Genomic DNA, 57,671 nt, shown 5'->3' on the forward strand with positions numbered 1-57,671 from the left:
GCAACAACCAGTTGAGACCGCCGCGCTTTCCCCGCATCACATGCGGGGAAAGCGCCCTTCAGCTCTCTAGGCTTGCCGGTCGAACACCCGCGTGAGGAAGCTCGCGACGTGCTTGTGCGAGCGCGGCGAGGCGGGCAGGTCCGTGTACAGGCCGTAGAAACCGTGGATCTGCCCCGAGTACCGCGTCATCTCCACCTGTGCCCCCGCGTCGGTCAGGCGACGCGCGAACTCCTCGCCTTCGTCTCGCAGGACGTCGTACTCGGCCGTCAGCACCAGCGCCGGCGGGAGCCCGGTGAGATCCTCGGCCCGCAGCGGCAGCAGGTACGGATCGTTCAGCTGCGCCGGGTCCGACACATACTGCTCGAAGAAGAACCGCATCGCCCCGGCCGTCATGCCGTAGCCCTCGGCGTAGTCCACATAGGACCGGAAACCGTCGTCCGGATGCCCGTAGACCGGGCAGATCAGCACCTGCGCGGCCAGCGGCGGGCCTCCCCGATCGCGGGACATCATCGAGATCACCGTGGCCAGGTTGCCGCCCGCGCTCTCCCCGCCGATCGCGATGCGCCCCGCGTCGACGGCCTCCCCGGCACCGCCCGCGGCGAGCCATTCGACGACGGCATAGCAGTCGTCCGGGGCCGCCGGGTACGGATGCTCGGGCGCGAGCCGGTAGTCCACCGCGACGACGGCGACCTTGGCCGCGTTGCACACCGCCCGCGAGGCGACCTCGTTCTCGTCGATCGAGCCGATCGTCCAGCCGCCGCCGTGGATCCAGACGAACGCCGGGACCGGCGTGGCGACGTCGGGCAGGTAGATCCGCACGCGCACCCCGGAGGGCAGGACGTGATCGGTGACCGAGGCGACCTCTTCGACCGAATCGGGACGTCGCCACGAAGCGGCGAAAGCGGCACGCAGCTCGGGAGCCGTCAACGGCCCGGCAGGTGCCTCCGCCGGGGCGCTGCGGGCCAGGAGTTCCTTGACCGCGGGATCGAGAGTCACGGTCACACCGCTTCCGCGACGAGCACCCGCGGGCTGCCCGGCAGCGCGAGCCGGTCGGTGACCCGCCAGCCCGCGTCGGTCAGCCATTCCCGGACCTCGGCCTCCGGATAGACGACCGTCCCGTCGATCACCAGGTACTCCCCCGCGTGCAGCGCGTCGATCGGCCGCTGGACCGCGTCGTCGTCGAGGAAGAAGTCGAGCAGCAGCAGGGTGGCCCCCGGCGCCGCGGCCGAGCGGGCGTTACGCAGGATCTCCGCGTTCTGCTTCGCGTCGAAGCGATGGACGACGTGGTTGACCATCAGCAGGTCGAACTCGCCTTCGGGGCGTGCGGTGGGCGTCTCCGCCCCGACGACGGTCGCCCGGTCGGCGAGCCCCGCCAGGGCCGCCGCGGTGGTGACCGACTCGGTGAAGCCCGGGTCGAAGACGAAGGTCGTGTGCAGTTCCTCGTTGGCCTTCATGGCTTCGACCGCGAACGCGCTCGAAAGCCCGCCGAGGTCGAGAAGCTTTCGATGGGAGCCGAAATCGAACGCGCCGGCCAGCATCTTGGCGTGCAGGGCGTTGTAGGTCATCACGCCGGACATGAAAGTGCCCCAGCGCGCGTCGTCCATCTCCAGTTTGCCCGGTTCGCCGGTGTCGGCCGTGTGACCGAACTGCAACCAATGCGGGTAGCTGATCGAGTCCAGGAAGGTCAGGAACGGCGCCAGGTCCAGCTCCCCGCCGCCGAGGTACTCCGCCGCGTCGGCGGCCAGTTCGTACCGTCCGTCCACACGGGACAGCAGGCCGAGCGATGACATGGCGTCACCGAGAATCCTGGTGATCTTCTCCGGTTTCCCGGTCTTTCCCGCCAGCTCCGCGGCCGTCAGCGGCCCGTCGGCGAGTGCGGTGAACAGGCCGATCCGGCTCGCCGCGAAGAGTTGCTTGGCCGCCATGTAGCCCACGGCGATGTCCACGATCCGCTCGGGACCGGCAGTCTTGGTCGACCCGCTCACGGGTGCCCTCCTTAGCTCGTTTCGGCCGAGAGTCTACAGACGTAGACAAAAGAATCCAGTGCAAGTTTTCGCCCACCACCAGGAAAAACCTGCCGGATATCAACTTCCTACATTCGTAGAATATACCCATTGACAGCACCCGCGCCCAGTGTCAACATGCGTAGAACTACCCCCGCCGGAGGCCCGTTCCCCGGCTGTGCGGTCCGCTTCGGGCGGGCACGGGAAAGGGGATTCATGACCCTGCTCGAATTACGAGAACTGACCGTCGGCGTGATCGCCGACGAAACCGAACGCGAACTGGTGCGCGAACTTTCGTTCGACCTCGAACAAGGCCGGACACTCTGCGTGGTCGGCGAATCCGGCAGCGGTAAAACGGTGACGGCCTTGTCGATCATCCGGTTGCTGGAGTTCGTCGCGCCGGTGTTCACCCGCGGTGAGATCACCGTCGACGGCGTGGACCTCACGCGCCTGTCCGCCGACGAGATGCGCTCCTACCGCGGCCCGCGGATCGGGATGATCTTCCAGGAGGCACTGGATTCGCTGAACCCGAGTCAACGGGTCGGCAAGCAGCTGATCGAGGCCTACCGCAAGCCCGGTTCCCTGCCGCGTCAGGCCGCGCGCAAGGGCACGCCGTTGCACCGCGAGGCCGAGGCGAAGGCCCGTGGCCTGTTGAAGGAGGTCGGCCTCACCGACACCGACCGGGTGCTTTCCCTGTACCCGCACCAGATGTCGGGCGGGATGCAGCAGCGCGTGATGATCGCGCTGGCGCTGATGGCCGATCCGAGCCTGCTGATCGCCGACGAGCCCACCACGGCCCTGGACGTGACCACGCAGGCGGAGATCCTCACCTTGTTCGACCGCGTCCGCCGCGACCACGGCACCGCGTGCGTCTTCATCACGCACGACATGGGTGTCGCCGCGCAGGTGGCCGACCGGATCGCCGTGATGTACCGCGGCGAACTGGTCGAACTCGGATCCAAAGAGGACATTCTGCACGCACCGAAGCATCCCTACACCAAGGCGTTGCTCGACTGCGTCCCGAAGCTCGGGGTGAGCAGGCGCGACGGCTTCCCCACCATCTCCGAAGCACTGCTCGAAGCCGCGATGAACGGCGACTCCGCCGTCGCGACCGAGACCAGGACGCTCGACCGCGCCAAGGCGGAGAACGCCGGCGAGGGCACCGCGCTCGTCATCGACTCGGTGTCCAAAGTGTACGGACGCCGGGGCCGGTTCTCGCTGAGCCGCGAGCCCGAGGTGCACGCGGTCAAGGACGTCTCGCTGGAGATCGCGCCCGGCGAGTTCTTCGGCCTGGTCGGGGAATCCGGTTCGGGCAAGACCACGCTCGGCCGCCTGGTGAGCGCGCTGGAGACGCCGACCGACGGCACCATCGCGTTCGGGGAGCACCGCTGCACGCCGACCGGGCTCGACGGCGACGAACGCGCTTTCCGCCGCCGCGCGCAGCTCATCTTCCAGGATCCGCAGAGTTCGCTCGATCCCCGGCACTCCGCCGCCCGGATCATCGCCGAACCGCTGCGGGAGCTCACCGGCCTCCGCGGCGCCGAACTGGACCGCCGGGTCACCGAGCTGATCGACGAGGTCGGTCTCCCCTCGGACACGGCGAAGAAGCTGCCCTCGCAGCTGTCCGGCGGGCAGCGTCAACGCGTCTCGATCGCCAGGGCGATCGCCGCGGAACCCGACCTCATCGTCGCCGACGAGCCCACCTCCGCGCTCGACGTCTCGGTGCAGGGCCAGGTGATGAACCTGCTGCTCGAACTGCGGCGCACCCGCGCGCTCAGTTTCCTGTTCATCACGCACAACCTCAGCCTCGTGCTCTCGGTCGCCGACCGCGTCGGCGTGATGTACCGGGGCGAACTGATCGAAATCGGCGACCCGGACGAGATCCGGCTCCACGCCCGGCACGAGTACACCCGCCGCCTCCTCGCGGCGAACCCCGAACTGCCCGCCCACCCCCACACTGGAGTGCGGAACCCATGAGACGAACCCTGACCTCGGCCGCTCTCGGCCTGGCGACCGTCCTGCTGCTCAGCTCGTGCATGGGAGGGCAGGCGGGCGGCGGCGCCGCGGACGGGCCGCCGAAGCCCGGCGGCAACCTCAACGTCGCCGTGCCCACCGACCCGCAGTCACTCGACATGGTCGCGAACCCCGGCCAGGTGACCGCGCACATCGGCAACATGATGTACGAGAAGCTGTTCGAGGTGGACCGGAACTTCACCTCCCGGCCCATGCTGGTCGACGACTACACCACCAGCCCGGACAGGCTCACCTACACCTTCAAGCTGCGCCAGGGCGTCACCTTCCACGACGGCAACCCGCTGACGTCCGAGGACGTCGTGGCGAGCCTGAAGCGGTGGCAGCAGGTCCACCGCACCGGTCAGCTGGTCACCCCGGACATCGAGGCGATCACGCCGACCGACCCAGCGACGGTGACCATCAAGCTCAAGCAGCCGCGGTACCCGCTGATCAACGAGCTCGCCGGCGCGGGCACGGAAATCTACGAGGCGAAGAACATCGCCGGGGCCGCGCCCACCGGTTTCGCCCAGGACAAGGCGATCGGGACCGGGCCGTACAAGCTGAAGAGCTGGGACATCGGCCGTGAACTGGTGCTGGAGCGCTACACCGGCTACAAGTCCCGGTCCGAAGAGGACTGGGGCGGTCAGGCCGGTGCCAAGCACGCGTACCTGGACACCGTGACCTACAAGGTGGTCTCCGACCAGGACGCGCTGATCAACGGCCTGCAGACCGGGCAGTGGGACCACATCATGCCCACGAACGACCAGTACGAGACGCTGCGCAACAACCCGGCCGTGGTCGTGCACAACCTGCCCGGTGGCAACGACAACGTCGTGATCCCGAACTTCAACACCGGTTCGAAGTTCGCCGACCCCCGGGCCCGTGAGGCACTGAACCTGATCCTGGACAAGCCCGCGATCAACGCGGCCACCGGTGGCAGCAAGGACCTCACCCTGGAGACCGGCGCCTTCGCCTCACCGGACAACAAGCAGTTCTATTCCACCGCGGGCGAAGAGGTCTACAAGAAGCACGATCCGGAGAAGGCCAAGCAGTTGCTGGCCGAGGCTGGGATCACCGCCGGCGCGACGATCCGGATCGTCACCACGAACTCGTACCCGGAGTTCGGCAAGTGGGCCGTACTGATCCAGGACAGCCTGTCGAAGATCGGCATCAACACCAAGATCGACACCTTCGACTTCGCCACCATGCTCGGCACGCTGACCAAGGAGCCGGGTGGCTGGGACATCACCACGCTGTTCTTCGACTCGGCGCTGACCTCGCCCGCGCAGATGCCCGCGCTCACCCTGGGCACGCTGAACGGTTCGGCCTCGCCCGAGCTGGACGGGCTGATGGCGGAGTACAACGCCTCGACGACGCCTGAGCAGGCGAAAGCGGTGGTGGACAAGCTCCAGGCGTTCACCTGGAAGCAGCTGTCGGTGATCACCCTGAGCCAGTCCAGGCTGTACGCGGCCTACTCCCCCAAGCTCAAGGGCTACGGCGACTTCTACCGCGTCTTCTGGAACACCTGGCTGGCGTCATGACCGGTCTGCTGCTGCGCAGGCTGCGCGATCTGGTGATCATCCTGGTGATCGTCGGGACGATGATGTTCTTCGTCATCCGGCTGATCCCCGGCGACCCGGCGCAGGCCATCCTCGGCCCGACCGCGCGACCGTCCGATGTGGACGCCCTGCGGGAGAGCATGGGGCTGAACGGCCCCTTGTGGGAGCAGTACCTCACCTGGGCCGGGAACGTGCTGCACGGTGACTTCGGCACGTCGATCACTTATCACGCACCGGTGCTCGGCGTGGTCGCCGACCACATCCTGCCGACGCTGACCCTGGCCGTGCTGTCCACGGTGATCAGCTTCTTCCTGTCGGTCGCGATCACCTCGTGGCAGGCGGTGTCGCCGCGCAACCCGGTGGCACGAGCGCTGGACCGGCTTTCCGCGCTCGGCATGGCGATGCCGGACTTCTGGATCTCGCTGATGCTCGTCCTGGTGTTCTCGGTGACGCTGCGCTGGTTCCCGTCGAGTGGCTACGAGAACCTGTTCACCGATCCGGCGACGGCGGTGCCCGCGCTGGTGCTGCCACTGACCGTGCTGGTCATCGGACAGACCGCGTTGTTCGTGCTCACCCTGCGGGAAAGCCTGCTCGGTGAGCTGCCCCTGGCGTATCTGCGCACCGCGCGGGTCAAGGGGCTGTCCGAGCGGCAGGTCATGACCAAGCACGTCCTGCCGAACGCGCTCATGCCGCTGATCACCCAGCTGGGCAGCAATTTCGCCATGCTGGTCGGCGGGATCGTGATCATCGAGTCCATCTTCGTCGTGCCCGGGCTGGGCCATCTGCTGATGGGCGCGGTGTCCACTCGCGACTTCCCGTTGATCCAGGGTGTGACGCTGTTCGTCGCGGTGCTGTTCGTGGTGGTCAACCTGCTGGTGGACCTGTCGTACGCGCTGCTCGACCCGAAGGTGCGTGTCTCGTGAGCGTGGCACTGGTGGAAAAGACGTCCTCGGTGCGGGCGAAGCCCCCGGCCGGGCGGGCGGCCAAGGTGTTCCGGCGCAACCGGATGCTGGTGATCACCACCGCCATCCTGGCGCTGATCGTCCTGGTCGTGGTCGTCCTGCCGTTCTTCCTGCCGAGCGTCAGCGCGACCGACCCGGTGAACCGGCTGCTGCCGCCGTCCGGCGAGCATCTCCTCGGCACCGACTCGTTCGGCCGTGACGTACTCGCCCGGCTGGTCTCCGGCGGACGGGCGTCGCTCGGGCTGTCCGCCCTGATCACCCTGTGCGCGGCCTTCACCGGTCTGGTGATCGGGCTGATCAGCGGGTTCTTCCGGGCGGCCGACGCGGTGCTGATGCGGGTGATGGACGCCTGGATGTCGTTCCCGGCGATCATCCTCGCGATGGCGCTGGCGATCTCGCTCGGCGCGAGCATCTGGACCGAACTGATCGCGCTGACGGTGATCTTCACCCCGTTCACCGCCCGCGTCATCCGCAGCCGCGTGCTCGGCATCGCCGGCCGCGCCTACATCGGCGCGGCCAGGGTGTCGGGGATGAGCAAGGGGAAGATCCTCGTCGTGCACGTGTTCCCGAACGTGCTGCCGCTGGCGCTGGTGCAGGTCGTGATCCTGTCCGCGGCGGCGATGCTGGTCGACGGTGCGATGAGCTTCCTCGGCCTCGGCATCGCTCCCCCGACCCCGACCTGGGGCAACATGATCGCCGAAGGTCGGTCGTACCTGGTGCAGGCGCCCTGGCTGGTGATCGCGCCCGGCGTGACGATCATGGTGTGCGTGTTCCTGCTGAACCTCATCGGATCGTCGCTGCGGATCGCCGTCGACGCCCGCGCGCGGACGCTGAGCGAGATGCAGCGCCTGCGCACCCGCCGTCCCTCCGGCAGCTGAGAAAGGATTCCGTTGTCTGCCACTACTTCCTTGGCCGTGCGCCGCTTCGCTCCCGAAACCGTCTCGGGACCGCCTGTGCTGCTGGTGCACGGATTCGCCTCCGACGGGCACACCGACTGGATCACGACGGGCTGGCCCGCCGCGCTCACCGCGGCGGGTCGTGAGGTCCTCGTGCCCGATCTGCCGGCACATGGCTCCAGCCCGGCTCCCTCGGGCTCGCTGGGTGCCGCCGCGATCACCGCCGAGCTGTCCGGGCTCGTCATCGGTCTGTCCGAAGTGGACGTCGTCGGGTACTCGCTCGGCGCCCGGCTGTCCTGGGAACTGCCCGCGCAGGCCCCCGTCCGGCGGCTCGTGCTGGCGGGAGTGAGCCCGTTCGAGCCGTTCGGCGCCGTCGACGTCGCGGCCGCGCTGGCGTTCGCCGAGGGCGGCAAGGCGCCGTCGGATCCGCTGACGGGGATGATCGCGCACATGATCACCACGCCGGGGCGGAATCCCGTCGCGCTCGCCCGGTGCATCGAGGACCTGCGCGCGGAGCCTTTCGCGCCTGTCGCCGGTGCCGTCGAGGTGCCGACCCGGTTCGTGGCCGGAGTCGACGACCCGGTGAGCCAGGGCATCGAGACGTTGGTCGAACTGGTGCCGGGGGCGGATCTCGTGCGGGTGCCCGGGGACCACGGTGGGGCGTTGCGGAGCGCGGAATTCAAGGCCGCGGTTCTGGATTTCCTCGCCTGAGGCTGAAGGGAGCTTTCCCCGCATGTCATGCGAGGAAAGCTCCCTTCACCGCGTGAGATGCGGGGAAAGTCCCCTTCAGCCCTCAGAAAGTCCCGTCGGCGGCGACGGACCGGTCCAGCCAGAGATCCTCCAGAGCCGCCCGGACCTCCGCGCCGCGAGAAGCGGCCAGCGCGACGGCGCCCAGGTTGTCCTCCAGCTGCGCCATCCGGCTCACCCCGAACAGCACGTTCGCCACCGGACCGTAGGCGAGACAGAACGCGATCGCCAGCTGCGAAGCACTCACCCCGAAGTCCCCTGCCACGGCGGCGACTCGCGAGGCGCCGTCCCGGATCGACTCCCGGATCCCACCCATGTCCGCGCCGATCTTCCGTTCCGGGGTCTTGCCGAGCAGCACACCGCCCTCGAAGATGTCCGACGCCTGCAAAGTCAGCCGACCCGACTCGAAATGCTTGCCGTAGAACGGGCCTTCCGCCATGGAACGCCGCGCGACGCTGTACTTCAGCTGAGCGAAGGCCGGCTCCGGAAGCCCTTCGGCGGCGGCGAACTCCAGCGCCCGGTCGAGATCCGGCGCCTGCCAGTTGTTGACGCCCCAGACGTCGAACCTGCCGAGGCGGATCTGTTCGGCGACCTCGGTGACGATCCGCGGGATGTCCGGCCGTTCGAAGTAGTCGCCGACGACGACGGCTTCCGCGCGGTCGACGCCGACGCGGTCGAACGAGGTCGCGAGCTGCTCGGCGAAACCGGTGTTCGGGTAGTCCCAGAGCCAGAGTTTCCCGCACAGCTGGTATTCGTCACGCTTGATCCCGGCCGCGCGGACGGCCTCGCCGAAGATGAGGTCCGTGCGCGACTGTTCGGAATGCGGCCCCATGTTGTAGTGGGCGACGTCGAACAGCGTGACGCGAGCGTCGATCGCGTGCCGGATCAGGCGCACCGCGTCGTCGAACTCCATGCGGTCCCAGGTGTTCCAGGATCCCAGGCTCAGCGCCGAAGTGGCGAAGCCCAGTCCGTTCTGCTTCTCGTGCACGAGTTTTCCTTTCTCTGGCAACAGAAACCAGTTTTAGTCTACGATCGTAGAATGAACAAGAGACTCATCGTGGTGACCGGCGGTGCCAGCGGCATCGGCCGAGGAGTCGCCGAAGCCTTCCAGTCCGCGGGCGACCGCGTGGTCATCGCCGACGTCGACGCGCGCGCGGCCCACGAACTGGCCGGTGAACTCGGCGCGGAGCACGTGGAACTCGACATCTCCGACCCGGGTTCGGTCGACGCGGCACTGACGCTGATCACCGAACGGTTCGGCGCGGTGGACGTCCTGGTCAACAACGCCGGCCTCGCCGGGGGCGGCGGACCGTTGGTGGGACTGGACATCGGCGTCTTCGACCTGTGCATGCGGGTGAATTTCCGCGGCACCTTCCTGATGACGCGCGCGGTCGGCGCGCACATGCTGGCGGCCGGGACCCGGGGTGCCATCGTCAACATCACCTCCATCGGCGCCCGGCAGCCGACCCCCGGGCTCGGCCATTACGAGGCCACCAAGGCCGCGGTCGAGGCGCTCACCCGCTCGGCCGCCCTCGAACTGGCGCCGCACGGCATCCGGGTCAACGCCGTCGCCCCCGGCCCGGTGCTGACCCCGATGACCGCGGGTTTCGCGTCGGACACCGCGGCCCGCGCGGCGTGGGAGGCGAGGATTCCCTTGGGAACCATCGCCTCCGTCGCCGACGTGGTGCCGTCAGTCCTGTTCCTCGCCTCCGCCGACGCCGGCCATCTCACCGGGGTGAGCCTCCAGGTCGACGGCGGGCAACTGCTCACCTGAGTACACGACGCGGCCGCCGGACACGGTGAGTTCGACACCGACGTCCGGCAGGTCCGCGAACCCGACCTCGAGCGGATTCGCCGCCAGCACACAGAAGTCGGCGACGCGGCCCACGGTCAGCGAGCCCTTCCACTCCGCGGCGCCGTCCTGTTCGGCGGCCGCGACCGTGTAACAACGCAGCAGCCGGGCCATCAGCCCGGAGTCCTTTTCGGACGCTTCCAGCATCCCGGCGGCCGCGGCGACGTGCACCCGCCAGTCCGGGGTGACCACCGGCGCGTCACTGCTCAAGGTCAGCGGGACGCCCGAGTCCAGCATCTCCGCCAGCGGCCAAGCGCGGGCACCGACCTCGGCGCCGAGCGCGTCCGCCAGCATTCCCCGCATCGCCACCGCGATCGCGGGCTGCGTGGTCAGGCCGACCCCCACCGCGGCCATCCGCGCCAACTGCTCCGCCGTGACCAGATCCCCGTGGACCAGGTGATCGCCCCGGCGAAGCGACCCGAGCGCGGCCTCGATACTGCGGTCACCCGTGGCGTGCACGGCGACCACCATTCCCGCGTCGTGGGCGAGCCGGATCATCTCGGCGAGGTTGCCCGCGCGATCCGGGTCGTCGTCACCGTCGACGAGGAGCGCGCCGTGCGAACCGTCGGCGTAGCAATGATGCGTCCAAGCGGACCGCATCGGCGGGATTCCGTCCGCGAAGATCTTCACGCCGGGCACGGTGAGCCACAAAGGATCCGCGTCCGGTGACGGTGTCGCCAGCCCATTCCGGAACCCCTCCAGCGAACTCGCGCCGTCGAGCAGACCGAACAGCCGCAGCGCGGTCACCCTCGCGCGCAGAAGTCCTTCCGCGGCCAGCGACGCGTACTCCTCCAGCACCTCGGCGCCGAAGCAGCCCGTCTCACCCGGGCCCAGGCCGGGCTCGGTGTAGCTCGTGATGCCGAGCGACGCGCACAGATCGCCCGCGCGCAGGATCGCGGCCCGTCGTTCGGCGGCGTTCCGCACGGTTTTCTCTTCTCCTCCGGTGAATCCGGCGCCACCGATGAGCGTGTGCGGCCAGCGGGCACCCAGCCAGGTCGCGTGCAGGTGGGCGTCGTTGATGCCGGGAAGAACGGTTCTCCCCGCCAGGTCGATCACCTCGGTCTCCGGGCCGATGTGGTCCAAAGCGACGTCGCCGACGGCGACGATCCGGTCGTCGCGCACGGCCATCGCCTGCACGACGGTGCCCGCCGGGTCGAAGGTGAGCACGGGGCCGCCGCGAACCACGAGTGAAGCGGGGCGAATACGTTGCGACGGCATGGTTCCTCCAGGATCTGGACTTTTTCTCCTACGACTGTAGACTAAAAAGATGGTCAACAGAACCGAAGCGGCGGTGCTCACCGAACACGGCTCCGCGCTCACCTTGCGGGAACTACCGCTGCCGGAAGAGCCGGAACCAGGCGCCGCGCTGGTCCGGATCACCTGCACCACCTTGTGCGGCACCGACGTGCACATCTGGTCCGGCCAGATGACCTTCCCCGGCATGCTCCCGATGGTGCTGGGCCACGAAATGGTCGGCGAGGTGGTGGCCGTCGGACCGGGCACCACCGACACCCTCGGCCGGGCGATCGCCGAGGGCGACCGCATCGGCTGGTCCGAGTCGACCTGCGGAAAGTGTTACGGCTGCACGATCTTGCGCGAACCGGTCGCCTGCGAGAAGCGCGGATACGGCTTCCTCCAGCGTTCCGACGTCTTCCCGTACGCCACCGGCGGTCTCGTCCGGTACTGCTACGTGACACCCGGCGCGGCCAAGCTCCTCCTGCCCGACGACGTCAAGGACACCTGGGCCTCGATGTCGGGCTGCGCGGGAAAGACCGTGCTGCGGGCCGTTTCCCGGTCCGGCGGGATCCGTCCCGGTGCGACGGTCGTCGTCCAGGGCGCCGGCGCACTGGGCGTGTTCGCCACCGCCGTCGCCCGGATCTCCGGCGCGGGCGACGTGATCACCATCGGCGGCCCCGCCGACCGGCTGGAGACCGCGGAGCGTTTCGGGGCGACGGCGACGATCCCGGTCGACGGCACCGTCGAAGACCGCGTCGAACGCGTCAAGGAACTCACCGGCGGCCGCGGCGCCGACCACGTCTTCGACTTCGCCGGCGGGCCGACCATCGGTGAGGAGGCCGTGGCCTTCGCCGCCCAGCGCGGCACGATCGCCATCGTGGGCTCCACCGGCCCCATGCCCTCCCCCGTCGCACTCGGCACGGTGATGGGCAAGGAACTCACGGTCGTCGGGTCGCTCAACGGCGACATCGCCGACTACCACCGCTCGGTGGACTTCTTCCGCACGTTCGCCGATCGGCTGCCCTGGGACGACCTGTTCAGCGCGCCCGTCGGGCTTTCCGAAGCGTCCAAGAGCGTCGAGTCGATGTCGCGGCTCGGCGAGCTCAAAGCCGTCATCGATCCCCGCCTTCCCTAGGAGACCTTGAATGTCCGTCATCCCGCAGCGCCGCATCGGCCGCGACGGCCCGCTCACCGGCGTGCTCTCGCTCGGCTCCTGGCACACCTACGACCGGATGGACTTCCGCGAGGCGGTGAACCTCGTCCGCACGGCCGTCGATTCCGGAATCACGCTCTTCGACGTCGGCGTCTACGGATTCCCCGGCGCCACCCCGGTCTACACCGACGTGTTGTTCTCCGCCATGGTCCGCGCGGCGGGGCTCCGACGGGAGGACTACCTGCTCTCGGCCAAGCTCTGGCTGGAGGGCTACCCGGAGCACAACCTCCGCGACCAACTGGACAACGCGTTGTTCCGCGCGGGCGTCGAGCACGCGGATCTGGTGGTGCTGGGCGATCTCCGGCGCGACGACACCGATCTGCACCGCCTGGTGCTGGATCTGAACGAACTCCGCGAGGCCGGGCTCATCCGGCACTGGGGCGTGAACAACTGGTCGGCGACCACGATCCAGGCCCTGCACGACTTCGCCGCGGCGGAAAACGTACCCGGCCCCGCCATCGCGCAGCTGAAGTACAGCGTCGCCCGCCGGTCCATTCCGGACGGTGAGCCGTTCAAGAAGGTGTTCGGCGAACTCGGCGTGACGCTCCAGTCTTCGGACATCTTCGAAGGCGGCGTCCTGCTGGGCAAGAACAGCGGCGCCCGCCAAGTCGGCCGCGACCCGGGCGACATCCGGGAGCGCATCGCCGCCTCCGCCCCGGAACTGGCGAAGATCGCGACCGAACTCGGTGCGACGCCCGCCCAGCTGTGCCTGGCCTTCACCCTCACCCACCCGGCCAACACGACCACGCTCTTCGGCGCGACCAGCACCGAGCAGCTGAAGGACAACCTGGGCGCCGTCGACCTCGTCGAGCGCGTCGGCGCGGAAGAACTCCGCGCCCTCGTCGAGCCGCACTGGGCGGACCGGGACATCGTCGACCCGGAGGGACCGTGACGGCCTTCGACCCCGAACTCGCCGAGGCGCTGAAGGACCTGCCGTCCGGGCCGCCGTTGAGTGCCGAGTCGCTGGCGGGGATGCGGCAGGCCATGGCCGAGATGAACCTGAGCTGTGCCGAGGCGATCGGCGACCGGGATCTCGTGTGGGAGGACCGCGAGGTCCCCGGCACCGACGTGGTCGTCACCGTCGTCAAACCCCGGGACGCCCGGGGCGCGCCGGGGTTCTACAACATCCACGGCGGTGGCATGGTGCTGGACAACCGGTTCGCCGACCTGCCGCGGATGGTCGCGATGGTCGAGGAATTCGGTTTTGTCGCGGTGACCGTGGACTACCGGCTCGCTCCCGAACATTCGCATCCGGCACCGCTGGAAGACTGCTACGCGGGCCTGACCTGGATGGTCGAGAACGCCGCCGAACTCGGCTTCGACCCCGCCAGGCTGATCGTCGGCGGCGGTAGCGCGGGTGGTGGGCTCAGCGCGGGAATCGCCCTGCTGGCCCGGGATCGCGGCGGACCGGCGCTGGCTGGTCAGCTGCTGCTGTGCCCGATGATCGACAGCCGCAACGACTCACCGTCCACAATGGAGTTCGCCGAACGCGGCGTGTGGGGCCGGGAAGCGAACGAGTTCGGCTGGCGATCCCTCCTGAACGGCCAGACGTCGCCGTACGCGGTCCCGTCGACCGCGGAGGATCTCACCGGGCTCCCGCCCGCCTTCATCGAGGTCGGCGCGGCCGAGATCTTCCGTGACGAGGACGTCGACTACGCGCGGCGCCTCTGGCAGGCGGGCGTGCCCACCGAACTGCACGTCTGGGCGGGCGCGTATCACGGTTTCGACCGGTTCGCCCCGGACAGCGAGGTGGCCCGGGCGGCGCGCGCCACCCGGGCCTCCTGGCTGCGCCGCACTATCGGCCGAGCATGAACCGAGCGGCCTGCTCGCCGACCAGCACCGCCGGCGCGTTGGTGTTGCCCGTGGTTACCCGCGGCAGCACCGACGCGTCGGCGACGCGGAGCCCGCTCAGCCCGTGAACCGCGAGCTCCGGGCCGACCACGGAGTCGGCGTCGGTGCCCATCCGGCAGGTCCCGACCTGGTGGTGATAGGTGATGGCGGTCCGCCGGACGTACTCACGGACGTCGGTGTCGGGCCCAGGGTAGAGCTCGCGGGCACCCCAGTCCTCGGCCAGCGCCGCCGCCCGGCCGATCTCCCGGCACTGCTCCACCGACGCGACCAGGCTCTCGAAGTCGGCCGGGTCCTCCAGCGCGGCGAGGTCGATCAGCGGCTCGTCGAGCGGGCTCGGTCCCGAAAGCCGCAGACTCCCCCGACTGCGCGGCGTGACCATGCCCGCCATCAGCGAGAACCCGGTCTCCGGACCGGTCATCCACTCCTCGTACATCGGCACGCTGAAGTGGATCGGCTGGGTGTCCGGCACCGCCAGCCCGGGACGGCTGCGCCAGAACAGATGCGTCTGCGTGACCGAGCGGCCGGGCGCGGGCGGGTCGACCTGACGACGGTCGGTCGCGAAGATGACCGGCGACAGCAGATGGTCGTGCAGGTTCTTGCCGACCCCTGGCAGTTCGGCGACGACGTCGATGCCGTGCACTTCCAGTTCGTCGACCGGGCCGACACCGCTGCGCAGCAGGATCGCCGGTGACGCCAGCGCGCCCGCGGCGAGCACGACCTCGTCGGCGAACACCTTCCGCAGTTCGCCGTCGACCTCGGCGAGCACGCCGGTCACCTTGTCGCCCTCGATGAGCAACCGGTGCACGAGCGCTCCCGTGTGGACGGTCATCCGCTCGGCGGCGGGCTGCCCGTAGGCGAGCCACGTGTTGAGCCGTTTGCCGCCCCGGGTGGTCACGCGCTGCACCGAGACACCGTCGAGCTCGTCGCCGTTGTAGTCCGGGTTGAACGGCAGGCCGATCTGCACGGCAGCATCCACAATGGACTGCTGGATCGGGTGCAGCGGCTCGTTCGGCACGACGTCGAGCAGATCCTTTTCGATCCGTTCGAACACCGGGCGCACGTCGTCCCACCGCCAGCCGGGCAGATCCCAGCCGTCGTAGTCGGCGGGGGCGCCGCGCACCCAGATCATCGCGTTCAGCGAATGCGACCCGCCGAGCACCTTGCCGCGCGGCAGATGCAACCGCCGGTTCGCCGCGTGCGGCTGCGGCACGGTGTAGTAGTCCCAGTCCTCCGGGCCGTGCCACAGCTCCCCCGCCCGCGAAGGGTCGTGGATGGCCGGGTTGGTGTCCGGCCCGCCCGCTTCGAGCAGGGTGACCCATGCCCCGGAGTCGGCCAGTCTCCTGGCGACCACCGAACCGGCCGAACCCGCTCCCACCACGATGACGTCCATGCCCTCCACCCTCGCAAGGCTCGACGAGGTCCGGCGGATTCGGTTCGCTGGCCGACAATCGGCGTGCCCTGGCGGGCAAGACCGGGGGCCTCCCGGCGCCCGATACTCGATCACACACCGGTCGAGGAGGAGCTAGCCATGGCCACACGCCTGTTCATCGACGGACAGTGGACCGCCGCCGGAGGCGGGTCGCTGCCGACGTACGATCCGGCCACGGGCCAGGTGATCGAGGAGGTCGGGACCGCGTCGGCCGCCGACGTGGACGCCGCCGTCGGTGCCGCCCGTAAGGCACTGAACGACCCCGCCTGGGCGGGACTGCTGCCGGTCCAGCGGGCCGCGCTGCTGTTCAAACTGGCGGCGCTGGTCGACGAGCACCACGAGGAGCTCGCCGCGCTCGAAACGCGGGACCAGGGCCAGCCGATCGGGATCTCGCGCCAGGTCAGCGTCACCGGCGCGGCCGAGCACCTGCGGTACTTCGCGGGCTGGGTGACCAAGATCCAGGGCACCACCAACCCGGTGTCCTTCCCGGACACGCTGCACTACACCCGCCGCGAGCCGGTCGGGGTGAACGCGCTGATCACGCCGTGGAACTTCCCGCTCATGATCCTGGTGTGGAAGCTGGCGCCCGCGCTGGCCACCGGCAACACCGTGGTGATCAAGCCCAGCGAGGTCACGCCGCTGACCAGCATCCGGCTGGTCGAGCTGGTGGAACAGGCCGGGTTCCCGGCGGGGGTGGTCAACCTGGTCACCGGCGACGGCTCGGTGGGCGCGCTGCTGAGCGGGCACGGCGACGTCGACCACCTGTCCTACACCGGGTCGACCGCGGTCGGGAAGCTGATCACGGCCGCCAGCGCGGAGTCGAACCTCAAACGGCTCACCCTCGAACTGGGCGGCAAGGCGCCCAGCATCATCGCCGGGGACGCCGACATCGACGCCGCCGTGGCCGGCAACCTCGCGGGCGCGACGCTGAACAGCGGGCAGGTCTGTGCCGCGTACACCCGGTTCTTCGTGGACCGCAAGCGCGAACAGGAGTTCGTCGCGAAGCTGGCGGCCGGGCTGGAAGGGCTCAAGCTCGGACCGGGTCTGGACGAATCCACCCAGCTCGGGCCCCTGGTGTCCGCGAAGCACCGCGAGCACGTGGACTTCCTCGTCTCGACCGGTCGAGAACAGGGCGCGGACCTCGTCACCGGCGGCCAGACCCTCGACCGCGACGGCTACTTCTACCAGCCGACCCTGTTCGCCGGTGTCGCCGACGACATGACGATCATGCGCGAAGAGATCTTCGGCCCTGTCCTCGCCGTCACCGCGTACGACGATCAGGACGAGCTGCTGGCCCGCGCGAACGACACCGAATACGGGCTCGCGGCCACCGTGTGGACCCGCGATCTCGGCGTCGCGCAGCGGTTCGCCAACGGCATCCGGGCGGGCGCGGTGTTCGTCAACATGCCGCCGATCCCGGACATGGCCGCGCCGTGGGGCGGGTACAAGGCGTCGGGCTGGGGCCGCGAGATGGGACCGTGGGCCATCGACGCGTACACCGAGATCAAATCAGTCTGGCTGCACTACTCGTGACCACTGGCGACGCGGTGAACTCGACCCCGAAGAGCAAGTCGCAGATCGCCTACCACTGGATCAAGGCGCGGATCGACGACGGCACCTTCTCCCCCGGCTACCGGCTGGTGTTCGGGCAGATCGCGCAGGAACTCGGGGTCAGCACCGTGCCCGTCCGCGAGGCGGTCCGGCGGCTGGAGGCCGAAGGGCTGGTGACCTACGAGCACAACATCGGCGCGCAGGTCGCGATGGTCGACGAGAGCGACTACCAGCACACCATGCAGACGCTCGCACTGGTCGAGGGCTACGCCGCCGCGCTGGCGGCGCCGTCCTTGCCCGGCGAGGTGCTCGACGAGGCCAAAGGACTCAACGCCGAGCTGACCGCCTGCCTGGACAACTTCGAGCCGTCGCGGTTCACCGCGCTGAACCGCGACTTCCACCGCGTCCTGTTCGGCACCTGCCCCAATCCGCAGGTGCTCGACCTGGTCAACCGCGGCTGGAACCGGCTGGCCGGGCTGCGCACGTCGACGTTCAGCTTCGTCCCCGGCCGGGCGCACGAATCCGTGCAGGAGCACCAGAAGATCCTCGATCTGTTCGACCGGAACGCGCCTGCCGGGGAGATCGAACTGGCCGTGCGCGAACACCGGCTGACCACCTTGGAGACGTTCCTGGCCTGGCGGCACCCCTAGTCCGGTCCTAGGACGGCACGGTCTCCGGCGGCGGGAACGCGTAGAAACGCACCGACAGTTCCTTCTCGTCCGCCGCCGGACGCCGTCGACGTCGGCAGTACCGCGTGATCAGTTCGCGGTACTCCGCGTCCAGTTCACGGAACTCCTCCTCGGTCAGCCGGGTCGAGGTCCGCTGGGCCGTCGACCACGGACCGAACTCGTCGCGGTGCGCCGCCGCCCACGACAGCAGCGCGACCTCGTTCGCGTACTTCGCGTCGAGGAACGCGGCGACCCGCTCGCGGTCCGCGCCGTCGTAGTCGTCCGGCCTCGGCTCACGCAGGTCCTGCGGGATCGAGTTCCAGGTCCCTTTCCGGTCCCTGCGCACGAAACCGTTGTCCTGCAAGGTTTTCAGGCATTCGGCGGCTTCGGCTCGCGCAAGGCCGGTCCGGCCTGCGATCTCCTCGGCGCTCGCGGGAAGCTCCCTCGTCACCCGCTGGTATCGAGGGTCCTCGCGCAACGCGATGTCGCGCAAGGTCACCGATCGTTTCGGCAGCGCGCTGCTCAGCAGCCGCCTCGCGGCGAGTGCCAGCAGGACAGCGACCGGGATCTCGACGAACACGGCGAGCGCGACACTCGCCCACCGTTCGGCCGACGTCCAGCCGAGCATGACGTCGAACCACGCGTCGCAGCACAACATCGCGGCCGTCGCCGACAGCAGCGGCACGGCAGCACGGCGGCGTCGCAACCCGAGCCACGCCCCGGCCGCGAAGGAAAGCAGGAGGGCGACGTCGAATCCGACCCAGGCCGCGCGCCACTGGCCGGTGTCGTACCGGTCGGGCAGCGTGTGCGCGAGGTAGACCGTCCAGGGCACGAGCAAGACCGCCGCGCCGGCGAGCAGCGTCAGCAGCATTCGTCGGATCATGATCACGACGTTAGGAGTGGGGCGGTCCTCAGGACATCCGGGCTTTTCCCTGGTCCTGCCTCAGGGTCCGCCGACCGGACCAACTTGGGCGAAACGCGCACGCCGCCGCGTCCCACCTGGTCAGAATCGGTCCATGCGATCGAAAACGCTCGTCCTCGCCGCGATCGTCGCTCTGTCGGCCGGGCTCGCCGGGCCGGCCACCGCCGTCGCCGCGGGCCCACGCCTGGAGGATCCCCGGCCCTGCGCGCACGACGCGCGCTTCACCTGCTCGACGTTGACCGTGCCGCTCGACCATCGCGGCCGCACACCCGGCACGCTGAAACTCCAGGTCGCCACCGCGAACAACGCGGACGCGCCGAAGGGTGTGCTGCTGTTCCTCACCGGTGGCCCGGGACAACCCGGCGTCCCGTTCAGCGCCAGGCTGTCCGACCGGATGCCGGAGGTGTTCAAGGACCACCGGCTGGTGATGATCGACCAGCGCGGCACCGGCGCGAACGCGCTCGACTGCCCCGAACTGCAGGCCCAGGTCGGCAGTTCCGACATCGAACCGCCGACCCGCGAGGCGGTGACCGGCTGCGCCGCCGCGCTCGGCGACAAGGCCCGGTTCCACAGTAGCGATGCGACGGTCGCCGACCTCGATCTGCTCCGCCGCGCCCTCGGAGTACGGAAAATGGTGGTGGACGGGGTTTCCTACGGTTCGTTCACCGCGGCGCGGTACGCGATCGCCCATCCGCGGAACGTCTCGAAGGTGATCCTCGATTCGGTGGTCCCCCACCACGCGACAGTCGATCAGTCGCTGTACCTCGCAGGATTGAAGGCGACCGCGCGGGTGCTGCGCGATGCCTGTGCCAAGCCACCCGCGTGCGGCTCCGATCCGGCCGAGGACCTCGCGTGGCTGGTCCGGAACCGTGACACCGCGGCCGGGGTCGCGCTGTTCGACATGATCGTCACCTACGAGTTCGTCGACCCGACCTATCGGGACCCGTCGGCACTGGGGACCGACCTGATCACCGCGCTCCGTGCCGCGCGCGGCGGCGACACCGCGAAACTCGACTCACTGCTGCGAAATCTCGCTTCCGGCGGAGATCCGCTCGCCTCGTTCAGCTCAGGCCTGCACGCGGCGACCCTGTGCTCCGACATGCGCTTCCCCTGGGGCGACGCCGGAACACCGGGCTTCCTCCGCGAGCCACGGGTGAAACTGGCCGAGAAACGCCTGAGCGCGCGGGACACGTGGCCGTTCAGCCCGGCCGTCGCGACCGGCGTGGGGTTCGTCCGGACCTGCCTGCCTTGGCCCGTCGTGCCGCCGAATTCGAACCCGGCCGGGAAGCTCCCGGACGTCCCGGTGCTGCTGCTCAACGGCGACCGCGACCTGTCGACGCCGATGGAGTGGGCGTACGAGGAAGCGAAGGTGGCGCCGCAGGGGAAGGTCGTGATCGTCGAGGGGGCGGCGCATTCGATTCAGAACCGGGAGCCGGGTGAGGCCGGGAGGAAGGCCGTGGCGGAGTTCCTCGCCGGATGAGGCGTCCGGTCTCGTGAGCGGTGAGGACTCGTGTGATCAGACAGCGAACTCACGTGATCAGACGCGGAACTCGCGTGATTGGAGGCGGAACTCGCGTGATTGCACGGCGAACTCACGTGATCAGGCGGACGACACGTGTGTTCGGAGGGACGGCTCTCGCGTGGCTGAGTCGTGCCGCGAGTTGTCCGTCCGGACACGCGAGACAGCCGGACGGTTTCGATACCGGCGCTTGCTCACATCGGCGGACGTGAAGGTCTAGTTTCCTCGGCTGAGCCGAGCGAAGGGGTCCTTCACGCGCAGCCGCCGTGGCTGCTGGGGTATCCGGGGCGAACGTGGCGATCCGCGAGTCCGTGAAGGCCTCCTTCCCTACCTTCAGGGTAGGCAAGGAGGCCTTCACGGACCGGACTCGCGACCGACCGCAGCCGGAATCCAGTAGGCGTCTGGTCTCGTGAGTGGTGAGAACGGTTCTAGCGGACTCGTATTTACTTACCCATTGGTGTGGCCGGCAGTCGCGTGTGGAGGTTTTGGGACGTTGAACGCCCGGAATCTTCCCCCGTCACCTCGTCTGCCACCGGACGTGACCGGCACGGCCTTGATCAACGGAGGATCGGGGACGGTGAGCGTCCCGGATCCTCCGTTGATCAAGATCCGAAGCTGGGCGACATCGTCGAGCCCGGCGACCGCCGAACCGCCACCCTCGCGCAGATCAGGCGTGGGTAGGTAAACACCGGTCCGCTCTAACCGTCCTCACCACTCACGAGGCTTGAGTCTCCACCCACTGGAGGCTTTACCGTCACTCCCATGACGATCAAGGTCCTCGACACCTACCCCGCGATGCGCGAGATCCTGCGCGCGCCGCTGGCGGACCGCGCCGCCCTGTTCAAGGCGATGGCCGAACCCGCCGCCGGCATGTACCGCTACTTCCCCGGCGAGGTCGACCTCGTCGCGATGCACACGATGAGTTCCGGTTTCCCGCTCGACCGCGACGAAGAACGCTGCCTCGAAGCGCTCGAAGCCCTGCATGAGGCCGACGCCTGGAACCGCATCCAGCGGGCGCTCGACGACGCCCTCGCCGTGCAGCTCGCGGCGACGCCCGGGCTCGCGGTGCCGGACATCACCGTCCTCACCGTGCTGGGTGATCCCGGCGACGCGCACTTCATGGGCCCGAACCTGGGGATGACCGCGAACGGCAGCGTGTCCGGCTACATCCACCTCAACTTCTGGCCGTATCCGGAGAACCTGGCGCGGCTGGAGGCCACGGCGGTCCACGAGCTGAACCACAACCTCCGCTACAGCCCCGGCGGGGTGATCTGGGATCCGGCGACGGTCACCGTCGGCGAGCAGATCGTGTCCGAAGGGCTGGCCGACGCGTTCGCCCGCCAGTTGTACGGCGACGAACTCGGGTACGCCCGCATCGGCGTGCCGCAGCTGGACGACGACGCGGTGTTCGCGAAGGTCGTCTCCGGGCTGGAGATCACCGGCATGCAGAACTTCACCGCCTGGGTGCACGGCGACGAGACCGCCGCCCGCTACGGCGGCACTCCCGTCGGCCTGCCGACCGGCGCCGGGTACGCGGCCGGCAACCGCCTCGTCGACGCCTACCTGGCGGCGACGGGACGCACCGCCGCGGAGGCCCTGCTGGCGGACCGCCGCGACGTCATCGACACCGCGCTCGCCTGGAATCGTGCACCGAACACCCCGACGACCTAGATACTCGCGGTTGGCCCGACCAGAACCGAACGAGTGAACAGGAGCGGGTATGACCGACGATGTGGCCGGCCAGGTGATCAAGGCCGAGCAGGATCGGATCCGATGTCTCCTCGACGTGGATCGCGAAACCTACGACCGCTTGCACGCCGAGGAGTACCGGTTGTGCAGCCCGACCGGCACCGTGTGGACGAAGGCCGAATACCTCGAACTCCTCACCACCGGGCGGGTCGCCTACCGGGAACTGGAGCTGATCGGCGACGTCGACGCCATCGTCGGCACCGACGTCGTCGTCCTCCGCTACCGGTGCGTCATCGAACTCACCGTCGACGGCGCGGACATCCCGCGGCACGACGCCTGGCACACCGACGTCTACACCGATGCCGGCGGCACGTGGCGTTGTGCCTGGTCACAAGCCACCGGCATCATGGACCTTCCGTCGACCTAGGATTCGCGACGCCTCGACCGGATCGTGAGGGCCACCAGCGCGCCACCGAGCAGCAGCAGGAAACCGCCGGTGACCAGCAGACCGCGGATCTCGCTGCCGGTCGAGGCCAGCGGTCCGCTGTCGGTCGGCCCGCCCCCCGGAGTGGTCGCGCCCGGCTGACCCGGTGTCGTGTACGTGGTCACTCCGGGTCCCGGTGTCGTGCTCGACGAACTGCTCGTGGTCGGCGCGCTGCTGCTGGACGACGCGTTGCTCGAACTGGTCGGACTCGACGAGGTAGTGGCACTGCTGCTCGACGAGGTACTGCTCGAGGACGTCGGGCTGGACGAAGAGCTGCTTGACGTGCTGCTGCTCGACGTGGTGCTCGTCTGGCTCGACGACGTGGTCGACGTCGGCGTGGTGGAGGTCGACGTTGTCGAGGTCGGCGAGCTGGACGTCGAAGTCGGCGAGGTCGAGCTGCTGGTCGTGGTCGAACTGCTGCTCGTCGGCGAGCTGCTCGTCGTGGTCGGGCTCGTCGAGCTGGACGACGAGGACGACGAGGACGACGTGGAGGTCGAGGTCGAACTGCTCGGCGTCGTGGTCGGCGTGCTGCCGCATTCGGGCAGGTCGCCGGTGAACGGGTAGGCGTGGAACTCCTGCCCGCCACCACCGGCGGCCTCGGAGCTATGCACCAGCGAACCCGTGGTGAAGAAGCGGCCGTTCATGCCGGACGCGGTGACGGTCGCGGTGCTGCCCGGCTCGCCGATCAGCACGCTGCCCTGGAACTGGGCGCCACCGGCGATCTTCACCTTGGTGGCGTCCGGGAAGTTCCACAGGAGCCGTTCCCGCAGTTTGTTCAGCGGGTCCTGGTCGTTCAGGTCACCCGTGTAGGTGTTGATCGTCCGGGCGGCCCCCACCATGTTGACCAGGATCGTCGCCCCGGCCGGGATGCCCTCGAATTCGATCCCCTGCATACCGCCGGTGCCGCCGGTCAGGTCGAAGTCGACGTTGAACACCTGCAGCGCGGCTTTCCCGTCCCCGGTGAACAGGGTGCGGTAGCCCTGGTTGACCGCGGTGCCGGTGGCCGGCCGCGGCGTGGTGCCTTCCCTGGCGTAGCACTTGCTCGCCACCTGAAGATCCTCGCGCAGGCCCACGTAGGGTTTCGCCGCGTCGGGGTCTTTTTCGAGCGTGCCGACCACCGTCCCGGTGACGGTTCCCGCGTGCCGGACGACGCCGCCGTCGGCGAGCAGCCGCTGGTCCGCCGCGACGCTGACATCGCCACCGGTGGTCAGGAAATCGGCGCCGTCCGGCGGCGGGACCCGTGATCCGACACCGGCGATACCGACGTTGTAGATGGCGGAGGCGCCCTCACGTTTCGCCATGTCGAAATTGCCGAGGACGACGACTCGTCCTTCGGCTTCCGCCGCCGCTTCGCGTACCTGGAATTCGCCGCCGACGTAAACATTGATGCCGTTGTCCCGGCCGGCGTAGTCCTCGTTGTTCACCGGCGGGTATGTGCCGGGGCAGGCGGAACCCACGCACGGTCCCAGTCCGCCCGGCAAAGGGGCGGCGACCGCGCCGTCGGCGACCACGAGGGTGGCCACGCACACCGCAGCGGCGGCACCGGCAGAAATGGAGGCGAATCGCCTTGCACGCATGAGGGCGATTCTCATGCCCATCGACCGGATGAACACAATCGGAATCCGGAAATACCCCCGTCCGGGTGGTTTCAGGTCCAGCTCCACCGAATTCCGTATTGCCCGGGAAGCGGGTCGAGGGTGATGAACTGAAAAGTGGAGTTCCCCTGGTCGAAGGTCATCTCTCCGCGTTCTTCCGGTGGTGTGGCGCAGCGCGACTGGAAGAACGCGGCGCATCGCCGTGGCAGACAGTCCGGATCGAACGCGATGCTCAACGCCAGTTCCCTCGCGGGCCGGAAGATGGCCATCTGAGCGTGCTTCCCGGTCTGCCCCGGCGGGAACCGGACGCCGAACGCCACGAAAGCCAGCTCTCCCGCGGCCAGGGTCCGATCCAGCGTGAATTCGAAGGCGCAGGTGGACGACGGGACGTCGGCGCGGAACCGCGAAATACGGCAGCCCTCGGTGAACAGCACCACCGGTTCCCTGGTGAGACTGGAGCAGCGGTTCACGAACAGGAACCGGGAAGTGCCGTCGTGATCGGCGCGGATCAGGCGACGGACCCGCATCGACTCTTCGCGACCGTCGCCGTCGACACGGAACGACACGTATTGCGAGATCCGGTGTGGAGTGTCGAGATCCTCCGGGGTCGCGTCCACTTTGGCCAACGCGCGCGCGAACGTCTCCGGATGGCGCCATACCTGGTCGTAGGCCACAGATCGGAGGTGCACCTTGCCGCGCGGCCGCCGCGGTCCCAGCAGGCCGGTGAACGTTTCGGGCCGCTGACCGAGAATCGCCTCCAGTGCGGTGACGGCCGCGAGCGAACTGGCCCGCTCGGGCCGGTTCTCGCCGTTCTGCCAGTAACTGAGCGCGCTGATGCTGACCGGCGTCTCCCTGGCGCGCAGACGACGGCTGATCTCGTTGAGACTCAGCCCGCTGCGCTCGATCGCGGCGCGCAGAGCGGCTCCGAATTCCGCCGGAACGGTGCTCGTCATGAAGGCGAAGCGTACTGCCCGAAACGCCCGACTTTCGTCGGGTGAAACCTGGTCCGTTCAGAGTTGTCCAGCGTCCAGAACGGCTTTTCGTTGACGACGGCCCGGCCGTGATTAGGGTCGGAAGAATCCTGGAATTCCCTGCATATTCCCGAATTGATCGTCGTCCCTGCATAGCCGGAAGAGGATTCCCATGTGCTCAGCGACAAGACAGCGGCGATGGCGCCACCGGACGCTCGCCGTCGCGACCTCCGCTCTGGCGACCGGAGCCTTCCTGGTCGCCGCCCAGCCACAGGCGGGCGAAGCCGCGCCGCCCGCCGTTCCCGAAGTGGCCGATCAGGTTCCGCAACTGGTCGAGTCCGGTGTCACCGACGGCCCTGTGTCGGTGTCCGCTCAGGCCGCCTCACCCCGGTCCGTATGCGCCGCCGGCGCGCAGTGGTTGCGGGTCCGGTTCACCGAACTTTCGTTGCGCGGCAACGACTCCGTGACGCTGACCGGCAGCCGCGCCGGCTCGTTCACCCTCACCGCCCAGCACTGGCCGGGCAAGGCCTTCCACACCCGCGCCTTCGAGGGCGACTGCGTGCGGGTCTCGACGGCGCTGTCCGACCCCGCCAGCCGGTTCGCCATCGACTCCTACCAGGCGGGTGCCCGGCCGCTCGCCGAGGCGACCACGACCGTCGCGGCGGTCGGCGACGTCTGCGGGTCTTCGTGCAACCAGACCGCCCCGCTGATCAAGAACATGAACCCGCAGGCGCTGATCCTCGCCGGGGACAACGCCTACGACTCGGGCTCGCTGTCCGAATACAAGAGCAAGTTCGACCCGTACTACGGCCAGTTCCGGTCCATCACCTATCCGACACCGGGCAATCACGAGTACAACACCTCCGGCGCCTCGGGCTACTTCGACTACTTCGGCAGGCAGGCCGGTGAACGAGGCAAGGGCTACTACAGCTTCGACGTCGGCGACTGGCATTTCGTGGCGCTCAACTCGAACATCACCCACAGCAGCGGTTCGACGCAGGTGACCTGGCTCAAGAACGACCTCGCGGCGAGCACCAAGCCGTGCACGGCCGCGTTCTTCCACCACCCTCGTTTCAGCCGCGGCACCCACGGTGACGACACCGGGGTGAACCCGTTCTTCCAGACGCTCTACGACGCGAAAGCGGACCTGGTCGTCGTCGGCCACGACCACAACTACCAGCGGTTCGCGCCGTCGCGGCCCGATGGGACACGCGACGACGTCAACGGTGTCCGCCAGCTGCTGATCGGCACCGGCGGCCGCGGTTACTACAACTTCGACCAGTCGTCGGCCGCCGTGCAGGAAAAGGGCAACACCAACACCTTCGGCGTGAGCAGGCTGACGCTGACCGCGTCCGACTACCGCAGCGACTTCGTGCCGGTGTCGGGCCGGACCTTCACCGACACGACAAGCGGCAAATGCAAGAAGGGTGTTTCCTCCCCCGCGTTCTCCATCGGCACCAGCCCCTCGACGGTGTCGATGAAGCCGGGCGGGACGGCATCGGTCTCGGTGACCGTCGGCAGCAGCGGCGGCTTCACGTCGGCGACCGCCCTGTCGGTGTCGGGCCTGCCCGCGGGGGTGGCCGGCACGCTCTCACCGTCGTCGGTCACCCCACCCGCCAACGGCACCGCGACGGCGACGCTGACCTTGTCGGCGTCGGCGTCCGCGAACGGATCGGCGACGGCCACGGTCACCGGGACCTCCGGCTCGGTCAGCAGGACGGCGAACGTGGCGGTCAGCGTCGGCTCGGGCGGCGGTGAGGCGTTCGCCGACGACTTCGAGACCGACAAGGGCTGGCAGGTCAACGCGGCCGCGGCGGACACCGCCACCTCGGGCAGCTGGGAACGCGGCGATCCCGAGCAGACCACGTCGACCTACAGCAACCAGATCAAGCAGCGCGGCGACACGACCAGCGGCGCGAACTGCCTGGTCACCGGGCGGCTGGCCGGGTCCGAGTACGGCGCCAACGACCTCGACGGCGGCGTGTCGTCGATGACCTCACCGGCGTTCACCGTGCCCGCGGGCGGGAAGCTGACGTTCTCCTACACCTTCGCGCACGGCGACAACGCGACCTCCGCCGACTACCTGCGGCTCCGCGTGCTCGACGGCACCACGCCGACGACGGTGTTCGAGAAGCTCGGCTCCGCGGCCGAGGTCGCGGGTGCCTGGCAGAGCGGCACAGCGGACCTGGCGTCGTTCGCCGGGCGGAGCGTGCGGCTGGTGGTCGAGGCAGCCGACGCGAGCACCGCGTCGCTGTGGGAGTCCGCGGTCGACGACGTTCGCGTCACCGCGTAGCGCGGGAAGGCCGGACATGTACCTCTCCAGTGTTCGCTCCTCTGACGCCGCCCGGCCCGCTGGCCGCGCGAAGCACGCCGTACCCGCCACCGTGCTCGGCCTGGGCGTGGTCAGCCTGATCACGGACATGTCCGCCGAAATGGTCACGGCCGTCCTCCCGATGTACCTCGTCTACGGGCTCGGCGTCGGCTATCTGCAGCTGGGCGCGATCGACGGGCTCTACACGGGCGCGACGGCGCTGCTGAGACTGGCGGGCGGCTGGTTCGCCGACCGCCTCGGCCGCCCGAAGGCCGTGGCCCTGGTGGGCTACGGCCTTTCGGCGGCGACCAAACTCGCCTTCCCCGTCGCCGGGTCCTCGCTCGGCGCGATCGGCCTGGTGATCGGCGCCGACCGTGCGGGCAAGGGCATCCGCACCGCGCCCCGGGACGCGATGATCACCCTCGCCACGCCTGCCGACGGCCTGGGCCGCGCGTTCGGTGTCCATCGCGCGATGGACACCGCCGGCGCGCTGCTCGGGCCGATCATCGCCTTCGGCCTGCTGACCGTCCTCGTCGGCGACTATCCGGCGGTGTTCGGGGTGAGCTTCTGCCTCGCCGTGATCGCGGTGATCGTGCTGGCGGTGTTCGTCCGCACCCCCGCCGGGACGGTCGAGCGGTCGCGGGTCCGGCTGCGGGAAGGTCTCGCCCTGCTGCGCCGGCCCGGTCTCCGCGGCACGTGCCTGGCCGCGGCGTCGCTCGGCGTCTGCACGGTCGGCGACATGTTCCTGTTCGTGGGCGTGCAGCAGTCCTCCGGGCTGCCGCCGGCAGCGCTTCCCCTGCTACCGCTGGCGACGGCGCTCGCGTTCATGGCCCTGGCGTCGCCGATCGGACGTCTCGCCGACCGTGCCGGACGGTGGAAGGTGTTCCTCGGCGGCCACGTCGTGCTGCTCGCCGCGTACGTGGTTCTGGCCGTTTCCGCGAGCGGCTGGCTCGTCGCGGCGGTCGTCCTGACCGCGCACGGCGTGTTCTACGCCTGCACGGACGGCGTCCTGATGGCACACGCCTCGCCGCTGGTCCCGGAGTCGTTGCGGGCCACCGGGCTGGCTTTCGTCCAAACAGGACAGTCGCTCGCCAGGGCGGCGGGCGCGGTTCTGTTCGGCGCGCTGGCGGCGGGGACGGCGTTGCGGCCCGCGTTCGCGGTCTTCGCCGTGGTGCTGCTGGTGTCGGTCCTGGCCGGAACGAGGGTGAAATGAAACGGACGTGGGCGGGAATCGCCGCCGTGGTGGTCACCGTGGTGGCCGGGGCGGTCTTCGTCGGCCTCCGCTCCGGCGACGCGATCGCGGAACAACAGCTGGACCTGGCCCATGGCGGGATGCTGTACGTGGACGAGTCGGGCCGGGTCCGGCAGGACGACCGCGTCGGGCCGTCCTGTCAGCGCGTCGACGTCGCGGCGGGGACGCTGGCGTGCCTGCGCGCGACGGCGATCCCCGACCAGGCCGAGCTGGTCGTCACGAAACCCGGGGCCGAACCGCGGCTGATCTCCGAATGGGGAACGCCGTCGCGGGTCCGGGTGTCGCCGTCCGGGCGGCTGGTGGGCTGGACGGTGTTCCGAGCCGGTGACTCCTATCTGGGCGGGGTCGGCACGTTCTCCACGACCGCCGGGATCTTCGATCTGGACACCGGAAACCACTTCGGCTCCCTTGAGGACTTCGCGCTCATCGTGGACGGAAAGCCGTACACGGGACAGGATCTGAACTACTGGGGCGTGACCTTCGCCCGGGACGACTTGACGTTCTACGCCACCGCCAGATCGGCGGGCGGCACGTGGCTGGTGCGGGGCGATCTCCGGAGCCGGACGCTGACCGCGCTGCGGCGCAACGTCGAATGCCCGTCGCTCTCGCCGGACGGTACCCGCGTGGCCTACAAGTTCCGGGACGGCGACCGGTGGCGGCTACACGTACTGTCCCTCGTGGACGGCCACGACGTCCCGCTCGCCGACCCGGCGCATCTGGACGACCAGCCACAGTGGCTGGACGACCGGACCGTCGCCTACGGCCGGGACAAGGCGATCCACGCGGTGCCCGCCGACGGGACCGGCGCGCCCGTCCTGGTCCGCCCGGCCGCCTCATCCCCCGCGGTGGTGCGGTGACCGTTCGCCTGCTTGACTGCTGCCCGTGCCGTCAGATCGTGAGCCCTCCGTCGAAGCGGAGTTCCTGACGGTCGTCGGCCGGTTCGCCGGCCCGGCACGGGGCGCGGGACTGCTGGTGATCAGCGTTTTCGGCGTGCTCGCGACGCCGTCGGGCGCACTCCCGCTCGCCTTCGGACTGCTGGCGCTGGCGCTGGCCACCGCGGTGGCCGAACTCTTGTCCGGCAAGAGCGGCAGGGGCAGGCCGGTGGCCTTCGCGCTGACGCTGACGCGCGCGGCGGCGATCTGCGGCACCCAGTTCCTGACCGCACCCGAAGCGGGCGAACTGAACCAGTGGGCACTGAACGTCCTCACCATCACCGCGATCACCCTTCAGTGGGAATGGCCACCGAAGATCACCGTGCCCGCCGTCGCCGTCCTGCTGGCGATCGAGGTGGTGCCGCTCGGTTTCGAGGACAGCTTCTCGGTGGTTCTGCGGGTGCTGCTCGAAGCCGGTCTCGCGCGGGGCGCGTTCCTCCTGCTGGCACGCACGACGCGCCGGATCGACACTCTCCGCGAGCGCGGGGCCCGGCTGGCACGTGAGGAATCCCTTGCCGTGGAACGACGACGGCAGGAACGGGAGTATCTGGCCGTCCTGCACGACACGGCGGCGGCCACCTTCCTCACGGTGGCCCAGCGCGGGGAAACGACGAACCCGGCCGAGGTCGCCGGATACGCCCGCCGCGATCTCGCCATCCTCACCGGAGAATCCGGTCCCGGCAGCGTGGTCGACCTCGAGACCTCGTTGCGCGGCGTCCTCGCGCAGAGCCCGGTGAAGGTCGAGACGCGGTGGTCGCCGATCGCGCCGATCCCGGCGTCCGCGGCCCTCGCCCTGGTCCGTGCCGTACGTGAGGCGCTGACGAACATCGACAGGCACGCCGGCGTCGGCGAGGCCCGGCTGACGGTGAAGGACGGCGTCCGGGTGACCGTCCGGGACGAAGGCCGCGGTTTCGACCCGGCGGCGACCCCGGCGCAGCGGCGAGGCGTCCGCGGTTCGCTCGTCGAGCGCATGGCCGCGGCGGGCGGCCGGGCCGAGGTGACCTCCGCGCCGGGCGCGGGGACCACGGTGGAGCTGGTGTGGCCCCATGAATGAGACCGCGGACCGGGTGCTGGGCGGCTGCCGGATCGCGGTCCTGCTCGCGACGGCGGTGGTCCAGGTCGGGCTCAGCCTGGTCCGGCTGGACGACACCGCGAGCCGGATCGCGTTCGCCGCGCTCGCCGTCGTGCTCGTCGTCGCGGCGTGGTGGGTGCTGCGCTGGAAGCCGGTCCCGTGGCCGGTCGCGCTCCCGGGGACGGTGGTCGTCCTCGCCGCGGCGGCGACCGCTGCCTGGGCGATGCCCCCGGATCAGCTGTTCGGCGACGGGGGCTGGGCGTCCGGCCTCGCGGGCTGGCATCTGCTGGTGCTGCTCCTGGATCGGCCCGTGCTCGCGATGGCCGCGCTCGTCTTCCACATGACGCTCACCTTCCTCCGGCAGATCGGTTCCGCGCCCACCGATCGCGGCGAGATCGGCAGCGCGGTGATCGTCGGGCTCAGCGTGCTCGCCTTCCAGGCCGCGACGCTGACGCTGATCAGGGTCGTCAACCGGAGGGCGGGCGAAGCCGCGGAAGCGTCGGCCGAACGGGACCGGCAGGCGCACAGCAAGGCTCTCGCCGAACAACGGGAAGCCGACCAGCGGAGCCGGTTCGCGGGTCAGCTCGGCGCCACCCTGCCGCTGCTCGCCGGACTGGCCGACCACACCCTGGACCCGCGTGACGACGAGGTCCGGCGACGATGCGCGCTCGCCGCGACGCAGTTGCGGCGGCTGTTCGCGGAGAACGACGACGTCCCGGATCCGCTGGTGCACGAGGTTTCGGCGTGTGTCGATCTCGCCGAACGGCGGGGCCTGACGGTGACGCTGGCGGTCAGTGGAGAGGCGGCGCCCGTCCCGACGGACGTCCGCCGCGAGCTGACCGGCCCGCTGATGACCGCGCTGGTCGCCGCCCGGTCCCAGGCCAGGGTCAGCGTCCTGCGGACCGGCGACGAGATCCGGGTCGCGGCGATCACCGACGGTGAACCCGCGGAACCACCGAACGGATCAGGCGCCGTCGACGTCGAATGGCACGCACTCGGAGAACGATCCTGGATGGAGGCGAAATGGCGTTCGCGACCGAACTGACCGCGGTGGTCGTCGACGATCATCCGGCCGTGCGGGCCGGGGTCGTGCACTGGCTGTCCTCGGGCACCCCGCCGGTCACCGTCGTGGCCGAGGGCGAGGACGTGCGGGCCGCCTGGATCGGCGAGGGCGCGCAGGCCGACGTCGTCATCCTCGACCTGCACCTCAACAGCACCACCCCGGCGATGGGCGACCTGCGACGGCTCACCGAAGCGGGTCGCCGCGTCATCGTCTACTCGATGCGGGCCGACGACGAGACCGTCCTGCAGTGCCTCGAACTCGGCGCGCTCAGCTATCTCACCAAGGCCGAAGGCGCGGAACACCTCCTCGAAGCCGTTCGCGCGGCGGCGGCCGACCGGTCGTACACCCCGCCGTCGCTGGCGGGCGCGCTCGCCGGGGACCGCTCGGAGCGGCGTCCCGCCCTCTCCGCGCGGGAGACCGAGGTGCTCATCGAGTGGTTCCAGTCCGAATCGAAGGACTTCGTCGCGCACCGGCTGGGGATCTCGCCGAACACGGTCAACTCGCACCTCGAACGGATCCGGGTCAAGTACGCCCAGATCGGCCGCGAGGCGCCCACCAAGGCGGCGCTCGTCGCGCGGGCGATCCAGGACGGGCTGATCGGCGTGAGTGATTTGTGATCGTTTGTGGTGCGAACGGGCCACAGCGTCGAACCTTTTCGGCGATTACCTTGCGTACCCTGCGCTCGATGGACGGCGGCGGCAAGGGCACCAAGGCGTCAAGGCGTGACCTTCAGTGACGGTGCCGGCTACCAGGACAAGCCGGTCATCCGGAGGAAATGACCCCGGCTGGGCTGATCAGCGCAACCGATTCGTGATCGTCTGTGGTGCGAACGGCCCACACCGTCGTACTCCGTTGTCGACTACGGTGCGTGGCGAGCACGCCGGAGCCGATTCGGCGGGGAGTCCGAGGAGATCCATGAAGTTCCACCGCATCGCCCTGTCCGCCATCGGCTGCGCCGCCGTGCTGCTGCTTTCCGCGTGCGGCGGCAAGGAGGAGGCGGGCAGCCCGGCTCCCGCCCCCGCGCCCGCTCCGTCGTCGTCGGCCCCCGCCTCCTCGCCCGCGACCAGCGGCACCGTCCCGGTCTCGAACGCCGACGCCACCGCGCCGGGCAGCGAACTGAAGGTCGGCGACCGCGCCGTCGTCCCGTTCAAGTACGGCAACGACAAGGCCGGCACCATCGCGATCACCGTCAAGGCGATCGAACTGGGCGCGAAGGAAGACCTCGCCGCGTACGGCGACAAGGCCAAGGGCATGCTCCCGGTGTACATCCGGATCTCGGTGGAGAATGTCGGCGGCACGGACCTCACCTACAGCTCGGTGCGGCTGCGCGCGGTGGGCCCGGACGGCAAGGGCACCGGCGTGATCATCACCGGCGAGACCCCGAAGTGCCAGTCCGAGACCGCGAAGAAGGACTTCAAGACCGTCGGCGCGACGTTCGAGACCTGTGGGCTCCAGGCCGTCAAGGAAGGCAACGACGTCGGCGGCGCGACCTTCAGCGACGGTGACGGCTACAAGGACAAGCCGATCCTCTGGAAGAAGTAGTCTCTGCGCGTTTCGAGTACGTGAAGGCCCCCTTCCTTGCGCCTGGGTACAGGAAGGGGGCCTTCACGTACTTCTCTGGCACGGACCTCACGACCACCCCGCCGGCCTCGGTTCCGGCGCCCTTTGCGCACTTGAGGTGACACTGCGCGGTGCGTGGATTCAGGGACGATGAGTGTCCTGACTCCACACAGCGAAAGCTGCGGCACCGTCGATTCTCCCTGGCCACGCTGCGGGGTCCGGTACCCGTGCGTACCGTTGACCGGGTGGTTCACGTGCATCGGACGATCACAGTCCGCACCCCCGCCCAGACCGTCGTCGACTACTTGAAGGACTTCGCGCACGCGGAGGCGTGGGACCCCGGCACCGTGTCCTGCACCCGGTCCGACACCGGCCCGATCGTCGTCGGGGCCCAGTGGCACAACGTGTCCGAGTTCCGCGGCAAGAAGACCGAACTCACCTACCGCCTCGACCGGCTCGAACCGGGACGGGTCGTGTTCGTCGGCGACAACAAGACCGCCACGTCCACCGACGACCTGACGGTGAGCGAAGAAAACGGCACGACGACCATCAGCTACCACGCCACCATCGAGTTCCACGGACTGGCGAAACTCGCGGATCCCTTCTTGAAGCGGCAGTTCGAGAAGATGGGCGACGAGCTGGTCCCGGAGATGAAGAAGGCCCTCGAAGCGCTCTAGCTCACGTGATGCGGCGTGATCAGAGACGGAACTCGCGTGCTTGAAGCCGCACACTCGAGTTCCGGCTCCAAGCACGCGAGTCACGGGCCCAAGCACGCGAGTTCCGGCTCTGAGCACGCGAGTCACGTCTCTGATCACGCGAGTGGCGCTAGAGAGCGCCGGCCTTCCGAGGGGCGCTGAGACGTCGCACGGCATTCGCGCACGCGAGGGACTCCAGCAACGGCACGGTCCGTTCCCAGCCGAGGCAGGCGTCCGTGATGCTCAGGTCGCGCCGGGGCGGCGTGGACCCGACGTCCTGCCTGCCGTCGGCGAGGTACGACTCGATCATCACCCCGGCCAGCGCGTCGTTGCCCGCCGAGATCTGATCGGCCAGATCCGCGACGACCACGGGCTGCCGGTTGTGGTCCTTGCCGCTGTTGCCGTGCGAGGCGTCGACGACGAGCCGGTGCGGCAGGCCGGCGGTGGTCAGCGCGTCGAGGGCGTCCGCGACGGCGTGGGCGTGATGGTTCGGTTTCGGGCCGCCGCGCAGGACGAGGTGGGCGTCTGGATTCCCGGTGCTGCGCTGGATCCGTGGCCGCCCGTCCGCCGCGGCGCCGGGGAACACGTGCGGCAGCGCGGCCGCCCGGACAGCGGCGACGGCCGTGTCCAGCCGCCCGGAGACGCAGTTCTTCATGCCGATCGGCATCGGCAGCCACGACGCCAGGTGCCGGTGCGGCTGGCTGGCGACGGTCCGCGCGCCGATCGCTCCCCAGCTGATGGTGTCGGCGAAGTAGGGCGCCAGGAACGGGTCGACGAATTCGTACGCCAGCGGCAGCCCGGTCGCGGCGGTGTCGGCCAGGAACCGCCGTCCGATGCGGATGCCGGACGCGAGATCGCCCTTGCCGTCCAGGGTGGGGTCGGGCACCAGGCCGGTCCAGCCCGCGATCGTCCGCGGTTTCTCCAGATAGGCGCGCAGGACGACGACGAGGTCGTCGGCGAAGCGCCCGGACGCCTCGGCGAGCCGCTGCGCGTATTCGAGCGCCCCGTCGGTGTCGTGCACCGAACACGGGCCCACGACGACGAGCAGCCGGGAGTCGCGCCGGGCGAGGACGTCCGCGACGGTTTCGCGGTGCCGGGCGATCTCGTCCGGCACGACGTCGCTCATGGCCACCTCGGCCGGGCTGGGCAGGGTGTCCTGGTCAGGCATCCGCGTGACCTTTCTTCTTGTCGGGGGCGGCCACCCCGGCCCGGGGCAGCCGCGTCGCACCGGCGACCGCCACCACGGCGAGGCCGAGAACACACCAGAACGCGTCGGCGAAGGCCGCGGCGACGTCCGGGCCGCGAGCGGCCAGCCGTGCCTGCAGCACCACGGCCAGCACCGCGGTGCCGATCGAGCCGCCGAGCGTGTTGAGCAGGTTCAGCGCCCCGGCCGCGCGAGGCAGCCGGGCGGGTTCGACCCGGCGGTAGACGATCGTCATCACCGGCGCGCCGATCAGCGCCGTGCCGAAACCGCGCAGCAGCAGGGAGACCACGATCGCCCAGTCCGGGAGGCCCGCGCCGAGCTGGGTGAAGGGCGCGGTGCCGAGGGCGACCAGCCCGATCCCGCTCAGCACCAGGGTGCGCGGCGAGATCCGGTCGACGAGCCGGTTCACCAGGACCGATCCGGCCGCCGCGCCGATGCCCTGGGGCACCAGCAGCAGGCCGGTGTCCCAAGTGGACAGTCCGGCGCCGCGTTGGAGATACAGCGGGAGCAGGAACATCGTGCCGAACACGGATGCTCCGAGCAGCACCAGCGCGAGCGCGGCGACTCCGAACGGCGGTTGGGTGAACAGTCTCGGGTCGAGCAGCGGCACTTCGGCCCGCAGGCCGTGCCGGATGAAGGCCGCGAGCATCACGACACCCAGGGCGACCGCGATCCCGGCGACCACCGGTGTCCCCTGATCGAACCAGGTCAGCCCGAACACCAGCACCGCGAGTCCGGGAGAAAGCAGCAGCGCGCCACGGAAGTCGAACCGGTCGCCCCGGCCGCCGGATTCGCCTGCCGGGACCCAGCGCCGCGCCAGGATCACCGCCACCACACCGACCGGGAGGTTGACGTAGAACAGCCACGGCCAGTCGGCGACGGCGAGGATCGTGCCGCTCGCCAGCGGGCCGAGCACCGGAGACAGCAGTGGCACAAGACCGACGACGCTGATCACGCGGCCGATGCGATCCGGTCCGGCGGCGCGCGCCAGCAGCGCTTGCCCGGTCGGCGGCAGCAGACCGCCCGCGAGTCCTTGCAGGACACGGAAGGCGATGAGCGCGGGCAGGGTCGGCGCCAGCGCGCACAGCAGGGACGCCAGCAGGAACACGGCGACGGCGGTGAGCCAGACGCGGCGGCCGCCGAACCGGTCGGCGAGCCAGCCGGACGCGGGCACGGCGGTGACCACGGCCAGCAGGTACGCCGTGGTCACCCATTGGACGCCGGTGACCGGTGCGCCGAACTCCTCGGCGAGGGTGTCCACGCCGACCGAGACGATCGTGCTGTCCAGCGTCGCCATGAAGGTGCCGAGCACCAGCACGGCCGCCGTGCGCCACAGCGCGGCGTCGATCGGGCGCGCGGTCACCGCTGCCCCACGAACCCGGCAGCGTCGCCGTCCAGCCAGGACGGCAGTTCCCGGAGGAACCGGACGAGGTCGTCGGCCAACGGCTGAGCCTCCCCCGCGTAGAGGACGCCTTCCCAGCCGTCCTCGCCCGGGACGACGGTGACGCTCACGGGGTGGTGCGTCCGTTCGCGGAACCTCGTCCCGGTGACGGTCAGGCCGGGCGCGGGCTCGCGCAGCTTCGCCGGATCCACCGGGTAGTTCTCGAACACCAGCAGGCTGTCGAACAGCCGCCTACGCCCGGCGAGCGACGCGAGTTCGGGCAGGCCCATCCGGTGGTGCCCGGCCATCGCCTGCTGCCGTGCTTGCAGGTCCGCGAGGGTCTCGGCGACCGTCCCGGTGAACCGGGCGCGGACCGGGACGCTGTTGGCCAGCAGGCCGATGATCTCCTCGACACCGTCCACATCGGACGAACGGTTCGAGGTCATCACGCCGAAGCTGACGTCCGGACGTCCGGCGTGGTTCGCGAGCACGGCCGCCCAGGCGCCCTGTAGAAGGGTGTTGACGGTGAGCCCGCGTGCCGCGCCCAGCCGGGTCAGTTCCGCGACCAGCCGACCGTCCACAGTGAACAGAGCGGGTTCGGGCGCACCGCCCGTGCGCGGCAGGTGGTCGCCCTCGGGCAGGCCATCGAGTTCCGCTCGCCAGGCCCGGACGTCGGCGGAGTGATCGGCCGCGGCGAGCAGGCGGGTGTACCGGGTCGGCGGCACCGGCTCCGGCAGCGGTTTCCCCGCGTACAGCGCGAACAGCTCACCGAGGATGCGCGGCGCGGACCAGCCGTCGGACAGCAGATGGTGGCTGGTCAGCACGAGGGTCTGACGGCCGGGCCCGTGCCGCAGCACGGTGACGCGCCACAGCGGCCCGTTCGCCAGGTCGAACGGCTCCGCGAGTTCCTCGTCCAGCGCGGTGTCCACTTCGGACACGTCCGGCACTTCACGGACGCGGAAACCCGCTCGCGGTTCCGCGGGAATGACCTGGACCTCGTGCGACGGCGGGAACACCGCACCCAGGTTCGGCTGCCGTCGCACCAGCGCGGCCGCCGCCGTCCGCAGCGCCTCGACGTCGAGGTCACCGGACAGCGTGAACGCCGCCTGCACCGGATACGGATCTTCTTCCGCGGTCCGGGATTCGCGCAGGATCACCTCCTGCAACGGCGTCAGCGGCAGGACCTCGCCGGGCCCCGGCACGTCGGCGGCGAGTTCGTCCAGCGCGCGGCGGAAATGCTCGCCCAGCACGACGACCTCGTCCTCGGTGAACAGTGCGGACGGCCAGGTGAAGCGGACGCCGAGCGTGCCGCCGTCGGGGACCATCGCGTTCACCGTCAGCGCGTACGGCAGCGGCATCTCCGCGCCGCCACCCGAACCGAGCGGATCGGCGTCCGGCGGCCGCTGCCACGGGGTCTCCGTGACCGGTGGCGCGGGGAACCGGCCGAGGTAGTTCCACGCGATCTCGGGCCGTGGGCCCGGAGCACCGAGGATTCCGTGGCCGAGGCCGTCTCCCGCCGCGCGCAGGTGGTCACGGACGGCCCTCAACGCGTCCGGCAGCGGCCCGGTGGGCGGGGCGATCCGCGCCGGATGCACGGCGGTGAACCAGCCCGCGGTCTGCGCCAGGTCGACAGTGCCCGCGAAGTCCGGGCTGTGTCCCGGCCTCCCGTGGCTCTCGACGGCGACGAGCAGATCGGCCTCCGTCCCCCGCCAGGCGGCGACCGCGCGGGCGAGCGCGGTCAGCAGCACGGTGTCCGGGCCGGTGCGGTACGCCGTGGGCAGGGCGGTGAGCACGGCGCGCGTGGTGTCCGCGCCGACGTCGATCCGGTGGTGCCGCGCGGTCGCCACGGTGTCGCGCGCCGGATCGAGCCGGGTGCGGCCGAGCGGGGTCACCGGCGCGGCGGCGATTCCCTGCCAGTACGGCGTTTCGTCCTCTCGATGCGGAGCGGCGGTGCGCAGCGATCGCGCCCAGCCCAGGAACGACTGCCCGCGCCGGGGCAGGGTGTTGCCGTGGAAGGTCTGTTCGACGTCGTCGAGCAGCACCCGCCAGGTCACCGCGTCGGCGATCAGGTGGTGTGCCACCAGCAGCAACCGTCCCGGCCGCTCTTCGCCCGCGTCCATCAGCACCGCTTGCAGCAATGGCCCGGTCCGCGGGTCCATCCGTGCCACGATCTGCTCGACCTGGGCGTCCAGCGCGGCGCGCGGATCGCCGGAAACCTGGACGGTGGTGAGCACGTCGGCGCTGGTCACAGCCCCGACGTCCGGGACGCGCAGCGCGTCCTCGACCAAGTGCGCGCGCAGGACGTCATGGCGGGCGAGGACGGCGTCGAGCACCGAACGCCAGCGAGGCTCGTCGTCCGCCGAAGGCACACAGATCTCGACCCACTGGCAGAACCCGTCGGCCGCCTTTCCCGCGCGCAGCAGCAGATCGCGCATGATCGGCGTGAGCGGCGCGTCCCCGACGACGTGGGCTTCCTCGGACCGTTCGGGTTCGCCGCACCGCGCGGCGATCCCGGCGACCGTGCCGCCTTCGAAGACGTCACGCGCGGTCAGGTGCAACCCTTCGCGGCGAGCGCGGGACACCACTCGCAGCGAGGCGATGCTGTCCCCGCCCGCGTCCAGGAAACCGTCGTCCAGACCGACGTCAGGACCGAGCAGTTCGCGGACCACGCGCAGCAGCACGGCTTCCGCCGGGGTGGCGGGTTCGCGTCCGCCGTCGGCGCGGGCCTCCGGCGCGGGCAGTGCGGCCCGGTCCAGTTTGCCGCTCGGGCCGAGCGGCAGCCGGTCCAGCGCGACGAAAGCGGTCGGCACCATGTACGCGGGCAGTTCGGCGGCGAGGTACTCGCGCAGCGCGGCCGGCTCGGGTTCCGCGCCGTCCACGGGGACGACGTACGCGACCAGCCGGTCCTCGCGGACGATCACCGCGGACGCGCGGACGTCGTCGTGCGCGGTCAGCGCGGTCTCGATCTCGCCCAGTTCGATCCGGAACCCGCGCAGTTTGACCTGGTGATCGGCGCGGCCGAGGAAGACGATCTGCCCGTCCGGACGCCAGCGCACCAGGTCGCCGGTGCGATACATCCTCTCCCCCGGCGGCCCGAACGGATCGGCCACGAACCGTTCGGCGGTCAGCGCGGCCCGGCCGACATAGCCCTGAGCGAGCTTCGGCCCGGCCAGATACAGCTCGCCGGTGACGTTCGTGCCGACCGGGAGCAGACCGCCGTCGAGCACGTACGCGCGGACCTCCGGGTCCGGGCGGCCGATCGGCAGCGGCCCGGGGTCGGCCGGGTCGTAGTGCCAGGTGACCGAGTTGATCGTGACCTCGGTCGGGCCGTAGGCGTTGAACAGCGCCCGCCGGTTTCCCCAGCGCCGCGCCAGTTCCGGGTCGAGCCGTTCGGCGCCGACGACGAAGAACACGTCCGGGTCGACGGTCGCGTCGTCGGGCATCGCGGACAGGAACGACGGCAGCAGGTTGAGCCCGGTGACCTGGTGTTCGGCGGCGTAGGCCAGCAGGTCGTCGCCGGAGACCCGCACCTCCTCCGGCGCGATCACCGAGGTCCCGCCGGACAGCAGCGGCAGCATGAACTGCCAGAAGGCGACGTCGAAACTCGTCGAGGCGAAATGCAGGTACCGCTCGGCGGCCCCGATCCCGACGATGTCCTCTTGCAGCGCGATCAGGCTCGGGACGCCGCGATGCGGCACCGCCACGCCCTTGGGTTTGCCGGTGGTTCCGGAGGTGTAGATGACGTAGGCGAGCGCGTCCTCGCCGAGCCGGACCGCCGGATCAGTGTCCTCAGTGGACAGATGATCCGGATGGATCACCGGAAGATCCTCGACGTCCGATGTGGACACGGCGGCGGCGGGCTTGATGTCGCCGAGCATGTACGCCAGCCGGTCGGCCGGGTAGTCGGGATCCATCGGGACGTGGACCGCCCCCGCCTTGACGACGCCGAACAACGCGACGACGAGGTCGACGTCGCGGCGCAGCAGGACCGCGACCGGGTCCTGCGGCTTCACCCCGGCCTCGATCAGGCTGTTCGCGAGCCGGTTGGCACGGCGGTCCAGTTCGGCGTAGGTGAGACTCCGGTCGCGGCACACGACGGCTTCGGCGTCCGGGGTCTCGCGGACCCAGCGGCCGAACTCCTCCAGCATGCCGCCGCGTTCACGGCGGGGTTCCGGCCCTTCCCCGAGGCGCAGCATGGCGCGTTCTTCGTCGGCGTCGAGCGCGCGCAGCCGGGAGACCGGTCGCGCCGGATCCGCGACGATCTCGTGCAGAACGGCCCGCAGCCAGCGGCCGTAGGACTCGGCCTCGTCGCGGGTGAAGGCCTGCGGCTGGTAGCCCAGGCCGACGGTGAACTCGTCGCCCGGCAGCACGATCACCGTGAGCGGGTAGTGCGTGGCGTCGGTGATGTCGACCCCGACGAGGTCGAGGCCGGGCGCCAGGGTGGTGCGGGCGCGGCTGGAGAGCGGGAAGTTCTCCATCACCAGCATCGTGTCGAACAGGTCGCCGACGCCGGCCGCGCGCTGGATGTCCGGCAGCCCGGTGTGATGGTGATCGGAGAGCCGGACGCTTTCGGTGTGCACGCGCTCCAGCACGGTGACCGCGGTGTCGGCGGCGTCGAACCGCACCCGCACCGGGATCGTGCTGCCGAGCTGACCGATCATGCGCTCGACGCCGGGGACGTCGGCCGGGCGCCCGGAAACCGGGCAGCCGAACACGACGTCGCGGCGGCCGGTCAGCCTGGCGAGCAGGACTCCCCAAGCGGTCTGGAACACCGTGGTCGGGGTGATGCCGCGTTCGCGGGCGAAGACACGCAGCCGCTCGCTGAATTCCCCGCCCAGTTCCACGATGACGCGCTCCGGACGCTCCACAGTGGACTCCAGGCTCGCCGGTGCGAGCCGGGTGCCCTCGTCGAGTCCGGCCAGCGCCTCGCGCCACGCCTCCAGGGCCGCGTCCGGGTCACGTTCGCCGAGCACCCGGTGGTACTCCGAAAGCGGCGGGGCGACCGGGACCGCCGGACCTCCGCCGAGTTCGGCGTAAGTGGCGAGCAGGCTGCGGCCGACCAGCGGCATCGACCAGCCGTCCAGCAGCGCGTGATGGTTGGTGAGCACCAGGCGGTGCTCGTCCGGCCCGAGGGTCAGCAGCAGGAACCGGATCAGCGGCGGGGTCGCCGGGTCGAAGGGGCGAGCCAGTTCGGCGCGGCACTCGGCGGCGACTTCTTCCGGTGAGGCGCTCGCGAATCGCCAGTCCAGCGTGACGTCGGCGGGCACGACCTGGACGACCTCGCCCGCGTCGGTGGTGTGCAGGTGGACACGCAGCGCGGGATGCCGGCGCAGCACCTCCGCCGCGGCCTCGCGCATGCGGCCGGCGTCGAGCGCGCCGCTGAGCAGGGTGACGGCCTGCACCACGTAGACGTCGGTGTCTTCGGTGCCGCGTGCCAGGGTGTGGAACGAAAGCCCGGTCTGCAACGGGGTCGCGGGCAGGACGTCCTCGACGCGGCCCAGTCGTTCGAGCGCGTCGATGTCGGCCTGGTCGAGGCCGACCAGCGGCAGGTCCGACGGCGTGAGACCGCCGCCGTCCGGGCCGATCCGGGCGGCGTGCGCGGCCAGGGCCTCCAGCGCTTTTGCCCAGGATTCCTGGAGTGCCTCGACGCTTTCGGCGTCGAGCACCCCGCCGGCCGCTGTCCATTCGACGGCGAGCCGGGGACTGCCGCCTTCACGGACGAAGCAGTTCAGCGCCAGGACCTGTTCCAGCGACTTCGCGTCCGGTTCGGTGACCGCGAACGGGTCCTCCTCCGGCAGCCGCCAGCCCGTCCCGGGCAGCGCCGCGAACCGGCCGAGGTAGTTCAGGACGACGTCCGGCGGCGGGACCGCGGCGAGTTCGTCGCGGGTGAGCGGGTCGAGGTAGCGCAGGACGCCGAAGCCGACACCATCCGGCACCGCGCGTTTGGCCTCCTTGGCGGCCCGCAGCAGCTTCCCTGCCGCGTCGCCGCCCGCGAGCGCGCTGGCGAAGTCGGTGGTCGCGGCCACCGCGGCGGCGGGTACGCGCAGCGGATGCTCGGCGGTGAACCAGCCGACGGTGCGCGACAGGTCCAGGCCGTCCTGATCCCGGCCGTGTCCTTCGAGGGACACGGTTTCGGCCTCGACCGGAGCGTCGCGCCACGACCGGAGGGCGAGCACGAGCGCGGCGAGCAGGACGTCGTCCGGTCCGGCACGGTAGGCCGCGGGCAGGCTGTCGAGCACCGCTTCGGTCTGTTCCGGTGAAGCGAGGGTGACCGAACGCCGGGCGGTCGCGACCGTGTCGGCGGTCCGGTCGAGCGGCCGGTGGCCGAGACGCGGGCCGTCGAGGGCGACGCGCCAGTGGTCGAGTTCGCCGCGCCGGGCGCCGGAAGTCCCTTGCTCGGCAAGGAGAAGCGCGTGCTGTCGCCACGACGTCCCGGTGGGTTCGAGCGGTTCACCGGCGCAAGCGGCGCGCAGGTCCGGCAGGAGGACGCGCCAGGAAACACCGTCGACAGCCAGGTGATGGATCAAGATCACGAGGTGGTCGGGCAGCAGCGCGACCCGGAGCACGCCGGCCCGGAGGTCGAGCGACGCCGCGAGGTCCGCCGCGACTTCGACCGGGTCACCGGTCGTCTCGATCACGACGTCGGACGCCTTCACGGCCCCGCGTTCACGGACCCGCATTTCGTCCTCTAAATGCAGGCGCAGGACGTCGTGGTGGTCCAGCAGCGTTTGGACGCCTTCGATCAGCAGGTGGGGCGGAAGGTCCTCGTCGAGCCGGATCGCGGTCCACTGCGTGTATCCCGCGACCGTCGCGACGTCCGGGTGCGGGTCGAGCAGGGCACGGACGATCGGCGGGGCGGGCACCTCGCCGATGGGTTCGTCCGGCGACTCCACCGGACCGCCGATCTCCGCGCTCGCCGCGGCGAGCGCCTCGAAACTGCGGCGGGCCAGCAGGTCACGCGGCCGCAGGTCGAGACCGTGCGCGCGGAGCCTGCTGCTGACGCTGATCGCGGTGATGCTGTCACCGCCCAGCGCGAAGAAGTCGTCGTCCACGGCGACCTCGTCGACGCCGATCACCTCGGCGATCGTCGCGCACAGCAGCCGTTCGCGGTCGGTGGCCGCGGCGCGGCCGGCCGCCGCGCGCGGGGCGGGCAACGCGACGCGGTCGATCTTCCCGTTGGAGGTCAACGGAAGCGCGTCGAGGACGACCACCGCGGCGGGCACGAGATGCTCCGGCACTCGCCCGGCGAGTTCGGCGCGGACGTCGTCCGGGACGACTTCGCCGACGACGTAGCCGACGAGCCGCGGTCCCCGTACGGCGGCGGCGGCCGCGCGCACCCCGGGAACGGCGGCCAATGCGGCCTCGACCTCGCCGAGTTCGACGCGGTGGCCGCGCACCTTCACCTGACCGTCGCGGCGGCCCAGGTACTCCAGCCCGCGGCCGGACACCCAGCGCACGAGGTCCCCGGTGCGGTACATCCGGTCGCCGGGCGCGCCGAACGGATCGGCGACGAACCGCTCGGCGGTGGCGCCGGGACGTCCGAGGTAGCCGCGCGCCAGATGCGGTCCGGCGAGGTACAGCTCGCCGGGAGATCCCGCGGGCGCCGGGCGCAACGCGGCGTCGAGCACTCGGACGGCCGTTCCTGGCACGGCGGTCCCGATGGTCGGTTCCCCGTCGTCCAGCCAGGATCCGGCACCGTCCACAGTGGCCTCGGTCGGGCCGTACATGTTCCGGGCCCGGACACCGGACTCCGCGACCTTCCGCCATAGCGCGGGCGGAGTCGCCTCGCCGCCGAGGACGAGCAGCGCGGGCCGGTCCGGACCGTCGAGCAGTCCAGCCTCGATCAGGGGCGCGGCCATCGACGGCGTGGTGTCGACGACGTCGATCCGGTCGCGGGCGAACGCGGCCAGCAGCTCGTCGGCGTCGCGGGCGACGTCGGTGCCGTAGACGTGGAGTTCGTGCCCGAACAGCAGCCACATCAGCTGGTCGAGCGCGGAGTCGAAGGCGAACGAGTAGGTGTGCGCGACCCGCAGCCGCCTGCCCGCGGCGCGTTCGGTCTCGGCGACCGTGGTCGCGCGGTGATGGCGCAGCAGCGTGGCCAGCCCGCCGACCCGGCCGAGGACGCCCTTGGGGCGGCCGGTCGAACCGGAGGTGAAGATGACGTACGCGAGGTGTTCCGGGTGGCGCTGGATATCCAGCGGCGATGAGTCCAGTGTGGACAGATCCGTTTCGCCGAGGAGCAACTGCGGCCCCGGCACGATCTCCGGGTCGTGGGCGACGGTGAGGACCGCGCCCGCTTCGGCGGCGAGTTCCCGCAACCGTTCGACGGGATGGGCGAGGTCCAGCGGCAGGAACGCGGCCCCCGCGTCGAGCACTGCCAGCAGAACGACGACGAGATCCGCCGACCGCGGCAAAGCCAGCGCGACGACGTCATCGGCCCCGATGCCGCGAGCCCGCAACGCCCGCGCGAGCCGGTGCACACGCGTGACGAGTTCTCCGCCGGTCAGCCGTTCGTCACCGGACACCAGAGCGGCCTGTCCGGGATCGAGCCGAGCGAGAAGTTCAGGTACGTCAAGGAGTTCGCCGTCCGGAGCCGGAGTGGACCACGCCGCCAAGAGTGTGTCCCGTTCCCCCGCCGGGACGAGATCCGCGCCGCCGACGACCGGGCCGTCCGGTTCGGTCAGCGCGGTGATCAGGCAGCGCAGCGCGGTCAGCTTGGCGTCGACGGCTGCTTGGTCATGGGTCCGCGCGTCGACCTCGAAACCGAGCAGCAGCCCGCCGTCGGACGTCGGGAGCACGGACAGGCCCATGTCCTCGGGCGGTCCGCCCGCGACGTTGCGCATGGTGCCGTGCGAACCCGCGAAGTCGAGCTTCAGGTCGAACGCCTTGAGGTTGATGCCGCGGCCGTGCAGCAGCGCCCCGGCGCCGGGCACCGCGAGATCCTGCGGCAGGTCCTCGCCGCGATAGCGCTGATGCGCGCGCATCTCCTTCAACGCGCCCGCGACCCGCGCGGTCAGCCCGGTCCCCGAGTCCTCCGGGAGCACCGTGACCCGCAGTGGCAGCACGTTGACCGCCATCGCCGGGGTCCGCAGCGCGGCGCCTTCGCGGCACATCAACGGCATCGCGAAGACGACGTCGGTCCAGCCGAGCACGCGGTGCAGGAAGGCGGCGTAGCAGGCGATCAGCGCGTCGCCCCAGGTCGTCCCAGCGCGTTTGCCCAGCTCACGCAGGCGTGCCAAGTCCGAAGCGGGCAGCACCGACCGCGCGGTCACCGTGGTCTCCGGAGGGCCCGACGCGCTGCCGCCGTCGTCGAGATCCGGCAACGGCGTGAACCGTTCGCGCCAGTACTCGCGATCCCGCTCGAACCGTTCGCTCTCACGGTATTCGCGATCGGCCTCGACGAGATCGGCGAACCGGGCGAACGTCGAGGGCGGCACGTCCTTCCCTGTCACAGCGGCGGTGTAGCGGGCCGCTGTCCTGCGAGCGAGCATGGCCGCGGTGTAGCCGTCGAACACCAAGTGGTGCCCGAGCTGGGTGAACCACACCCGCGACTCCGAAAGCCGCAGCACGAGGTGGGCGAACAACGGCCGGTCCACCATGCCCCGGCACGCCTCGGCGACCCGTCGGCGTTCAGCGTCCACCCGCGCGTGCGCCGCGGTCTCCGGATCGGCCTCACCACGCAGGTCGACGACGTCCGGTAGCGGCATCTCGTCGTCCGACACGACCTGACGCGGACCGTCAGGCGTCTCGAAGATCCGCAGCCGCAGACTGTCCGCCTCTTCGGCGGTCGCCCGAATGGCTTCCGCGAGCACGACGAGGTCGACAGGCTGGTCTCCCGCGATCTCGATGACGTCACCGACGACGTAGTAGGGCGAGTCGGGCTCCAGGCGCTGCGCGGTCCAGATCCCGAGCTGGGCTCCGGTGAGGGTCAGCATGAGGGCACCACCATCGGGGTTCCGGTCACCGGGTCGGGCACGACGACACTGGGGAGATCGAAGACCTCCTTCATCAGCTCCGCGTCGACGATGTCGGCGGGCGCGCCTTCGGCGACGATCCGGCCTTCCCGCAACGCGACGAGGTGGTCGGCGTAACGGCAGGCCTGGTTGATGTCGTGCAGGACGGCGATCACCGTGCGGCCCTCGTCGCGCAGCCGTGCCAGCAGGTTCAGCAGCTGGTACTGGTGCGCGATGTCGAGGAACGACGTCGGTTCGTCGAGCAGCAGGTACGGCGTCTTCTGCGCCAGCACCAGCGCCACCCACACGCGCTGACGCTGTCCGCCGGAGAGTTCCTGCACCGGCCGGTCGGCCAGCCCCGCCACCCCGGCCGCGGTCATCGCCTCGATCACCGCGCGTTCGTCCTCTTCGGACCACGACGCGAACAGCGACTGGTGCGGGAACCGGCCGCGTGCGACCAGTTGCCGGACGCGGACGTCCTCCGGCGCGACCGGATCCTGCGGCAGGAAACCGAGTTCTCGAGCCAAAGCCTTGCCGTGGAAGGAACCGACGGCCTTGCCGTCGAGCCGCACCTCACCGCTCGCCGGGTTCAACAGCCGGACGAACGCGCGCAGCAAGGTGGACTTGCCGCACGCGTTCGGTCCGACGACGGCGGTGAACGCGCGGTCGGGCACGTCGAGGCTCAGCCGGGTCGACACGATCCGGTCGCCGTAGCGCAGGGTCAGCTCCCGCGCGGTCAAGCGGGCACTCATGTGCGCCGTACCTCCTTGGTGAGCAGCCAGATCAGGTAGCCGCCGCCGATCACGGTGCTGACCACACCGACCGGCAGCGATTCCGGCGCGAGCAACATCTGGGCGGCCAGGTCGGCGCCGGTCAGCAGCACGGCGCCGGTGAGGGCGGCGGGCAGCAGGCCGATGCCGGGTGTGCGGGCCAGCCGCCGCCCGATCTGCGGGGCCGCCAGCGCGATGAACGCGATCGGCCCGGCGACGGCGGTGACCGTGGCGGTGCAGCCGACCCCGATCAGCACCAGGACCAGCCGCAGCCGGTCCCAGCGGACACCGGTGGTGACCGCCAGTTCGCCGCCGAGCGCGGCCTGGTGCAACGCGGGTGCCCGGGTGAACAGCACGGCGAACAGCACCGCGAGCACCCCGAACGGGATGGCGACGTCGTCCCAGCCGACCCCGTTGAGGGAACCGGCGTTCCAGCCGACCGCCGCGATCGCGATCTCGAGCTCGGCGCGCAGCACGATCCACGAGTTGAGCGCCATCAGCATCGCGTTGATCGCGATGCCGATGACGATCAGCCGCAGGCCGGAAAGTCCGCCACCGAGCGACAGCGCGTACACGACGGCCGCCGTGATCACCCCGCCCAGCACCGAACCGATCGTCAGCTGGGTCGACGTCCCCGAAAGCACGGTGATCGCGAACAGCGCGCCGGTGTAGGCGCCGGCGTCGAGGCCGATCACGTCCGGGCTGCCGAGCGGATTACGGGTGATGCTCTGGAAGATCGCGCCCGCCAGGCCGAGCGCGGCACCGAAGACCAGTCCGGCCAGCACCCGCGGCAGGCGCCATTCCCGGATGACGACGCCGGGGCCGCCGCCGGAACCGGTGAGCGCGGCGAACACGCGGGCGGGACTCGCCCACGCCGCGCCGTAGCAGAGCCCGAGCAGCGTCAGCCCGGCGATGACCACGAGCATCGCGACGAGGAACCAGAGGGTGCGGCGTTCGATCCGGGCGGAGAACCGCCCGCGCCGCACGACGAGTGTGCTCGCTTCTTTCACGGTGTTCACAGCGGCGCCGCCCCGTATTTGCGGACGGCCCAGATCAGCACCGGGCCGCCGAGGAACGCGGTCACGATCGCGACCGGGACCTCGCCGGTCGGCAGCAGGACCCGGGAGCCGACGTCCGCGGCCAGCATCAGGACCGGGCCGAGCAGCGCGGCGTACGCGATCAGCCACGGGATCGACGCGCCCGCCACCCGCCGGGCCAGATGCGGCACGATCAGCCCGACGAACAGGATCGGCCCGGCCAGCGCGGTCGCCGCGCCCGCCATCAGCGTGATCAACAGCAGGGTGATCGCCCGGACGCGCGCGACGTTCGCGCCGAGTGTGTGCGCGACCGTCTCACCGAGCGCGATGGCGTTGAGCTGACGGCTCACCGCGAACGCGCCCAGCAGGGACAGGCCGATGACGATCAGCGGGACCGTGGTCGGTGCCTGCTCGCGGCCCGCGAGCGAACCCACCGACCAGAACCGGTAGACGTCGAAGGTGTCCGGGAACAGCAGCCGCAGGCCGAGGGTGAGGCCCAGCAGCACCGCGCTCAGCGCGGTCCCGGCGAGCACCAGCCGCAACGGCGACCGGCTGCCGACGGCGTACACCAGCGTCGAGGCGCCGACGGCGCCCACCACGGCCAGGCCCAGTTCGGCGGGCGCCGACGCGGCGAGACCGAACGACGACCCCACCGCGATGGCGAACCCGGCCCCGGCGGTCACGCCGAGCACACCGGGTTCGGCCAGTGCGTTGCGCGACAGGGCCTGCACGAGCACCCCGCCGACGGCGAGCGCAGCGCCGACCCCGATCGCGAGTACCGCCCTCGGCATGCGGATGTCCAGGACCACGGCCCGGTCACTCGGATTCCCGTCGCCCAGCAGGGCGCGCACGACCTCGCCGGGGGCGATGGCGTGCGCGCCGATGCCGACGCTCAGCACGGCGACCACGACGAGCCCGAGCAGTGCGGCGCCGAGCAGCGCGGACCGCCCGGTGGTGGTCACTTCTGCAGCAGCGGCGCGAACGCCTGGTCGACGGCGTCCAAAGTGGACGTCGCGGCCCGGTAGGTGGCGGCCTCGGTGTAGCGGAAGGGGTAGACCTTGCCCGCCTTCACCGCGGGGAGTTCCTTCCACAGCGGCGAGTCGAGGACGTACTTGACCGGCGCGGGCACGGAACCGTCGGCGCTGACCGAGTAGGTGATCGCGTCGGCCTCGGCGAACGCGGTCGGCAGCTCTTCGATCGACGGGTACTCGCTGACGTCCTTGGAGCCGCCGCCCTTGACCTTCACCTGGCCGTAGTAGGTGGCGCCGATGTCCTGGGCGATGTTGGTGCCCCAGGAACCGTTGAACTCACGCTGGAAGTTGCCCTTGGCGACCTCGCCGTACGCTCCGACGTGACCCAGTTTCAGCTGCGGCACCACGGACTTGTACTTCTCGGCCAGTCCCTTGGCCTTCGTCTCGTACGCGGTCTTGAGCGCGTCGAATCCGGAGGCCGCGCCGGCGGCGTCGGCCTGCTTGCGGGAGAGGTCACGCCACATCGACGGCACCGACGGGCCGATCGCCACGACCGGGGCGATCGCTTCGAGCCGCTTGATGTCGATGTCGGCGAGCACCGGCTTCGGCACGCCGATGACGATGAGGTCCGGATCCGCCTGCGCGATCGCCTCGTAGTTCGTCTCCGACGCCGCCTCGCCCGCGACCTTCGCCAGCTCGTCGTACTTCTTGCGCTCCTGCTCGTTGAACAGCGGGATGCCGCGCTTCCAGCTGGAGACCCCGACCAGCGGCGCGCCGGCTTCGAGCAGCGCGGGCACGGCGTACCCGGTGGCGATGACCCGCTTCGGCGAAACCGGGATGGTGATCTGGCCGTTGTCGGCCGCGAACACCCGCGTCTGGCCGCCTTCGGCCGCCTTGCCGTCTTCGCCGGAGCCACAGGCGGTGGCCGCGGTCGCGACCGTCAACGCGAGCGCGAGCGCTCCGGTGAGCCGGCGAGTTCTAGTGGTGCGCATGGGTTTTCCTCGTTTTTCTTCTGCGTGGGGATCAGTGGTCGTGCTCGTCGTCGAAGTCGGCGACCCCGCGTTTCCAGTACCCGGTCACGTCGTGGTCGTCCTTGCCGAGCCCGAGGTCGTTCTTGAGCCAGCGGCGCAGCGGTTTGATCTGCCCCGCCTCCCCCGCGACCCAGGCGTAGAGCCGTTCCCCGGCGGGGACCTCGATCGTCTGGACCGCGCGAGCGAGTACGTCCGAGGCGCCCGGCGCGACGTCGCCCCGGTGCAGCCAGTGCACCTCGACGTCCTCGGGCGCGGACAGCTCGATCTCCTCGCTCGCGTCGGTGACCTCGATGAACGCCCAGCCCGCGGCGGTGCGCGGCAGTTCTTCGAGCCAGCGTGCGATCGCGGGCAGCGCGGTGAGGTCACCGGCGAGCAGGTAGCGGTCGTAGGTGTGCGGCACGATCAGCCCGCCGGGCGGACCGGCGACGTGCACCGGCGTGCCGGGGGTGGCCTTCTCGGCCCAGCCGGAACCGAGTCCGCCCTCGTGCAGCGCGACGTCGAGGTCGAGTTCGCCGGAAGCCGGGTCGTACCGGCGGACGGTGTACTCGCGCGACGTCGGCGACGGCTTCGGCCAGCGCAGCATGTCGCCGTCCTGCACCGGCAGCCGCGGCTCGGCGTCCAGTTCGGGGAACAGGAGCTTGACGTGCTCGTCGGGCGAATGCGCCTCGAAGCCCGCCGTCCCGGGTCCGCCGAGCGTGACGCGGAGCAGGCCGGAACCGATCATCCCGGTGCGCACGACTTCGGCCTGCCGGACGCGGATCGGGTACGGGACCTTCTCCGCGTGCGCGCCCTCGCGGACTTCGGCGATGCGTTCGAGGTGCCGGTGACGGTGGTCGGCGCGGCTCACGCGGCGCTCCCGGTGAGGACCTGGGTCCAGTGGCCGAGGGTCGGCAGCTCGGCGAGGTCGGCGAACTCCAGGTTGTCCGCGCCTTGGGTACGCCACTGCTCGACCAGGCCCATGATCCGCATCGAGTCGAGGCCGAGGTCAGTGAGGTCGGTGTCCGGCTTCAGCTCGGACGGGTCGCAGCCGAGCAGTTCGGCGACGTCGGCGTGGATCTTCTCGACAGTGAGGCTCATTTACTGTGCTCCGGCGTGGATCGGGGCCAGCGCGGTGATCGCGGCGGCCGTGGTGGTCAGGGCGCCGCAGCGCTGGGCGACGTACTCGCAGGCCTGGTCGTGGCGTTCGCGGGAGAAGTCCGCGACCGCGTCACCGACCAGGAACGGCTGGACGTCGCGCATGAACGCCTCGACGGCGGTGGCCTGGCAGCCGATGTGCGCGTACACGCCGGTGATCAGCAGCTGGTCACGGCCCGCTTCGGCGAGCTGTTCGGTGAAGGTGCTGCGCTGGAACGCGCTGTAGCGCCACTTCGTCAGCACGGTGTCGCCCGGTTTCGGGGCGAGCTCGTCCACGACGTCGGCGGCCGCCGGATCGTCGTCGATGACCGCGCCGATGCCGTCGCCCCAGAACTCGGTGAGCAGGCCCCGGTCTTCGGCGGCCTGGTGACCGGGCTGCGCGGTGTAGAACACCGGGACACCGGCCGCGCGGGCGGCGTCGGCCAGCGCGGCGATGTTCGCGACCATCTCCGGGATCGGGGATCCCTCGTACGGCGCGAGGAAATACCGCTGCGCGTCGTGCACCAGCAGCGCGGCCCGGGCGGGATCGGGTTTCCAGCCGACCCGTCCGGCGGGCAGTTCGGCCTCCGTCGGCAGGGCGTACGGCTGGATCTTGGGCAGTGACACGTTCACTTCTCCTTCGCCAGGGCGGCCAGCGCCACCCGCAGCTCGCGTTTGCTGGTCTTGCCGACACCGGTCACGGGGAACTCCGGCACCACCTGGACCAGGTCGGGCACCTTGAACGCCGCCACGCCGCGCTCACGGACGAACCGGCGCAGCTCCGCCGGGGCGGGCTCCGCACCCGCGGCGGGAACCACGTAGGCGCAGGTGCGCTCGCCCAGGTACGGGTCCGGCACCGCGACGACGGCGGCGTCGAGCACGCCGGGGTGGGCCATCAGGTGGTTCTCGACCTCTTCCGCGGCCACCTTTTCGCCGCCGCGGTTGATCTGCTCCTTGGCCCGGCCGACCACTTCCAGATGTCCCGACGGGTGTTGCCGCACGAGGTCTCCCGTGCGGTAGAAGCCGTCTTCGGTGAACGCGGTCTTGTTGTGCTCGACGGCGCGGTAGTAGCCGCGGATCGTGTACGGCCCGCGGGTCAGCAGCGCGCCGATCTCGCCCGGCGCGACGACGTCGTCCGAAGTGGACAGTGGATCGTCCGGGTTCACGACGCGGATCTCGTCGTCCGGCGAGATCGGCCGTCCCTGGGTGGCGAGGACGTACTCGTCCGGATCGTCGAGCCGGGTGTAGCAGACCAGGCCTTCGGCCATACCGAACACCTGCTGCAGGCGGCAGCCCAGCGCGGGACCGATCTTCTCGGCCAGTTCACGGGCGCACTTGGCGCCACCGACCAGCAGGACGTCCAAAGTGGACAGATCGCGGGTGGTCCTCGCGGCCGCCTGCGCCCACGCGGCGGCCAGTGGCGGCACGAGCCCGGTGATCGTCACGCCCTCGGCCTCGATCAGCCGGAAGGCGGTGTCGGCGTCGGGACGCGGCGCGAACACCGTGGCCGCGCCCGCGTGCAGGGCACCGAGCAGGCCGGGCGAGCTGAGCGGGAAGTTGTGCGCCGCGGGAAGTGCCGCCAGGTACACGCTTTCCGGGCGCAGGCCGCAGATCCGGGCGCTTTCCCGGACGCTGTAGAGGTAGTCGTCGTGCGTGCGCGGGATCAGCTTGGGCAGGCCGGTGCTGCCGCCGGACAGCTGGAGGAACGCGACACCGGCGGGATCCGGATCCGGCAGGGCGCGCGGGGTCGCCGCTTCGAGCACGGCGAATTCCTCCGTGCCGACGACGAAGACGTTCCGCACCGACGGGATTTCGGCCGCGACGGAACGCGCCATCCCCTCGTGGTCGAACCGTTCGTGCTCGCCGACGGTCAGGATCGCCGCGGCCTCGCTCTGTTCGGCGAAGTGCCGCAATTCGCTGGCCCGGTGCGCGGGCAAGGCGAACACCGGCAGCGCCCCGGCGCGCCACAGTCCGAAGACGACGGACGCGAACTCGGGCACGTTCGGCAGCTGCACGACGACCCGGTCACCGGCCTGGATCCCGGCTCCGGCGAACCCGGCGGCGAGCCGATGCGCTCGCTCGTCGAGTTCGGCGAAGGTCCAGCGCGCGGTCTCGCCGATCACGGCGGGTCGTTCGGCGTAGGCCTCGGCGAGACTGGTCAGCAACTTGCCGAAGGTCTGGCCGCGCCAGTGTCCCGAAGCCCGGTAGCGCGCGGCGGTTTCCGGCGACCAGGGCACGTGGTCCGGGTTCACGCCACTCCCTCCAGACCGAGCGCCCGCAGCATGGTGCCGAACTTCGCGCCGGTCTCGGCGAGTTCGGCGGCCGGGTCGGAACCCGCGACCACTCCCGCGCCGGCGAACAGCCGCACGGTCCGGTCGCGGACCTCGGCGCAGCGGATGGTGACGACCCATTCGCCGTCACCGTCCTGGTCGGTCCAGCCGACGAGACCCGCGTAGTAGCCGCGATCCTCGGGTTCGAGGGCGGCGATGGTGTCGCGGGCGAGTCCGGTCGGGACGCCGCAGACGGCGGGTGTCGGATGCAGCGCTTCGGCCAGCCCGAGCGCGGACGAACCGGCGTCGCCCGCGTCGGCGAGCCGTCCGCTGATCCTGGTCGAGAGGTGCCACATCGTGGGCGTGCCGATCACCTCGGGTTCGGCGGGGACGTCGAGGTCGACGCAGAACCGGCCCAGCACCTCGGCCACCTGCGCGGCGACGTGGGCGTGTTCGTCACGGTCCTTTTCGGATGCCAGCAGATCGCTGATCCGGCGGGCGTTCTCGGCGTCGTCGGCCACCCGCGGCCGCGATCCGGCGAGCGGGTTGGCCATGACGATCCGCCCGCGGCGGGAGACCAGCAGTTCCGGGCTCGCCCCGACCAGGGTGCGCGGCGCGGGATCCCCGGGCGCGCTGACGTCGACGGCGAAGGCGTGGGCCGCCGGGTCGGCGTGGACGAGACGAGCCAGCAAGCGCGGCACGGCGACGGGATCGCCGCCGGTGACGTCGAGGCAGCGGGCCAGCACGATCTTGCGCAGGTCACCGTCACGGATCTCGTCCAGCGCCCTGGCGACGGCGGTGGTGTAGACCTCCGGCGCGGGCCGCGGCGAGACCGACCAGCCCCCGCCCCCGAGCGGCGCCACCGGACCACTCGCTCGCGGCGGACCGGCCCGGCGCACCACGGCGGGCACCACCAGGCTGCTCGGGGCGTCGGGCCGGAACCCGATCGCCCCGGCCACCACGGGTTCGGCCACTCCGGCGACCAGTGCGGCGTCGAGGACTTCGGCGGCGGCACGGGCACGCCCGCCCGGCGCCGCGTGGACCGGGGAGTACACCCCGTCGGCGAGCAGCGATCCTCGAGCGGACGAGTAGTAGAACGATCCGGGCAGGTACGCCGCCAGCAGATCGGCCGCCTGATGGACCGGCCTTGGTCGGGCCGGTGCAGGTGAGGACACGACAGGATTCCCTTTCGCAAATACTACTGACCAGGCAGACACTCTTGGTGCGTCGCAGTGCCTTTTCACCGGCGCGGAACGCGACCCCCCGGACGCGGCGGACACAACTTTCGGTTAGCCTAACCTAATCATACGGACCCGAAAAGTCTTCGTTGCGTCATCGAGATCACCCGCGAAGCGTGGCGCCGCCGTCGACGTAGAGGTTCTGCATCGTGATGTGCCGCGCCCGCTCGGAGGCGAGAAACAGGACCGCGTCGGCGATGTCGGCCGGTTCGGCTATCCGGCCCAGCGGTATACCGACGCGGTATTGCTCCTGATTTCCCGCGATGACAAGGTCCGCGCCGTTCTCGTCCGTCCACAGTAGACGTTGCATGTCGGTGTCGGTGGAACCGGGCGAGACGATGTTGCAGCGAATTCCGGAGCCGGCGAGTTCGAGACCGAGACAGCGGGTCAGCATCGTCGCCGCTGCCTTCGAAGCGGCGTATGCGGCCATCCCGGTACGCGGGACGCCCGCGGCGTTCGAGCCGACCGTCACCAGCACGCCGCTCCGGCGGGGCAGCATCCGGCGGGAGATCTCGCGGAGCACGGTGAAGACGCCGGTGGAGTTGACCGCGAAGGTCGCCGCCCAGTCCTCGTCGCTCGTCTCGCAGACCGATCCCGGTTTCAGCACGCCCGCGACGGACACCCCGATCCCGATCGGCCCCAGTTCGCGTTCGACCTCGTCGACCACCCGGGCCACGGCCGCGGGCTCCCCGACGTCCGCGACGTACGAGGTCACCCCGTCCCGGGACGGCATTTCCGCCAGGTCCACCGCCGCCACGATCGCGCCTGCCTCGGCCAATCCGTCCACCACGGCCGCGCCGATCCCGCGCGCGCCTCCGGTTACGAGCGCGACCCTGCCCTCGATCCCTTCCACGCCAAACCACCTCGTCCCATTTGCTTAGCCTTGCCTAAGCTAGCGGGCGAATCCGGACAAAGCGAGGGACCGACACCGGTGATTCGGGCCACTCCCGGGAAAGCGGAGGTGAGGCGTCGGTCGGGGTGGTCGTGAGTGGTAAGTGCCGTTAGAACGGCACTTACCACTCACGACCACCCCGACCCACTCCTAGCCGGGCAGGGGGCACGACAGCGGACCGCGGACGGTTCCTTCGCCTCGCAAGGTGACCTGCGGGCTTCCGCCGAGCGAGTCCCTGGCGGTGCAGACGATCTGGTCGACCGCCCGCGCCGAGAGCCTGGCGACGGCGATCGAGAGGGTCACCGTGACGCCGTTCGGCGCGGCCGTCTGGTCGAGAACCGTGGTGCCGAAAGGGACTTCGCTGGTGTAGCGCCGGCCCTGTTCGCTCTCGTCCGGTCCGGCGGCGAGCAGGTCGATGGGGTTCGACGGAGCCAGTTCGCCCGCCAGCGGGCGCAGGACCCGGACCGGCTGGCCGCCGGACAGGAAGTAGAGCACCGCGCCGTTGGCCGGGCCGACCGGCGCGGGCGCGCCGGGGATCACGGCGCTGGGCCGGACACCGCAGCCCGCGACCACCGCAACCGTCAGGAGCAGCACGAGCAAGGTCTTCTTCATGCCGTTCCTCCTTGACGTGGCAGGCGAAGCGTGAACACCGCGCCACCGTCCGCGCCGTTCGCGGCGATGAGGGTTCCCCCGTGCAGACGCGCGTTCTCCCAGGCGATCGCGAGCCCGAGACCGCTGCCGCCGGAGCGTGCCCTGGCCGAATCCGCCTTGTAGAACCGGTCGAACACGTGCGGCAGCACCTCGGGCGCCAGCCCTGGTCCGCGATCCGTGACCTCCAGCGTGATCCACTCCCCTGCCTCGGAAAGTCGGAGCGAGACCGGCTTTTCCCCGTGCCGCAACGCGTTGCCGACCAGGTTCGCCACGATGACGTCGAGCCGTCGCGGATCGAGTGCGGCGAAGATCCCGGTGGGCAGCTCGCGCTCCACCTCGTCCGGCCAGCCGCGGATGCGCAGGCTCGCGGTGATCACCTCGGCGACGTCGACCTCTTCCGGCGCGAGGGCGGCGGCTCCGGCGTCGAACCGGGACACCTCAATGAGGTCGTTCACCAGCCGCGTCAGGTTGTGCGTCTCTTCGATGGTCATCCGCGCCGCGCGGCCGGCGTCCCCGGAAAGCCGCGGCGACTCCTGTTCGAGCACGTCCGCGACCGCCGTCATCGCGGCCAGAGGAGTGCGCAGTTCGTGCGAGACGTCGGCGACGAACCGCCGCGCGTCGGCTTCCATCCGCTTCAGTTCGTCGACGTGGCGTTCCAGCGCCCCGGCCGTCTCGTTGAACGTCCGCGCCACTCCGGCCAGTTCGTCCGTCCCGCGGACGTTGATCCGGGCCCGCAGATCACCCGCCCCCAGCCGCTGCGCCGCGTCACCCAGTTCCCGGACCGGCCTCAGGACGCCGCGCGCGGCCACGAGCGCCAGCCCGATGGCGAACACGAGCGCCAACCCGCCGATCAGCCAGGCCCGAGTGGCGAGTTCGTCGATGCTCCGCGCCTCCGGGATCATGGTGCGGGCGATGTAGGCCTCGATGCCCGAAGCCCGCTCCTGCCCACCCGGAAGCTTCACGGTGAACCTGGTGCCCACCACCAGCATCGGCGTGCCGCCGGAGTCGACCCGTTGCCAGGCGACGTTCCCCGACTGGACCTCCGCGCGAAGTTCCGGCGAGATCAGCGATCGGAGCTGCTGGTTGCCGCTCGACTGGTTTTCGTACAGGACCAG

At 70.5% G+C, this 57,671-nt stretch carries 45 protein-coding genes (1 of these 45 running past the window's edge); 22 read left to right on the forward strand and 23 right to left on the reverse strand.

The window, feature by feature from the left end; all coding sequences use genetic code 11:
- Positions 1–66: 66 nt before the first annotated feature.
- Together B0293_RS14095 and B0293_RS14100 are read right to left on the reverse strand one after the other, a co-directional pair.
- Positions 67–1,002, reverse strand: a complete 936-nt coding sequence (locus B0293_RS14095; RefSeq protein WP_005154105.1) for an alpha/beta hydrolase — start codon at positions 1,000–1,002, stop codon at positions 67–69.
- Positions 999–1,985: a methyltransferase family protein gene (locus B0293_RS14100; RefSeq protein ID WP_005154104.1), complete on the reverse strand. Its 987-nt coding sequence runs from the start codon at positions 1,983–1,985 to the stop codon at positions 999–1,001. Before B0293_RS14100 ends, B0293_RS14095 begins: the two co-directional genes overlap by 4 nt.
- A gap of 234 nt (positions 1,986–2,219) precedes the next feature.
- On the opposite strand from B0293_RS14100, the gene B0293_RS14105 reads away from it, so the two are divergent.
- The 5 genes from B0293_RS14105 (at position 2,220) to B0293_RS14125 (ending at position 8,144) form a co-directional block, all read left to right on the forward strand.
- Positions 2,220–3,980, forward strand: a complete 1,761-nt coding sequence (locus B0293_RS14105) for a dipeptide ABC transporter ATP-binding protein (RefSeq protein ID WP_005154103.1) — start codon at positions 2,220–2,222, stop codon at positions 3,978–3,980.
- On the forward strand, positions 3,977–5,557 hold the full coding sequence (locus B0293_RS14110; protein ID WP_005154102.1) for an ABC transporter substrate-binding protein: 1,581 nt from the start codon (positions 3,977–3,979) through the stop codon (positions 5,555–5,557). The genes B0293_RS14105 and B0293_RS14110 overlap by 4 nt, the downstream gene beginning before the upstream one ends.
- Entirely contained in the window at positions 5,554–6,498 is a 945-nt protein-coding gene (locus B0293_RS14115) for an ABC transporter permease (protein WP_005154101.1), read from the forward strand. Before B0293_RS14110 ends, B0293_RS14115 begins: the two co-directional genes overlap by 4 nt.
- Entirely contained in the window at positions 6,495–7,415 is a 921-nt protein-coding gene (locus tag B0293_RS14120; protein ID WP_005154100.1) for an ABC transporter permease, read from the forward strand. The genes B0293_RS14115 and B0293_RS14120 overlap by 4 nt, the downstream gene beginning before the upstream one ends.
- 75 nt (positions 7,416–7,490) lie before the next feature.
- Positions 7,491–8,144, forward strand: a complete 654-nt coding sequence (locus B0293_RS14125; RefSeq protein ID WP_005154098.1) for an alpha/beta fold hydrolase — start codon at positions 7,491–7,493, stop codon at positions 8,142–8,144.
- A gap of 82 nt (positions 8,145–8,226) precedes the next feature.
- Here B0293_RS14125 and B0293_RS14130 read toward each other — a convergent pair whose 3' ends face one another.
- On the reverse strand, positions 8,227–9,168 hold the full coding sequence (locus B0293_RS14130; protein ID WP_005154097.1) for an aldo/keto reductase: 942 nt from the start codon (positions 9,166–9,168) through the stop codon (positions 8,227–8,229).
- 69 nt (positions 9,169–9,237) lie between these two features.
- Between B0293_RS14130 and B0293_RS14135 the strand changes: the two genes are divergently transcribed.
- Positions 9,238–9,954 carry an SDR family NAD(P)-dependent oxidoreductase gene (locus tag B0293_RS14135; protein ID WP_143254569.1) on the forward strand — a complete coding sequence of 239 codons (717 nt, stop codon included), beginning with the start codon at positions 9,238–9,240 and terminating at the stop codon, positions 9,952–9,954.
- Here B0293_RS14135 and B0293_RS14140 read toward each other — a convergent pair.
- Entirely contained in the window at positions 9,871–11,250 is a 1,380-nt protein-coding gene (locus B0293_RS14140) for an amidohydrolase (protein WP_209437258.1), read from the reverse strand. The two genes, B0293_RS14135 and B0293_RS14140, sit on opposite strands and share 84 nt — an antisense overlap.
- A 49-nt stretch (positions 11,251–11,299) precedes the next feature.
- Between B0293_RS14140 and B0293_RS14145 the strand changes: the two genes are divergently transcribed.
- The 3 genes from B0293_RS14145 to B0293_RS14155 are packed head-to-tail and all read left to right on the forward strand — an operon-like array spanning position 11,300 to position 14,293.
- Positions 11,300–12,403 carry a zinc-binding dehydrogenase gene (locus B0293_RS14145; RefSeq protein WP_005154091.1) on the forward strand — a complete coding sequence of 368 codons (1,104 nt, stop codon included), beginning with the start codon at positions 11,300–11,302 and terminating at the stop codon, positions 12,401–12,403.
- 10 nt (positions 12,404–12,413) lie between these two features.
- Positions 12,414–13,373 (forward strand): aldo/keto reductase, encoded by a 960-nt coding sequence (locus B0293_RS14150; RefSeq protein ID WP_005154089.1) that lies wholly within the window; start codon positions 12,414–12,416, stop codon positions 13,371–13,373.
- Positions 13,370–14,293: an alpha/beta hydrolase gene (locus tag B0293_RS14155; protein ID WP_005154087.1), complete on the forward strand. Its 924-nt coding sequence runs from the start codon at positions 13,370–13,372 to the stop codon at positions 14,291–14,293. Before B0293_RS14150 ends, B0293_RS14155 begins: the two co-directional genes overlap by 4 nt.
- On the opposite strand, the gene B0293_RS14160 is transcribed toward B0293_RS14155, so the two are convergent.
- The gene (locus B0293_RS14160; RefSeq protein ID WP_039916475.1) at positions 14,277–15,722 is read right to left on the reverse strand and encodes a GMC family oxidoreductase; all 1,446 of its coding nucleotides are present in this window, start codon (positions 15,720–15,722) and stop codon (positions 14,277–14,279) included. The two genes, B0293_RS14155 and B0293_RS14160, sit on opposite strands and share 17 nt — an antisense overlap.
- A 138-nt stretch (positions 15,723–15,860) precedes the next feature.
- Here B0293_RS14160 and B0293_RS14165 point away from each other — a divergent pair, with 138 nt between their 5' ends.
- Together B0293_RS14165 and B0293_RS14170 are read left to right on the forward strand one after the other, a co-directional pair.
- Complete coding sequence (locus tag B0293_RS14165) at positions 15,861–17,294, forward strand: aldehyde dehydrogenase family protein (protein WP_005154084.1); 1,434 nt, start codon at positions 15,861–15,863, stop codon at positions 17,292–17,294.
- On the forward strand, positions 17,291–17,962 hold the full coding sequence (locus B0293_RS14170; protein WP_005154082.1) for a GntR family transcriptional regulator: 672 nt from the start codon (positions 17,291–17,293) through the stop codon (positions 17,960–17,962). The genes B0293_RS14165 and B0293_RS14170 overlap by 4 nt, the downstream gene beginning before the upstream one ends.
- 7 nt (positions 17,963–17,969) lie before the next feature.
- On the opposite strand, the gene B0293_RS14175 is transcribed toward B0293_RS14170, so the two are convergent.
- Positions 17,970–18,863: a helix-turn-helix domain-containing protein gene (locus tag B0293_RS14175; protein WP_167334539.1), complete on the reverse strand. Its 894-nt coding sequence runs from the start codon at positions 18,861–18,863 to the stop codon at positions 17,970–17,972.
- A gap of 133 nt (positions 18,864–18,996) precedes the next feature.
- Between B0293_RS14175 and B0293_RS14180 the strand changes: the two genes are divergently transcribed.
- The 3 genes from B0293_RS14180 to B0293_RS14190 all read left to right on the forward strand — a co-directional run bounded on the left by B0293_RS14180 (position 18,997) and on the right by B0293_RS14190 (position 22,537).
- A complete protein-coding gene (locus tag B0293_RS14180) occupies positions 18,997–20,382 on the forward strand; it encodes an alpha/beta fold hydrolase (RefSeq protein ID WP_005154079.1) in 1,386 nt (461 codons plus the stop codon).
- A gap of 801 nt (positions 20,383–21,183) precedes the next feature.
- Positions 21,184–22,092, forward strand: a complete 909-nt coding sequence (locus B0293_RS14185) for a DUF2268 domain-containing protein (RefSeq protein ID WP_005154076.1) — start codon at positions 21,184–21,186, stop codon at positions 22,090–22,092.
- 49 nt (positions 22,093–22,141) lie between these two features.
- On the forward strand, positions 22,142–22,537 hold the full coding sequence (locus B0293_RS14190) for a nuclear transport factor 2 family protein (protein ID WP_005154074.1): 396 nt from the start codon (positions 22,142–22,144) through the stop codon (positions 22,535–22,537).
- On the opposite strand, the gene B0293_RS14195 is transcribed toward B0293_RS14190, so the two are convergent.
- Together B0293_RS14195 and B0293_RS14200 are read right to left on the reverse strand one after the other, a co-directional pair.
- On the reverse strand, positions 22,534–24,171 hold the full coding sequence (locus B0293_RS14195) for a choice-of-anchor A family protein (RefSeq protein ID WP_063936628.1): 1,638 nt from the start codon (positions 24,169–24,171) through the stop codon (positions 22,534–22,536). The genes B0293_RS14190 and B0293_RS14195 overlap by 4 nt on opposite strands.
- 71 nt (positions 24,172–24,242) lie before the next feature.
- Positions 24,243–25,142: a helix-turn-helix domain-containing protein gene (locus B0293_RS14200; RefSeq protein WP_005154070.1), complete on the reverse strand. Its 900-nt coding sequence runs from the start codon at positions 25,140–25,142 to the stop codon at positions 24,243–24,245.
- A 190-nt stretch (positions 25,143–25,332) separates the two neighbouring features.
- Between B0293_RS14200 and B0293_RS14205 the strand changes: the two genes are divergently transcribed.
- The 8 genes from B0293_RS14205 (at position 25,333) to B0293_RS14240 (ending at position 34,027) form a co-directional block, all read left to right on the forward strand.
- Positions 25,333–27,453, forward strand: coding sequence for a metallophosphoesterase (locus B0293_RS14205; protein ID WP_077241312.1), 2,121 nt, complete (start codon positions 25,333–25,335; stop codon positions 27,451–27,453).
- A gap of 16 nt (positions 27,454–27,469) precedes the next feature.
- Entirely contained in the window at positions 27,470–28,684 is a 1,215-nt protein-coding gene (locus B0293_RS14210) for an MFS transporter (protein ID WP_005167321.1), read from the forward strand.
- Positions 28,681–29,580, forward strand: a complete 900-nt coding sequence (locus B0293_RS14215; protein WP_005167322.1) for a TolB family protein — start codon at positions 28,681–28,683, stop codon at positions 29,578–29,580. The genes B0293_RS14210 and B0293_RS14215 overlap by 4 nt, the downstream gene beginning before the upstream one ends.
- Before the next feature lie 25 nt (positions 29,581–29,605).
- Complete coding sequence (locus tag B0293_RS14220; RefSeq protein ID WP_005167323.1) at positions 29,606–30,709, forward strand: sensor histidine kinase; 1,104 nt, start codon at positions 29,606–29,608, stop codon at positions 30,707–30,709.
- Entirely contained in the window at positions 30,702–31,772 is a 1,071-nt protein-coding gene (locus B0293_RS14225; RefSeq protein WP_039919805.1) for a hypothetical protein, read from the forward strand. The genes B0293_RS14220 and B0293_RS14225 overlap by 8 nt, the downstream gene beginning before the upstream one ends.
- On the forward strand, positions 31,751–32,407 hold the full coding sequence (locus tag B0293_RS14230; RefSeq protein ID WP_005167325.1) for a response regulator transcription factor: 657 nt from the start codon (positions 31,751–31,753) through the stop codon (positions 32,405–32,407). The genes B0293_RS14225 and B0293_RS14230 overlap by 22 nt, the downstream gene beginning before the upstream one ends.
- A 298-nt stretch (positions 32,408–32,705) precedes the next feature.
- Positions 32,706–33,332 carry a hypothetical protein gene (locus B0293_RS14235; protein ID WP_005167326.1) on the forward strand — a complete coding sequence of 209 codons (627 nt, stop codon included), beginning with the start codon at positions 32,706–32,708 and terminating at the stop codon, positions 33,330–33,332.
- A gap of 263 nt (positions 33,333–33,595) precedes the next feature.
- Positions 33,596–34,027 carry an SRPBCC family protein gene (locus tag B0293_RS14240; RefSeq protein ID WP_039919806.1) on the forward strand — a complete coding sequence of 144 codons (432 nt, stop codon included), beginning with the start codon at positions 33,596–33,598 and terminating at the stop codon, positions 34,025–34,027.
- A 148-nt stretch (positions 34,028–34,175) separates the two neighbouring features.
- Here the strand turns inward: B0293_RS14240 and B0293_RS14245 are convergent, their stop codons facing one another.
- The 15 genes from B0293_RS14245 to B0293_RS14315 all read right to left on the reverse strand — a co-directional run.
- Positions 34,176–35,213 (reverse strand): 3-deoxy-7-phosphoheptulonate synthase, encoded by a 1,038-nt coding sequence (locus B0293_RS14245; RefSeq protein ID WP_005167328.1) that lies wholly within the window; start codon positions 35,211–35,213, stop codon positions 34,176–34,178.
- On the reverse strand, positions 35,206–36,612 hold the full coding sequence (locus B0293_RS14250) for a DHA2 family efflux MFS transporter permease subunit (protein ID WP_005167329.1): 1,407 nt from the start codon (positions 36,610–36,612) through the stop codon (positions 35,206–35,208). Before B0293_RS14250 ends, B0293_RS14245 begins: the two co-directional genes overlap by 8 nt.
- Complete coding sequence (locus B0293_RS14255) at positions 36,609–46,565, reverse strand: non-ribosomal peptide synthetase (protein ID WP_005167330.1); 9,957 nt, start codon at positions 46,563–46,565, stop codon at positions 36,609–36,611. The genes B0293_RS14250 and B0293_RS14255 overlap by 4 nt, the downstream gene beginning before the upstream one ends.
- Positions 46,559–47,335 carry an ABC transporter ATP-binding protein gene (locus B0293_RS14260; protein WP_005167331.1) on the reverse strand — a complete coding sequence of 259 codons (777 nt, stop codon included), beginning with the start codon at positions 47,333–47,335 and terminating at the stop codon, positions 46,559–46,561. The genes B0293_RS14255 and B0293_RS14260 overlap by 7 nt, the downstream gene beginning before the upstream one ends.
- Positions 47,332–48,372: a FecCD family ABC transporter permease gene (locus tag B0293_RS14265; RefSeq protein WP_005167332.1), complete on the reverse strand. Its 1,041-nt coding sequence runs from the start codon at positions 48,370–48,372 to the stop codon at positions 47,332–47,334. Before B0293_RS14265 ends, B0293_RS14260 begins: the two co-directional genes overlap by 4 nt.
- Complete coding sequence (locus tag B0293_RS14270) at positions 48,369–49,352, reverse strand: FecCD family ABC transporter permease (RefSeq protein ID WP_005167334.1); 984 nt, start codon at positions 49,350–49,352, stop codon at positions 48,369–48,371. Before B0293_RS14270 ends, B0293_RS14265 begins: the two co-directional genes overlap by 4 nt.
- Positions 49,349–50,353 (reverse strand): ABC transporter substrate-binding protein, encoded by a 1,005-nt coding sequence (locus B0293_RS14275; protein WP_005167336.1) that lies wholly within the window; start codon positions 50,351–50,353, stop codon positions 49,349–49,351. The genes B0293_RS14270 and B0293_RS14275 overlap by 4 nt, the downstream gene beginning before the upstream one ends.
- Positions 50,354–50,384: 31 nt before the next feature.
- The gene (locus tag B0293_RS14280) at positions 50,385–51,239 is read right to left on the reverse strand and encodes a siderophore-interacting protein (RefSeq protein WP_005167337.1); all 855 of its coding nucleotides are present in this window, start codon (positions 51,237–51,239) and stop codon (positions 50,385–50,387) included.
- Complete coding sequence (locus B0293_RS44255; RefSeq protein ID WP_005167339.1) at positions 51,236–51,469, reverse strand: phosphopantetheine-binding protein; 234 nt, start codon at positions 51,467–51,469, stop codon at positions 51,236–51,238. Before B0293_RS44255 ends, B0293_RS14280 begins: the two co-directional genes overlap by 4 nt.
- Complete coding sequence (locus tag B0293_RS14290; RefSeq protein ID WP_039919808.1) at positions 51,470–52,138, reverse strand: isochorismatase family protein; 669 nt, start codon at positions 52,136–52,138, stop codon at positions 51,470–51,472.
- Positions 52,135–53,757 carry a (2,3-dihydroxybenzoyl)adenylate synthase gene (locus B0293_RS14295; protein ID WP_005167344.1) on the reverse strand — a complete coding sequence of 541 codons (1,623 nt, stop codon included), beginning with the start codon at positions 53,755–53,757 and terminating at the stop codon, positions 52,135–52,137. Before B0293_RS14295 ends, B0293_RS14290 begins: the two co-directional genes overlap by 4 nt.
- Positions 53,754–54,950 (reverse strand): isochorismate synthase, encoded by a 1,197-nt coding sequence (locus tag B0293_RS14300; RefSeq protein ID WP_005167345.1) that lies wholly within the window; start codon positions 54,948–54,950, stop codon positions 53,754–53,756. The genes B0293_RS14295 and B0293_RS14300 overlap by 4 nt, the downstream gene beginning before the upstream one ends.
- 166 nt (positions 54,951–55,116) lie before the next feature.
- A complete protein-coding gene (gene dhbA / locus B0293_RS14305) occupies positions 55,117–55,866 on the reverse strand; it encodes a 2,3-dihydro-2,3-dihydroxybenzoate dehydrogenase (RefSeq protein WP_005167347.1) in 750 nt (249 codons plus the stop codon).
- 189 nt (positions 55,867–56,055) lie between these two features.
- Complete coding sequence (locus tag B0293_RS14310) at positions 56,056–56,517, reverse strand: GerMN domain-containing protein (RefSeq protein ID WP_005167349.1); 462 nt, start codon at positions 56,515–56,517, stop codon at positions 56,056–56,058.
- Positions 56,514–57,671, reverse strand: partial view of an ATP-binding protein gene (locus B0293_RS14315; protein ID WP_005167350.1) — the 3' portion only. It continues 249 nt past the right edge of the window; the window shows 1,158 of its 1,407 coding nt (coding positions 250–1,407); the start codon falls outside the window, past its right edge; the stop codon is at positions 56,514–56,516. The genes B0293_RS14310 and B0293_RS14315 overlap by 4 nt, the downstream gene beginning before the upstream one ends.

Origin of the sequence: Amycolatopsis azurea DSM 43854 (assembly GCF_001995215.1) — a bacterium.
Classification (GTDB): Bacteria; Actinomycetota; Actinomycetes; order Mycobacteriales; family Pseudonocardiaceae; genus Amycolatopsis; species Amycolatopsis azurea.

Bases quoted from the DNA above. Each gene is read 5' to 3' on its own strand.
- B0293_RS14105 (WP_005154103.1), top strand. From the start codon at position 2,220: ATGACCCTGCTCGAATTACGAGAACTGACCGTCGGCGTGATCGCCGAC.
- B0293_RS14110 (WP_005154102.1), top strand. From the start codon at position 3,977: ATGAGACGAACCCTGACCTCGGCCGCTCTCGGCCTGGCGACCGTCCTG.
- B0293_RS14115 (WP_005154101.1), top strand. From the start codon at position 5,554: ATGACCGGTCTGCTGCTGCGCAGGCTGCGCGATCTGGTGATCATCCTG.
- B0293_RS14140 (WP_209437258.1), bottom strand. From the start codon at position 11,250: ATGCCGTCGCAACGTATTCGCCCCGCTTCACTCGTGGTTCGCGGCGGC.
- B0293_RS14145 (WP_005154091.1), top strand. From the start codon at position 11,300: ATGGTCAACAGAACCGAAGCGGCGGTGCTCACCGAACACGGCTCCGCG.
- B0293_RS14150 (WP_005154089.1), top strand. From the start codon at position 12,414: ATGTCCGTCATCCCGCAGCGCCGCATCGGCCGCGACGGCCCGCTCACC.
- B0293_RS14160 (WP_039916475.1), bottom strand. From the start codon at position 15,722: ATGGACGTCATCGTGGTGGGAGCGGGTTCGGCCGGTTCGGTGGTCGCC.
- B0293_RS14165 (WP_005154084.1), top strand. From the start codon at position 15,861: ATGGCCACACGCCTGTTCATCGACGGACAGTGGACCGCCGCCGGAGGC.
- B0293_RS14175 (WP_167334539.1), bottom strand. From the start codon at position 18,863: ATGATCCGACGAATGCTGCTGACGCTGCTCGCCGGCGCGGCGGTCTTG.
- B0293_RS14180 (WP_005154079.1), top strand. From the start codon at position 18,997: ATGCGATCGAAAACGCTCGTCCTCGCCGCGATCGTCGCTCTGTCGGCC.
- B0293_RS14185 (WP_005154076.1), top strand. From the start codon at position 21,184: ATGACGATCAAGGTCCTCGACACCTACCCCGCGATGCGCGAGATCCTG.
- B0293_RS14190 (WP_005154074.1), top strand. From the start codon at position 22,142: ATGACCGACGATGTGGCCGGCCAGGTGATCAAGGCCGAGCAGGATCGG.
- B0293_RS14195 (WP_063936628.1), bottom strand. From the start codon at position 24,171: ATGCGTGCAAGGCGATTCGCCTCCATTTCTGCCGGTGCCGCCGCTGCG.
- B0293_RS14200 (WP_005154070.1), bottom strand. From the start codon at position 25,142: ATGACGAGCACCGTTCCGGCGGAATTCGGAGCCGCTCTGCGCGCCGCG.
- B0293_RS14205 (WP_077241312.1), top strand. From the start codon at position 25,333: ATGTGCTCAGCGACAAGACAGCGGCGATGGCGCCACCGGACGCTCGCC.
- B0293_RS14210 (WP_005167321.1), top strand. From the start codon at position 27,470: ATGTACCTCTCCAGTGTTCGCTCCTCTGACGCCGCCCGGCCCGCTGGC.
- B0293_RS14215 (WP_005167322.1), top strand. From the start codon at position 28,681: ATGAAACGGACGTGGGCGGGAATCGCCGCCGTGGTGGTCACCGTGGTG.
- B0293_RS14225 (WP_039919805.1), top strand. From the start codon at position 30,702: ATGAATGAGACCGCGGACCGGGTGCTGGGCGGCTGCCGGATCGCGGTC.
- B0293_RS14230 (WP_005167325.1), top strand. From the start codon at position 31,751: ATGGCGTTCGCGACCGAACTGACCGCGGTGGTCGTCGACGATCATCCG.
- B0293_RS14235 (WP_005167326.1), top strand. From the start codon at position 32,706: ATGAAGTTCCACCGCATCGCCCTGTCCGCCATCGGCTGCGCCGCCGTG.
- B0293_RS14245 (WP_005167328.1), bottom strand. From the start codon at position 35,213: ATGCCTGACCAGGACACCCTGCCCAGCCCGGCCGAGGTGGCCATGAGC.
- B0293_RS14255 (WP_005167330.1), bottom strand. From the start codon at position 46,565: ATGCTGACCCTCACCGGAGCCCAGCTCGGGATCTGGACCGCGCAGCGC.
- B0293_RS14260 (WP_005167331.1), bottom strand. From the start codon at position 47,335: ATGAGTGCCCGCTTGACCGCGCGGGAGCTGACCCTGCGCTACGGCGAC.
- B0293_RS14275 (WP_005167336.1), bottom strand. From the start codon at position 50,353: ATGCGCACCACTAGAACTCGCCGGCTCACCGGAGCGCTCGCGCTCGCG.
- B0293_RS44255 (WP_005167339.1), bottom strand. From the start codon at position 51,469: ATGAGCCTCACTGTCGAGAAGATCCACGCCGACGTCGCCGAACTGCTC.
- B0293_RS14310 (WP_005167349.1), bottom strand. From the start codon at position 56,517: ATGAAGAAGACCTTGCTCGTGCTGCTCCTGACGGTTGCGGTGGTCGCG.